Source organism: Streptomyces lucensis JCM 4490 (assembly GCF_014650035.1).
Classification (GTDB): domain Bacteria; phylum Actinomycetota; class Actinomycetes; order Streptomycetales; family Streptomycetaceae; genus Streptomyces; species Streptomyces lucensis.
On the sequence record NZ_BMUE01000007.1, the window covers coordinates 1 to 57,671 of the forward strand.

Genomic DNA, 57,671 nt, shown 5'->3' on the forward strand with positions numbered 1-57,671 from the left:
GATCGCCGTCATGGGCGCGGAAGGCGCCGCCAACGTCATCTTCCGGCGGCAGATCGCCCGTGCCGAGGACCCCGAGGCCATGCGCCAGAAGATGGTCAAGGAGTACAAGGCCGAGCTGATGCACCCCTATTACGCCGTCGAGCGCGGCCTCGTCGACGACGTCGTCGACCCCGCCGAGACCCGCGAGGTGCTGGCCAGGGCGCTGGGGATGCTCCGCAGCAAGCACGCCGACCTGCCGTCGCGCAAGCACGGCAACCCACCGCAGTAGCCTTCCAGGAAGGGATCACGCATGAGTAGCGACGACATCCTGCGCGTCGAGAAGGGCCGCCCCGGCCCCGAGGAACTCGCCGCCGTCACCGCCGTACTGCTCGCCCGGACCGCGCCGACCGGCCCCGAACGCGCTGATGACGGCCAGGACAAGGCGGTCTGGCGCCGCCTGGAACGGGACGGCGGTTTCGCGCCGGCCCACAGCTGGCGCTCGGCCGTCTGACCGGAAGGGCGCCCGGCCGCCGCCTCGTGCTTTGGCCGCGCCCAATACCCGCTTCAGTAACCGCTGCTGAGCTTCCCGTGTATGTCCGGGCAAGTCCCGTCAGGAGGCTCTGGGTGACTGAAGCAGCAGCTGATACCCCGTTCCGCGCGTGGTGGCGGGAGCGAGCGTCGGCCCATCGGTCCGAGGTCACGCGCATCCCGTTCTCCCAGCTCGACGGCTGGGGCTTCGAGCGGCACGGGGGGAACCTGGTGCACACGAGCGGCAAGTTCTTCACCGTCGAGGGCCTGCGGATCGAGACGGACGACGGCGCGGAGGCCCGCCAGCCGATCATCCATCAGCCGGAGATCGGTGTTCTGGGCATACTGGTCAAGGAGTTCGGCGGCGTCGTGTACTGCCTGATGCAGGCCAAGATGGAGCCCGGGAACCTCAACACCGTCCAGCTCTCGCCGACGGTGCAGGCGACCCGCAGCAACTACCTGCGGGTGCACCGCGGGGGCCGCACCCGCTATCTGGAGCACTTCTGGGGAGCGGACCGGGGCAGCGTGCTCGTGGACGTCCTGCAGTCGGAGCAGGGCGTCTGGTTCTGGCACAAACACAACCGCAACATGATCGTCCAGGTGGACGGCGACGTACCCGTGCACGAGGCCTTCCGCTGGGTGGCCCTGCCCGAGCTGCTGGCCCTGCTGCACAGCGACAATCTCGTCAACATGGACGCCCGTACCGTACTGGGGTGCCTGCCGCGGGAACTGCTGCCCGCCGAGGGCCGTACCGGCGCGTTCGCCGCGGCGCTGCGCCGCTCCTACGAGACCGGATCCGGCACCGCGGCCATCCGCAGCTGGCTGCACGACGTGAAGGGCCGCGGCCGCTGGAACACCCGGCTCATCCCGCTGGACAAGACGCACGGCTGGACACGCGGCAGTGACGAGATCTCCGCCGACGACGGCTCCGGCTTCCGCGTCATCGCGGTACGGGTGCGGTCCGTGAACCGCGAGGTCCCCGAATGGACACAGCCGCTGCTGGCCCCGCGGGAGGAGGGACTGGCCGCCTTCCTGGTCCGGCGCACCGGTGACACGCTGCGTCTCCTGGTCCAGGCACGCTACGAACCCGGACTGCTGGACCACGTGGAACTGGCCCCCACGGTCCGCACCCCACCGGTCGCCGCCGACGAGGAGGTGCCGTTCCTCAAGGACGTGCTCTCGGCCGACCCCCGCCACATCCGGTTCGACACCCTGCTGTCCGAGGAGGGCGGACGCTTCCACCACGCGCTCACCCGCTACCAGGTGATCGAGCTGCCCGCCGACCACCCGGCCGGAGCCGGCGACCACCACCGCTGGATGACGGTCGGCCAGCTCATGGAGCTGGTGCGGCACGGGCACTACCTGAACATCGAGGCCCGCAGCCTGCTCGCCTGCCTGCACAGCCTGCGCTGACCACGTTCCGCGCGGCGGACGAGACGAGAGAGGACACCACCATGCACCGGACCGCCGACGGCCCGGCGCTGCGCGTCGGCGTGCTGGGATGCGCCGGGATCGCCTGGCGCAACACCCTGCCCGCCGTGCTGCGGGTGCCCGAGGTGCGGCTGACCGCCCTCGCCAGCCGGGACCCGGCCAAGGCCCGCACCTTCGCCGACCGGTTCGGCGGCACCCCCGTCGAGGGATACGACCGCCTCCTCACCCGCGACGACGTGGACGCCGTCTACGTCGCCCTGCCCACGGGACTGCACCACCACTGGGCCCGCCGCGCACTGCTGGCCGGCAAGCACGTGTGGGCGGAGAAACCGCTCGCCGCCACCGCGGAGCAGGCCGAGGACCTCGTCCGGCTCGCCCGCGCGAACGGCCTGGTGCTCAGGGACAACTTCATGTTCCTGCACCACAGCCAGCACGCCGTCGTGGCCCGGGTGATCGCCGAGGGGCGCATCGGGGAACCCAGATCGTTCTCCAGCGCCTTCGGAATCCCGCCCCGCCCCGACGACGACGTCCGCCTCAGCGCCGAACTCGGCGGCGGCGCACTGCTCGACGTCGGCGTCTACACGGTCCGCGCGGCCCAGCTCCTGCTCGGTGACGACCTCACCGTCGCCGGATCCGTCCTGCGCGTGGACCGGGCCCGGGGAGTGGACCTGGCAGGCTCCGCGCTGCTGCACACCCCCGACGGCCGCACCGCCGCACTGGCCTTCGGCTTCGACCGCGCCTACCGCTCCACGTACGCCGTCTGGGGCAGCGAGGGCCGGCTGTCGCTCGACCGGGCCTTCACCCCGCCCGCGACCCACCGGCCGCTGCTCCGGATCGAACGCCAGGATCACCACGAGGAACTCTCGCTCGCCCCGGACGACCAGTTCGCCCAGCTCGTCAGGGCGTTCGCCGCCGCGGTGCGCGAGAAGCGGGACCACCGCCCCTACGAGGAAACGCTGCTTCGGCACGCGGCCCTGACCGACTCGATCAGGGAAGGCGCCCGACTGGTCGCCGGCTGAAGCGGCCGGGTGGTGACGGCGCCGCCCCCGGACCTGCTCACGGAGAGGACACACAGTCACATGGAAGTCATAGGCCGGGGTTTCCTTGCCCGGCATCTCGCCTCGCTGGCCACCCGCCATCCCCAGGTCACCGCACTGGCCGCGGGAGTGTCGACGACGGGCGAGGTGGAGCAGAGCGCCTACCAGCGCGAGGCCGCGCTGCTCTACGACGTGATCGACGCGTGCCGCCGCCAGGGCCGCACACTGCTGTTCTTCTCCACGGCCTCCGCCGCCATGTACGGAGGCTCCGGAGGACGGGGCCACGAGGACGGACCCGTCCGCCCCCAGTCCCGCTACGGACACCACAAACTGTCCCTGGAGAACGTCGTCCGCCTGTCCGGCGTGCGCCATCTCACCGTCCGGCTCAGCCATGTCCTGGGACCGGACCAGCCCGCCCACCAGATGCTGCCGACCCTGGTCAGAGCGGTGCGCTCCGGCCGGGTCGACGTGCACCGCGGCGCCTGCCGGGACATCATCGACGTGGCCGACATGGTGTCCGACGTCGACACCCTGCTCCGTGCCGGCGTCAGCGGTCAGGTGGTGAACGTCGCCTCCGGCATCGCCGTACCCGCGGAGCACATCATCGACCACCTCCAGGCCCGGCTCGGAGGCCCGCTGGAACGCCGGTACCTGGACCGGCCCAGCCGCTACGAGGTGTCACTGGACAAGCTGTTCCGCCTGACCTCGGGAGCGGCGGGGCGGAAGTTCCCCGACGACTACTACAAGAAGGTGATCGACAACTGTCTGAGCTGCGCCGCGCTGTGACGGACGCCAGTGCTGCGACCGGGAGGGTTCACCGGCTCGCGGCAAACCTTCCCGGCCACAGCACTAACGCCCGTACCGCCGGTACCGCCCGTACCGCTCGTACGGTGAGAGATCACCGATCGTCAGGACGAGGCACGTGATGTGGAAGCCCGCGGTCCCGCAGACCAGCATGAGCCGGTCGCCCTCCGAGACCTCGCCCGAGGTGATCAGCCGCTCCAGGCCGTAGATGTGGTCGCTCGCGCCGGCATGGCCGATCGAGCGGCCGTGCTCCCAGGCCGACCGGCTCAGCGGCAGACCCAGCTGCTGCATCACGAGCGCGTCGGTCTGGGCCCCGCCGACGTGCGCGAACAGCACCCTCGCGAGATCCTCGGGGCCGATGCCCACGTCGTCCAGCGTCCGGGCCATGGCCCTGCGGTACGCCTTGATCTGCAGGCTCTGCAGCTCCAGCCCGCTCAGCGTGGACAGGGCGGCGTTCTCCCGGGCGCGGGCGAGCACGTCGACCTTCGGCCGCAGGGCAGGCGTCGGCTCGGTCAGCGGCAGGGCGCCCCGGTGGAACCGCTCCATCTGCGGGACGGTGGTGGAGTTGACGGCCGTGAGCTCCGCGATGCCCGGCCGGCGGCCCAGTACGACCGCGCAGGCCCCGTCCCCGACGGCGATGCCGTAGCCGGCGCTGCGCCAGCGGTCGACGGTGGGGGAGTCGTGGACCATGGTCGCCGTGGTGAGCACCGCGGTGGAGTCCTCGCCCCGCAGAGTGAGCCAGCCCGCCGCCATCTCCAGCGCGGCGAGCATGCCGTTGCAGCCCTGGTTCACCACCTGCCCCGCGCCGTCCGGGCAGCCGAGTTCCCGCAGCAGGTATCCGGCGGGCGACCACTCCTCCGGCCCGTTCCAGAAGCACACCGCGTGCATCAGCATGTCGATCGCGGCCGGGGCCACGGCGGCCCGGCCGATCGCCTCCCGCGCCGCCGTGGCCGCCATGTCCACCGGGGGGACCCCGGGGGCGATCTGCACGCGCAGCAGATCGTCCCCGGGGAAGTCCTCGTCGCACAGACCGGCCGCTCGCGCCTCCTGCGGGCTCGTCCACCGTGTGGGCCGGTGGAGCCCGATGGACCGGACGTGGATGCCGCTGACCTTCATTGCCTCTCCCCGATGCCTTCCGCGCGCCCGCGGGCGACGCACCGGGCCGGGGCCTCGCGCGAAGGTCCGGCCTCGGGTGGGCGCCGGGACGTTCGCGGCGGACCCCGTGCCACGGGGGCGCTCGGACCGCCCCCGGACCGGACGCCGCCGGTGGACTCCACTGTCGCGCCCCGGCCTTAAGGCGTCCTAACGGCGGGGCCGGCCTCAGCAGCGCACCGACAGCTCCAGACCGGGGACCTCGGGCATCAGCGCCATCAGCCCCGCGTCCGCGGGCAGGCGCCCCATACCGTCGGCCAGCGGGCCCCGCGCCTCCCGCGCGTGCCGGGGCAGCAGCGGGATCCAGCTGGAGCGGAAGCCGTTGACCGGGTCCCGGACGTACGCGAGATAGTCGGGCTCGCCGTTGTCGTTGACGACGACGGCGCCGGAACGCAGCTGCGGGACGAGCAGCCTGAGCACGTCGAGCGCCAGCGAGGTGCCGCCCTCGGCGGTCCAGCTGCTGTCGGTGGCCTGGAACCCGTCGACGATCGCGAAGTCGACCGGTCCGCCGACGTCGGCGAGCGTCTCGCGGGCGTCTCCCTCACGGATCTCGACGTACTCGCCGAGACCGGCCGCCGCGACGTTGCGCCGTGCGGCGTCGACCTTCTCCGGGACCAGCTCGGATCCGATCACCAGACCCCCGCCGTTGTCCCGCACGGCGGCCGCCAGACAGATCAGCGAGGTGCCGACGGACGTCGCGAAGTCGACGGCGCGGGTGACCCGGGCCGCTCGCGCGGTCAGATAGACCAGGTCGCCGATCTCCGCGCTCACCGAGAGCGGCAGCCGCGCCAGCGCGAAGGGGTCCGCGCTCCACGCGCCCGAGACCACCGCCTCCTTGAAGGAATCGACGTTCACCCGGTCGAGTCGCTCGAGAACACTTTCCACCCGGGGGTCCCGGAACGCTTCGGACGTCACCATGCTGAGCCGGCCTTTCGTCGGTGGATAGGGGCGGCCGGCGACCGGGCGACGGCAGGAGGCGTACGCCGCCGGTGCGGCGCACGGGCACGAGAGGTTCAGGGGGCGACGGACGGCGTACCGCCGGGAGCGGGTGCCGGCGGTCGACGGTCACGGGGCGCCCAGGTCACGCAGCCCTGCCGAGCAGCGTACCGACCCGGAGCCCGGCGCACCGACAGGATCTGCGCCATGCTCCCGCGGGGGCCGAAGCTCCCCGGCCGTTCTTAGAGGGCCTTAAGAACCGACCGGCACGCTCGTCGCAGCCTGGCAACCAAGGAGGCACGTTCGTGCGGACGCCCGACATATTCATCAAGGCGACGGGGAGATTCCTCCCCGAGACGGTCAGCGTCGAGTGGGCCGTCGAGCAAGGCCATTACCCGGCCCGTGACGCCGAGTTGCACGAACTGGGCGGAGTCGCCGTCGCCGGGGACACCCCCGCGCCGGACATGGCGCTGTGGGCCGCGCAGGAAGCGCTCAAGCGGTGCGGACACCGGCCCGAGGACCTGGACCTGCTGCTGTACGTCAACTCCTGGCACCAGGGCCCCGACGGCTGGCAGCCCCAGTACTACCTGCAGCGCCTCCTCGTCGGCGGGGACGTCCTGTCGGTCAACGTCCAGCACGGCTGCAACGGCATGTTCAGCGCCATGGAACTGGCCGCGGCACACCTGCAGGCCGGCCCCGGCCCCCGCTCGGCCCTCGTCGTCGCGTCGGACAACTTCGGCACACCGCTCATGAACCGCTGGACGATGGGGGCGGGTTACATCGCGGGGGACGGCGCCAGCGCCGTGGTGCTCACCACCGACCCCGGATTCGCCCGCCTGCTGGCGGTGGGCTCCGTCGCCGTACCCGACGCCGAACAGATGCACCGGGGTTCCGAACCGCTGTTCCCGCCGGGACCGACGATCGGCCGGGCCGTGGACTTCACGGCCCGCAACGACTCGTTCCGCGAGCAGGCCCTGTCCCAGGGCATGGGCACCGGTGTCCTGATGCAGGTGCACCAGCGGACCCTCGAACTCGTGGACCGGACCCTGTCCGAGGCCGGGATCACCCTCGGCGACGTGTGGCGGGTCGCCTACATGAACTTCTCGCGGGAGATCGTGGAACAGCGGTGCATGGCGGCCCTCGGCCTTCCCATGTCGATCTCGACGTGGGAATTCGGCAGAACGCTCGGGCACGTGGGAGCGAGCGACCAGATCGTCTCGCTGGACGAGCTGGTCACGACGGGGGAGCTGCGCCCCGGCGACCACATGCTGCTGCTCGGAATGGGTCCGGGCGTCACGCTCTCCTGCGCCGTCGTCAAGGTCGTCACGCCGCCCCCCTGGAGCGACTGAACCCCCACGCCCCGGCCGGCCCCGGCCTTCGACCCCCGACCAAGGAAGAGGCGATGACAGCAGAAGAATACGCGTCGAAGCTCGTCCCGTTCATCCAGGAGAACCTCGTACCGAAGGACTCCGACGTCACGGTGGACGAGTCGACCCCGCTGCTGGAGCTGGGAATCCTCGACTCGCTGAAGACGGCGATCCTGATGAACTACATCCGCAACGAACTGGGTGTCGTCATCCCTCCCGAGCAGCTCAGCAACAGCAACTTCAAGTCGCCCGGGACCATCGCCGCCGTCATCACCGACCTCGCGGCCTCGAACGCCGGCTGAACGACGACCAGGAGGACATGATGCAGCCCGATTTCGACGCCGCGATCATCGGCGGTGGCCCGGCCGGATCGGCCGTCGCCTCCTACCTCGCCGAGGCCGGCCTGTCGGTGGCCGTGTTCGAGAGCGAGATGTTCCCGCGCCCCCACATCGGCGAGTCGCTGGTCCCCGCGACCATGCCGGTCCTCGACGAGATCGGCGTGATGCCCGACATCGAGGCGGCGGGGTTCCCCAGGAAGTACGGGGCCGCCTGGACGTCCGCCGAGTCACGCGACGTGCCGCACAACGGATTCACCGGCCTCGACCACGACTTCAAGGCCGCCGAGGTCATGTTCGTCGAGCGGGACCAGCCCGGTGTCCACCGCGACTACACCTTTCACGTCGACCGCGCGAAGTTCGACCTGATCCTGCTCAAGCACGCCGAGAGCCGGGGCGCCCAGGTGTTCCAGAAGACCCGTGTCCTCAAGGCCGACTTCGACACCGACCCGGACCTCGTCACCCTCAACTGCCGCATCGGCCCCCGCACGCTGGACTTCACGGCCCGCATGGTGGTCGACGCGTCCGGCCGGCAGACCATGCTCGGCAACCAGCTCAAGGTGAAGGTCCCGGACCCCGTCTTCAACCAGTACGCGATCCACACCTGGTTCGAGGGACTGGACCGCTCGGCCATGGCCATCGACCAGTCCAAACGCGACTACATCTACGTGCACTTCCTGCCTCTCGAGGACACGTGGATGTGGCAGATCCCCATCACCGACACCATCACCAGCGTGGGCGTGGTGACCCAGAAGCACCGGTTCAAGGCCGCGAACGCCGACCGCGAGAAGTTCTTCTGGGACGTCGTCTCCAGCCGCGAGGACATCCACGAAGCGCTGCGGAAGTCCGAACGCGTCCGCCCGTTCAAGGCCGAGGGCGACTACAGCTACTCCATGCGGCGGATCTGCGGCGACCGGTTCGTGCTCATCGGCGACGCCGCGCGGTTCGTCGACCCCATCTTCTCCAGCGGCGTGAGCGTCGCCCTCAACAGCGCCCGGCTCGCCGCGAAGGACATAGTCGCCGCCCACAAGGCGGGCGACTTCCGCAAGGAGCGCTTCTCGACGTACGAGGACAAGCTCCGCCGGGCCGTGCGGAACTGGTACGAGTTCATCTCCGTCTACTACCGGCTGAACGTCCTGTTCACCGCGTTCGTCCAGGACCCCCGCTACCGCATCGACGTACTGAAGATGCTCCAGGGCGACTTCTACGACGGTGAGGAGCCCAAGGCGCTGGGAGCCATGCGGGACCTCGTGACCAAGGTCGAGAACGATCCCGACCACCTGTGGCACCCCTACCTCGGCACGCTTCGGGCCCCGTCGGCAGCCCCCTCCTTCTGACCCGCCGACCGCGTCACGGACGACAAGGAGCTTGGACCGTGCCCAGTCACGACGCTGCCCGCGCAGGCAGCCCGGATGCCGTCGAGGAACCCATCGCCGTGCTCGGCATGGCGTGCCGGTTCGCCGGCGGGGCCGACACCCCGGAAGCCTTCTGGGACCTGCTGCTCGATGGCCGGGACGGCATCGGCGAGGTCCCCGGCAAGCGGTGGCGCGTGTACGAGGAGGCCGGCCCCGACCACGCCGCGGCGCTCCGCCGCGCCACGCGGTGGGGCGGATTCCTCGACGACATCGAGGGGTTCGACGCCGAGTTCTTCGGGCTCTCCCCCCGGGAGGCGGAGCTGATGGACCCGCAGCAGCGGCTGCTGCTGGAGGTGGCCTGGGAGGCGCTGGAGCACGCCGGCATCCCGCCGCGCGACCTCGCGGGCACCGACGCCGGCGTGTTCGTCGGCATCGGCTCGGACGACTACGGCCGCCGCATGCTGGAGGACCTGCCCGGCATCGAGGCGTGGACGGGCATCGGCAGCGCCATGTGCGCGGCGGCCAACCGGATCTCCTACGCCCTCGACCTGCGCGGCCCGAGCCTCGCGGTGGACACGGCCTGCTCGGCCTCCCTCGTCGCGGTCCATCTGGCCTGCCAGAGCCTGCGGGCCGGCGAGAGCGACGTGACGCTCGCCGCGGGCGTCAACCTCATCATCTCGCCCGGTCTGACGCTCACCCTGGACGCGGCCGGCGCGACCGCGCCCGACGGGCGCTCCAAGTCCTTCGACGCCTCCGCCGACGGCTACGGCCGGGGCGAGGGCTGCGGCCTGCTCGTCCTCAAGCGGCTCTCCGACGCCCGGCGCGACGGCGATCCCGTGCTGGCGGTCATCCGGGGCAGCTCGGTCAACCAGGACGGAAAGACCAACGGCATCATGGCGCCCAGCGGCACGGCCCAGGAGCACGTCCTCGAACTGGCCTGCCGGCGGGCCGGCGTCGACCCCGCCTCCCTCGACTACGTGGAGGCCCACGGCACCGGCACCCGGCTCGGCGACCCGCTGGAGGCCGGCGCGCTGAGCGCCGTGTTCGGGCGGGGACGCCCGGCGGACGAGCCCTGCCTGATCGGCTCGGTGAAGTCGAACATCGGGCACCTGGAGGCCGCGGCCGGCATCGCGGGCCTCATCAAGGTGACCCTGGCGCTCAGCAACGGCGAGATCCCGCCCAGCCTGAACTTCACCGAGGGCAACCCCGCCGTCGACTGGGACGGCTCCGGGCTGCGCGTCGTCACCGGACGAACCGCCTGGCCCGCCCACGAAGACCGCCCCGTCCGGGCGGGAGTCTCCGGATTCGGCTACGGCGGCACCATCGCCCACGTCGTCATGGAACGGGCCCCCGGGACGCGAGGCCCCGCCGGCACACTCCCCGGCCGGGCGCGGCGAGCCGAGGACGCGCCCCCCGGCACGGCTGAACGGCTGTTCCCGGTCTCGGGCGCCTCGCGGGCCTCGCTCAGGGCGTACGCCGGACGCCTCGCCGACCGGCTGTCGGCCCAGGACGCCGGCGCCGAGCTGTCCCTCGACGCCCTGGGCCACACCCTGGCGCTGCGCAGGTCACCGCTGGCCCACCGGGCCGCGGTGGTGGCCTCCGGACACGCCGATCTCGCGGCCAAGCTGCGGCTCGTCTCCGTGGGCGAGCAGACCCGGGAGGCCGTGACGGGGTCCGTCCCCTCCGACCCCGGCGCCGGACCGGTGTGGGTGTTCTCCGGCCACGGTTCCCAGTGGTCCGGCATGGGACGCGAACTCCTCGCGTCCGAACCCGCGTTCGCCGCGGTCATCGACGAGATCGATCCGGTCTTCCAGAAGGAGATCGGATTCTCCGCCCGGCAGGCCGTCCTGGACGGCGACTTCGACACCGTCGACCGCATCCAGACCATGATCTTCGCCGTGCAGGTCGCGCTGGCCGCCGTCTGGCGCTCCTACGGCGCCGCCCCCGCCGCGGTGATCGGGCACTCCGTCGGCGAGATCGCCGCGGCGGTGGCGGCGGACGCCCTGTCCCTGACGGACGGCGCCCGGCTCATCTGCCGCCGGTCCCGGCTGCTGCGGCGCGTCGCCGGCCACGGTGCCATGGCGATGGCGAGTGTCTCCTTCGAGGAGGCGGAACGGCGTCTCGCGGGACGCACCGACGTGGTGCCCGCGATCGCCGCCTCCCCGCACTCCGCCGTCGTCGCGGGAGACCCCGCGGCGATCGAGGCACTGGTCGAGCAGTGGCAGGCCGAGGACGTCCAGATGCGCCGCGTCGCCTCGGACGTCGCCTTCCACAGCCCGCACATGGACCCGCTGCTCGCCGAACTCGCGGCCGCCGCGGCGGACCTGGCGCCGCGTGAACCGAGCGTGCCCATGTACTCCACGGCGATGACGGACCCCCGGTCGACGGCCCCGCTGGACGGCGCCTACTGGGCCGCCAACCTGCGCAGCCCCGTCCGGCTGCGGGAAGCGGTGACGGCGGCCGCCGAGGACGGCCACCTCGCCTTCCTCGAACTGTCCGCGCACCCCGTGGTCACCCACTCCATCGGCGAGACACTGTCCGAACTCGGCCTGGAGGACGCCTTCACCGGCTCCTCGCTCAGGCGCAACCAGTCCGAGCGCACCACCCTGCTCGCCTCCATCGGCGCCGCCCACTGCCACGGCGTCACCGTGGACTGGACCCGGCTGCAGCCGGCCGGCGACCTCGTCCCGCTGCCGCCGGTGGCCTGGCAGCGCAGCCCGCACTGGCACGAGCGCGCCGGCGCGGCCACCGGACAGGGGCTGCAGCACGACCTCGACTCCCACGCCCTGCTCGGACCGCGCGTCCCCGTCGCGGGACGGCCGATGGAGCTGTGGCGCACCCTGCTCGACGACGAGAGCCGCCCCTACCCCGGGAGCCACACCATCAACGGCACGGAGATCGTTCCGGCCGCCGTCCTGATCAACACCTTCCTCGACGCCGGACGGGCCGCCGACGGCACCCGGCCCGTGCTGCGGGACATGACGCTGCGCCTGCCGCTGACCACCACCGAGCGCCGCGAACTGCAGGTGATCAAGGACGACACCGCGCTGCGCCTCGCCTCACGGTCCCAGCAGGACGGCGCGACGTGGCTCACCCACACCACGGCCACGGCACTCGCGGCGAGCGACAGCGCGCCGCCCCGGGGCCTGCCCCCCGGTACCGCACTGGACGCCGCCGACCCCGCGGACGTCCAGCGGCACCTGACGTCGGTGGGCGTGCCCACCATGGGCTTCGACTGGACCATCGAGGAACTCGCCCGCGCAGAGGGCAGGGTGCGGGCGCGGGTGCGCGTGCGGCAGCCCGAGCGGGCGGAGGCGACCTGGGCGCCGCTGCTCGACGCCGCCCTGTCCATCGCGCCGACCGCCGTACCGGGGCCCGCGGCCCTGCGGATGGTGGCCTCCTTCGAGGAGCTGGCGGCGGACGGCGCCCCACCGGACGGGCCGAGCACGGTCGAGGTCGTCGCCGACCCGGCCCGCGAGGGGATCGTCGACGTCCTGGTGAAGGACGCGGACGGACGCGTCGTCGCCTGGGTGAGCGGACTGCGCTACGGCGGCATGGACCAGGGCGCCATGACGGCGGCGCACCCCCGAGACCTGGTGTACGAGGTGGCGTGGCGGCCACTCGAGCTGCCCGCGCCGGCGGACGCCCCGGCACGCCGGCTCGTGCTGGTCGCCGAGGACACGCGGGACACACGGAACCTGAGCGCGGCCCTGTCCGACGCCGGGGCCGACGTGCTGGTGGTACCGGAGCCCGCGCGCCTGGACGGCGTCGCCGGACTCGACGAGGGGACCGACGTCGTCGTGCTCCCGCCGCCGGCGGGGGACACCCCGGTCGCGGAAGCCGCCGTACGCTCCGCGTGGCTGCTCACCCGGACGGCGCAGCGTCTCGCCGCACGCGACACCCTCCGCTTCCCCCGGCTGTGGTGCCTGACCACCGGCGTGCGCGAGAGCCACGAGGAGGCCCGTCTCGCCCACGCCCCGCTGTGGGGTCTGGGCCGGGTGATCGCTGGTGAGCACAGCGAGTTGTGGGGCGGCGTGATCGACCTCGCCCCCGGCGATCCGGGCGCCGACGCCGCGACGCTCCTCGCCGTCCTGCACAGGGGCGCCGGCGACGACGTCGTCGCCGTCCGTGACGGCGCGGCCACGGCGGCCCGGCTGGCCGTGTGCGAACGCGAGCCGGTCCGCGAGTCGCTCAAGTGCCGGGCGGACGGAACCTATCTGATCTCCGGCGGCCTGGGCACCCTCGGCCTGGAGGTCGCCCGGTGGCTGGCCGAACGCGGCGCCCGACGCCTCGTACTGACCGGCCGGCGGGGCCTGCCGCCCCGCTCGGCCTGGGACGGGCCCGCCGACGCGGACACCAGGCGCCGCGTGGACGCGGTCCGCGCCCTGGAGGAGCAGGGCGTCACCGTCCGGGTGGTGCCCCTGGACGTCACCGACGCCGAACGGGCCGCCGAGCAGCTGGACCCGGACGCCCTCGGGCTGCCGCCCGTCCGGGGCGTGGTCCACCTCGCCGGCGTGCTCGACAACCGTATGCTCACCGCGGTCGACGAGGACTCCCTGCGGACCGTGCTGCGGCCGAAGGCCGAAGGCGCCTGGGCCTTGCACACCCTGTTCCCGCCCGGCGCGGTCGACTTCTTCGTGATGTTCTCCTCCTGCGGCCAACTGCTCGGCCTGCCGGGCCAGGCCGCGTACGGCTCCGCCAACGCCTTTCTCGACGCCCTCGCCGCACACCGCAACGCCCGGGCCGCGTCCGCCGGCACGACGAGCCTCGGCTGGACCTCGTGGCGCGGACAGGGCATGGCCGTCAACGAGGTCGTCGACAGCGAGCTGCACGCCCGCGGTGTCTCCGACATCTCGGTCCAGGAGGCCTTCGCCGCCTGGGACTTCGCCGAGCGGCGCGGCCCGGGGCACTACCCCGTCCTGCGCCTGCTGCCCCTCGAACCGGACATGGACCGGCTGCCGTTCCTGAGCGAGGTCCACCAGACCCTGCAGGCGGCGCCCACGACCGGCCAGGGAACCGACGCGTTCACCGGCCTGTCCCCCGATGAGCTGCGCACGCGCCTGCTGGAGGAGGTGGCGGCGCAGATCGCCGGCGAGATGAAGCTGGCCACGACCCAGCTCGACCACCGCCGGTCACTGGTCGAGCAGGGACTCGACTCGGTGATGACGATCGTCGTCCGGCGCCGCCTGGAGAAGCGGTTCGGCCACAGACTCCCGGCGACGCTCCTGTGGCACCAGCCCACCGTGACCGCCATCAGCGAGCACCTGGCGGGCCTCCTGGCCGCGGCCACGACCGTGCCCGGCGACGCCGAGCCGGCCGAGGAGCCCGGGACGGTCACGGCCGTCTGAGGCCGCGGGCACCACGAAGGACCATCCGAGTCACCGACACGGGAGACCGAGTGCGAGTTCTGTTCACGCCGTATCCCTGGGCGAGCCACTACTACCAGATGGTCGGCCTCGTGTGGGCGTTCAGGGCGGCCGGCCACGAGGTCCGGGTCGCCGTGCCCCCGTCCGTCGTCGACGCCGTCACCGGCAGCGGAATCGTCGCCGTCACGGTGGGCGGCCGCTACGATCTCATGGCGGGCGTCGCCGGCCTGGTGAAGGCGCGGCAGGAGCTGGTGGACCAGCCGGCCGGCCGGGACGAGCGGGGAGAGCTCCGCCCGGAGGCGCGGCGCGAGCTGCTGCGACTCAGGATGGTCCCGCACACCAGGGCGGCGCAGGACGCCGCCGAGGACCTGGTGGCCGTCACCCGCGCGTGGCGGCCGGACATCGTGGTCGCCGATCCACTCGTCTACGCGGCCCCGCTGGCGGCGGCCGCGGCGGGAGCCCCCCTCGTCCGGCACCTGTGGGGTCCGGACATGTGCCGCCACCTCGTCATGCCGGGATCCGGGGTGAGCGCGCGGGACGATCCGCGGGCCGCCTGGCCCGCGGAGCTGGCCGCCCTCTACGAGAAGCACGGTGCGACGCCCGCCGCCGACGTCGCCGTCCGGACGCTCGACAACTGCCCGCCCGGCCTTCAGCTCCCCGGGGTGCCGAACCGGATCCCGATGCGCTTCACCGCCTACAACGGCACGGCGGTGGCCCCCTCCTGGCTGTCCGAGCCCGCCGGCAGACCCCGGATCTGCGTCACCTGGGGCTCGGCGGCCACCGCCTACCTGGGTCCGGAGTCGTTCCTGGTGCCCCGCATCCTCGACGGGCTCAGCGGCCTCGACGTGGACGTCGTCGTCGCCGTCAGGCGGGCGGACGCCGCGCGCATCCCCGCGGTCCCCGCCGGGGTGCGGATCGTGGAGGGGATGCCGCTGGAACTGATCCTGCCGGGCTGCGACGCGATCGTCCACCAGTCCGGCGCCGGGACCACACTCACCGCCGCCCTGCACGGAGTCCCCCAGCTGACCCTCCCGCAGGTCGCCGACCAGGGCCTGGTCAGCGACCGCCTGGCCCGCACCGGCGCGGGCATCGTCCTGGCGCCGGACGATACGGAGCCGCACGCCGTCGAGGCCGCCGCGGGGAAGCTCCTCGGCGCCGGCGAGCACCGTGCGGCGGCCCTGCGCCTGCGCGAGGAGATGCTGACCCAGCCGGCCCCGTCCGCGGTCGTCCGCACGCTGGAGGACCTGGTCGCGACGCACCGGGAAGGCTGAGCCCGAGGCGGCAGGCGTGGGCTGCCGGCTCCCGGGGAACTCCGCTGCGCCGGGAGCCGTTCCCAGCGTGCGGTCGTCGTGGCCGCGCGCGGCGGGGAAGGGCCGCGGAGGACGGCGGCGGACGGATGGACGGACGAGGACCGGGCGCGGTGGCGGAGCTGGTGGTGCTGGTCGGCTTGCAGGCGTCGGGGAAGTCGGCGTTCTGCGAGCAGCGCCTGCGCGCCGGTCACGTCCTGGTCAGCAAGGACGCCTTCCCGCGCTCGGCCCGGCACAAGCAGGCCCGTCAGATGCGGCTGGTGACACAGGCGCTCGCCGCCGGCCGGTCGGTGGTGGTCGACAACACCAACCCCTCACCCGAGGAATGGGCGCCGCTCGTGGAAGCGGCCCGAGCCCACGGCGCCACGGTCGGCGCGTACTGGTTCCCGCCGGACCTCGCCGGCTCCCTGCGCCGCAACGCCGCCCGCTCGGGCCGCGCCCGGGTGCCCGACGCCGGCATCCACGCGACGCTGCGGCGCCTGCGCCGCCCCACGCGGGCCGACGGCTTCGACGCCGTCCACGTCGTCCGCTTCGACGGGCTGGGAGGCTTCGAGGTCTGTGCCTCGGGCGCCTGACGCGCCGCGGCCGAGACCCGTCCCTCCGGCAGCGGACCCGGGTCAGGAGGACTCCGGCGCCCTGACCCACCCCAGGGACCGCTCGACGGCCCGCTTCCAGTTGTCGTACTCCGACTCCCGCAGCGCGGGGTCCATGTCCGGCAGCCACTGGGCGGCCCGGTGCCAGTTGCGGCGCAGCACCTCCAGGTCCGGCCAGTAGCCGGCGGCCAGCCCCGCGGCGTAGGCGGCGCCCAGGGAGACCGTCTCGGCGACCATCGGCCGCACCACGGGCACGTCGAGCACGTCGGCGACGAACTGCATGAGCAGGTTGTCCGCCGTCATGCCGCCGTCCACCTTGAGCTGCTCGATGGCCACCGACGAGTCGGCGTTCATGGCGTCGACGACCTCCCGTGTCTGCCACCCCGTGGCCTCCAGCACCGCCCGGGCCAGGTGCCCCTTGGTGATGTACGAGGTGAGGCCGACGATGACCCCCCGCGCGTCGCTGCGCCAGTGGGGCGCGAACAGCCCCGAGAAGGCGGGGACGATGTAGCAGCCGCCGTTGTCCTCCACCGTCCGTGCGAGCGTCTCGATCTCCGCGGCGCTGCTGATCATTCCCAGGCGGTCGCGGAACCACTGGACGAGCGCGCCGGTGACGGCGATCGACCCCTCCAGCGCGTAGACCGGCTGCTGGTCCCCGATCTTGTAGCCGATGGTCGTCAGCAGCCCGTGCCGGGACCGCACGAGCTCGTTGCCGGTGTTGAGCAGCAGGAAGCCGCCGGTGCCGTACGTGCACTTCGCCTCGCCCGGCGAGAAGCAGGTCTGGCCGAAGAGGGCGGCCTGCTGGTCGCCGAGGGCGGCCGTGATGAGAACACCGGGGAGCAGCGCGCGGGCCTCGCCGTACGTCTCGGCGGAGGACCTGATCTCGGGCAGCATCGGGCGGGGCACCCCGAAGAACTCCAGCAGCTCGCCGTCCCAGGTGAGCGTGCGGGTGTTCATCAGCATGGTGCGGCTGGCGTTGGTGACGTCCGTGATGTGCAGGCCGCCGTCGGCGCCTCCGGTGAGGTTCCAGATCAGCCAGGTCTCCATCGTCCCGAAGAGCACCTCGCCGTCCTGCGCGCGCTCCTGGAGCCCCTTGACGTGGTCGAACAGCCAGCGGACGCGCAATGCCGAGAAGTAGGTCGACGGCGGCAGGCTGCACCGCTCCTCGAAGAACTCCTCCCCGGGGCGCTGCAGGAGGTCCTCCACGAGCGGCGCGGTGCGGGTGTCCTGCCAGACGATCGCCCGGCCCAGGGGGGCGCCGGTCCGCCGGTCCCACAGGACCGTCGTCTCACGCTGGTTGGCCAGGCCGACGGCGGCGACCTGATCGGTGCCGACCCCGACGTCGGACAGGGCCTCGGGCACGGCGCGCTGCAGGTTGTGCCATATCTCGAGGGCGTCGTGCTCGACCCAGCCGGGCCTGGGGAAGTGCTGCTGGTGCGGCTTCTGCGCGACCGACACCAGCCGTCCACGGTGGTCGAACAGGATGCATCGGGTCGAGTTCGTGCCCTGATCGATGGACATCACATACCGTTCCACCATGATCGGGTCTGCCTTCCGAGGGGTCGAGGGCGGCCGTTCCGGCTCACCAGCGGGTGGCTCCGAGGTCCCTGGAGATCGCCCGTGCGGCCTCCCGGATCAGGGTGATCAGGTGCGGGCGCGGACGGTTGTGGCTGTCGCAGATCCGCTCGACCGGACCGGACAGCCCGATCGCGCCGACGACGAGGCCGCCGTGCCCCCGGATCGGCGCGGCGAGCCCGGCCTCGCCCATGCTCATCTCCTGCACCTCGGCGGCCCACCCGAGGTCCCGGATCTCGGCGAGTGCCTGGGCGAGCTGCCGGGGATCGACCAGGGTGTGCCGGGTGTACGCCTCCAGCTCCGGCTGCTGCGCCGGCTCCGTGATCGCGGTCCCGTAGGCCAGCAGGACCTTGCCGAGGGACGAGGCGTGCAGGGGCAGCAGCGCGCCCACGTCCAGCGTCTGAAAGGTGTCGTCCGGACGGAACACGTGGTGGACGATGAGGACGCTGCCTTCCAGGGGCGTTCCCAGGCGTACCGACTCCCCGCTGCGGGCGGCCAGGGCGTCGGCCCAGTTGAGCGAGCGCGAGCGCAGCTCGTTGACGTCCAGATAGCTGGTGCCGAGGTGCAGCAGCGCGGCCCCCAGCTGGTACTTCCCGGTCGCCTCGTCCTGCTCCACGAAGTCCACGTGCTGCAGCGTGCGAAGAATGCCGTGCGCCGTGCCCTTCGCCAGCCCGAGCGAGGCCGCCACCTCGCCGAGCCCGAGTCGGCGGGGCCCGCCGGCGAGCAGACGCAGGATCGCCGCCGCCCGTTCGATCGACTGGACTGGGCCGGCCATGAGGCGAGCCTAGTACCGGCAGGACCGGATCGCCGCGCGGAGGGCCGCATCGAGGTCGGCCAGGAAGATCCTCGTTCGGCAATGCCGACCGCGGTTCATTGACCCGGCCGATTTGTGTTCATAACGTTCCCCATGGCCCGGAAAGCACGGAGAGACGGCACACCGGACCGCGGCCCACTCGACCCGGGAGAGAACATGGCGGCACAGCTCAACACGCTGCTCAGGGCGGCATACGAACACGTGTGTCCGGTGCCGCCCGTCGCCGGCGCCGTCTGCGCCGTACGCCGACGGGTGAGGGCGGTTCTCGCGGACTGGAGCGTGCCCGCGGACATCGCCGAGGAAGCGCTGCTCGTCGTGTCGGAGCTCGTCACCAACGCCGTCGTCCACGCCCGGCCCCCGGCCGTACTGCGGCTGTCGTTGGCGCAGGCCGACGGCGCGCCCACCGTGCGGATCGAGGTCACCGACGCGGGCCCGGCGCTCGCGGTGGGACAGGCCCTCCTGGGGATCGACCCGGACGAGCACGGACGCGGCGAGGCCATCGTGCACGCCCTGGCGACCCGGCACGGCATACGCGTCCACTCGGGCGGTGTCACCCGCTGGGCCGATCTCGTCGCCGCCTGAGCCGCAGCCCCGACCGCGACCGAAGGCCGGCCCGGACCTGAAGCGGAACACCGGGCACCGCACGGACTACACAACACCGGGCACCGCACGGACTACACGCAGACCGCCGGTTCGTCCGCGGTCCGCCTGCGCAGCAGGAACAGGGCCGCGTCGTCGTGCAGCCGGCCGCCCACGTGCGCCAGCAGCTCGTCGTGGAGCGCCGTGAGCATGCGCGCCGGGTCGTCCGAGACATGGCGGGCCACCCCCTCGGCGAGCGGATAGAACTCCCGGGCGTGATCGCGGGCCTCGGTGACCCCGTCGGTGTAGAGCAGCAGCCGGTCGCCCACCGCGAACCGGAGCCGCTGCAGGCGTGGGGCCTGGCCGGACAGGGCACGCAGCCCGAGGGGCGGAGCGGGATGGTCGGGCTCCACCGCAGTGACGTCCCCGGACGCGGTGATCAGCAGCGGCGGTGCGTGCCCGCAGTTGACCAGCTCCAGCTGTTCCGGCCCCGGGTGGCCGGCGACCACGGCGGTGACGAAGTCGTCGGGGCCGAGGTTGCGCGCCAGACTCCGCTCGATCCTGCCGACGACGGCGAGCAGATCGGCCTCGTCGTGCGCGGCCTCGCGGAAGACGCCCAGCACGAGTGCGGCGGTCCCCACGGCCGGCAGTCCCTTGCCCCGCACGTCGCCGACGATCAGCCGCACCCCGTGCGAGGTGCGCACCAGCGCGTAGAAGTCCCCGCCGATCCGCGCCTCCGCCGCCGCGGCGCTGTAGCGGACGGCCGCCTGGAACGGGCCGACGGTCTCCGGGACGGGCTGGAGCAGCGCGTGCTGGGCGGCCTCCGCGACCGAGCGGACCGCGGCGAGCACCCGTTCCCGGCGGACGCGCAGCGCGCTGGCCAGGCCACTGGCCGCGGTGACGGTCAGCAGGACGGACAGCACGGCCGTCAGCTCGTGACCGGGAACCCGGTGCCTGCCGCCCAGCAGCACGGCCACGGCGGCCGCCAGCAGGCCGGCGCACAGCACGCCGCGCGGCCCGTTGGTGGTGGCGGCCAGTGCGGGCCCGGCCGCCAGCAGCGGCAGCCAGATCATTCCCGCGCCGCCGACGACGTCGACCAGCACGACGGCGACGACGACCAGTACCGGCAGCGCGGACAGTGCGGCGGCCGGGTGCCCGGCCGCACGCCGTCGCATCGATGCCCACGCACCCGCCGCACGGTGACCGGACAGCCGCTTCGGCACGTGGCCGCCGCCTTCGAGTGGAGCCTGGCTCATGTTCCGTCCGCAGTCCTCACCTGTGTGCGGGGCGCGCACCCGCACCTGCCCTCGCGATCCAGGAGACGGGTTCGGCGCGGGCGGCCACAAGCAGCGGGTTTTCAGATAGTGAGCGAGAGCCCCCTGGTCACACGGCTCGCGATCGGAAGCAGCCGCGCTCCGACCTCCCGCAGCTGGGCGTGCCGCCCCACCGGCAGGGACACACCGAGCGCACCGATCATGTCCCCGCAGTACACGGGCACCGCGACGCACACCGTACCGAGCGCGTACTCCTCCAGGTCGGTGACGGCGGGTGCCATGGGGGAGGAGTCGAGCCGGCGCAGCAGCTCGGGAACACTGGTGACGGTGCGGGGCGTGAGAGCGGCGAGGCCATGCCTGGACAGGTAGTCCCGGCGGGCCTCCTCGTCCAGCTCGCGCAGCACGGACTTGCCGAGCGCGGTGGCGTGCCCGGCGTCCGCGAACCCCACCCACAGGTCCACCCGCGGGGCGCGGGGGCCGTCGACGATCTCGGCGACCCGGATCTCGCCGTCCTCGTAGAACGTCAGGTAGGCGGCGGTCGACAGTTCGTCCCGCAGGCCGGCCAGCGTCGGGCGGACCCGGTTGAGCACGGCCTGCGCCCGGCCCGCCGTGTGCAAGGACTTCACCTTGTCGCCCAGGACGAAGCAGCCGTCGGGCAGCTTCCGCACGTAGCCGTCGGTCACCAGGGTGCGCAGCAGGTGATAGGTGGTGGCCAGGGGCAGCCCCGTCTCCCGCGCCAGCTGCTTCGCCGGCGCGCCGTTCTCGTGCACGCTCACCGCCTCCAGCAGACGGAAGGCCCGCTGCACGGACGTGATGAGCGTGGGTCCGTCCCGAGCACCCACAGCACAAGGCTGCGCCGCGCGCCCGTCGCAGGCAAGAGCGACAGTACGACCGTGCGTCCGGGCACGCCCGCACCGCCGGAACCGGCGCCGGGCCGCGCGTTTGACAGCCGCGCAGGCCGGCCGCTTACTGAAAAGGAGATCCGGGCCCTGGGGAGACATCACGGAGGGTTCCATGGACTCATTCGACGCGGTTGTCGTCGGCTCCGGATTCGGTGGATCGGTGACGGCGTTCCGCCTCGCCGAAGCAGGGCTGCGGGTATGCGTTCTGGAGCGCGGAAAGGAATACCCGCCCGGCTCCTTCCCCCGCAATCCGCACGAGACGGCCAAGAACTTCTGGGACCCGGACTTCCGGATGTACGGCCTGTTCGACCTGTGGAGCTTCTCGAAGCTGGACGCCCTGGTCTCCAGCGGTCTGGGCGGCGGATCCCTGATCTACGCCAATGTTCTGCTCCGCAAGCCCGAGAAGTGGTTCGTGCACGAGACGTTCGAGGGCGGCTACGAATCCTGGCCGGTGACCCGCGCGGACCTCGACCCGTACTACGACCGGGTCGAGACCATGCTCGGCGCGAATCCGTATCCCTTCGCCGAGAAGCCGTACCAGGACACGCCCAAGACGATCGCCATGCGCCAGGCCGCCGAACGGCTGGGCCTGCCCTGGCAGTTGCCGCCCCTGGCCGTCGCGTTCGCCGAGGAGGAGCATCCGCCGGTGCCCGGGGTCCCCATCGAGGGCGGCGAGAACAACCTGCACGGCAGCCCCCGCTACACCTGCCGCCTCGTCGGCGAGTGCGACCTGGGGTGCAACTTCGGGAGCAAGAACAGCCTGGACTTCACCTACCTCAGCGCGGCCAAGCAACTCGGCGCGGACATCCGTACGTTGTGCGAGGTCCGCTCCTTCGAGCGGCTGGACCACGGATTCCTGGTCACCTACCTCGAACACCGTCCCACCGGTGATGGAGACCCGCCGGAGCCCCCGGTCCGGCGCACCGTCAGGACCAGACGGCTGGTGCTCTCCGCAGGCGCCCTGGGAACGCCGTACCTGCTGCTCAGGAACCGCAGCGCCTTCCCCGGGCTCAGCCCGGCGCTCGGCAGCCGCTTCTGCGGCAACGGCGACTTCCTCGGGCTGCTGTTCAGGGCGAGGACGAAGCGCCGCGCCGGCGACGGCGACGAGGAGGTGACGGCACCCCGGCTGCTGGAGCCCGGCTTCGGCCCCGTCATCACCAGCGCGATGCTCATGCGCGACGGGCACGACGGCGGCGGGGCCGCGGGCCGGGGCTTCTACCTGGAGGACGCCGGCTACCCGGAGTTCCTCAACTGGCTGGTCGAGGACAACGTGCTGACCCTGTCCGGGCGCGTCGGACGGTTCCTGCTGCGGCGCGGCTGGTCCCAGCTGACCGCGAGCCCCCGCAGCCGGGTGGGCCGGCAGGTCTCCGGCGCACTGGGCAAGGGCCGGCTGACGGCGGCCTCCCTGCCGCTCCTCGGCATGGGCAGGGACGTCCCCAACGGCCGCCTGTTCCTGCGTGAGGGCAATCTGGACCTCGCCTGGGACCTGACCCCCTCCGGGCCCTACTTCGACCGGATGAACCGGACCATGCGGCGGGTCGCGCACAGCCTCGGAGGGATATACGCCTCCAGCCCGCTGTGGTGGCTGAACCGGCTGATCACCGTGCATCCGCTCGGCGGCGCCCCCATGGGCCGCGACCGGCGCGAAGGGGTGGTGGACTCCTTCGGGCAGGTGCACGACTGCCCCGGGCTGTCGATCGCGGACGGCTCCGTCATGCCCGGACCCGTGGGGACGAACCCCTCGCTCACCATCGCGGCGATGGCCGACCGGTCGGCCGACCGGATCATCGAGGACCACGACAAGCACCCTGCGGGGCCGTCATGACGAACGACCACGAGTCGCACGACCACGAGCCGCACGACCGCGAATCGCACGACCGCGAAAGGCACGACCACGGCACGGGAGGGGACGGGGCCCCGCGCAGATCACTGCTCCTGGCCGGAGGCGGCGTGAAGGTGGCGTTCCAGGCGGGCGTCCTCCAGGTCCTCCTCGACGAGGCCCGACTGCGCTTCGACCACGTCGACGGCGCCAGCGGCGGCATCTTCAACCTCGCCATGTACTGCCAGGGCATGTCGGGACGGGACATCGCGGACAACTGGCGTCGGCTGCGTCCCCTGAAGGGCGTCAGCCTGAACTGGCGCGAACTGCCCAAGGGCCCGTACGCCCGTTCCCTGTTCACCCTGGAGGGGTACCGCCGTCATGTCTTCCCGGACTGGGGGCTCGACTGGGAGCGGATCAGGGCCACCGACCGCGTCGCCACCTTCAACCTCTACAACTTCAGCGCCAACGAACTCCAGCCGGTGACCGCCGACCGGATGGACGAGGACCGCCTCCGCGCCGGGGTGTCCCTGCCGATGTGGTTCCCTCCCGTGGTCATCGACGGACAGACCTACATCGACCCCGTCTACCTGACCGACGCCAACGTCGAGGAGGCCATCCGGCGCGGCTGCGACGAACTGTGGATCATCTGGACGGTCAGCCGGCGCCGGCGCTGGCGCGACGGGTTCGTCGCCAACTACTTCCACATCATCGAAACCGTCGCCAACGGCCGGCTGAAACACTGGCTCGACCGCGTGGAGGCCAGCAACGCGGCCCTCCGCCGCGGCGAGCAGGGGGAGTTCGGGCGCCCGATCGACGTCCGCACGATCGAGGCCGAGGTGCCCCTGCACTATCTGATCAACTTCGGCCGGGACCGGTTCGCCCAGGCCGTCGAGCTCGGGGTGTGCAAGGCCCGTCAGTGGTGCGCGGACCAGGGCATCCCGTACACACCTGCCCGGTCCCCGGACCGCCCGCGCGACACGACCCGCCTGAGCTTCAGCGAACGCATGGTCGGCGCGGTCGCCTTCGGCGAGAAGGAGTACGACGCCCCGGCCGCCGCGGCCTCCGGCACGGTCGCCCGCCTGGACCTGCGCCTGACGGCCGGCATCAAGGGAGTGGACCGCTTCATCGCCGACCCCCGTCACGAAGCGTCCCTGACCGGTCGGGTCATCTGCCAGGAACTCGGCGGACGGCTTCCCGTCGAACACGGCAGCCTGCGGCTGCTCGTCGAGGACCGGGACCCGGAACACCTGCGGATGCTGTACCGGATCCACTTCACCGACCGTGCGGGCCACCCGCTCACGCTCACCGGCTTCAAGGACGTCGGCGAGGACTCACGGCGCGGACTGTGGAACGACACGACCGTCCTGTACACACGCGTCCTGCGCGGCCACCTCGCTCCCGAAGAGGACGACGCGGCCGAGGTGGTCGCCTCGGGGACCGTCCGCATCCGCCCGGCCGACTTCCTGAAGCAGCTGACGACCTTCCGCGTACAGGCGCCGACCCTGGGCGCCCGGGTCACCGTACTGCGCCGCTTCGGGCAGTTCTTCCTCGGCAGGCTGTGGGACGTCTACGGCCAGAACGTCCTGGCCTGGTCGCCGCTGTGAACCCCGCCGCGGCCGAGCCCCGGGGACGGCCGGCGCGGGACGCCCGGCACGGGGCCGCTGCGCACGTCGGCCGGCGCAGCGGCCCCGCCGTACCGTCCCGGTCCGCTTCCCCGGTGAGCGTCCGGCGCCGGCCGGGTCACCCGCGGTGCGCCGGCCGAGAGCGGCCGCGTCCGTCACCGACCGCCCGCGCCGCGGAGGGGTAGAAGTGGAGTGATGGCCGGAACACCGGGGGACCACAGGGAGCAGGTGTGATGTCGGGAGCGGAGCAGCGCCCGGAGCAGACGGACCGCCCGGAACCGATCGACCGCCCGGCGGACGACGCGGCCGTCCCGAGCGGGCTCATGGATCTGCTGGGCGTCGCCGCGGTGCTGCTGAAGGCCGACGGCCGGGTCGACATGTGGAGCCCGCAGGCCGAGCAACTGTTCGGCTACGCCCGCGGCGAGGCGGTCGGTCAGTACGCGGCGCCGCTGCTCCTCCACCCGGAGCAGCAGGACGCGGCGATCACCCTGTTCGCCGACGTGATGCTGACCGGCCGGAGCTGGGCAGGGGCCTTCCCCGTGCGGCTCAAGGACGGCAGCACCCGGATGGTCGAGTTCCGCAACATGCGGCTCACGGACAGCGACGGCGACCACTACGCCCTGGGACTGGCCACCGACCGGAACACCCTGCGGCAGGTGGAGCGCAATCTGGCCCTGTCCACCCGGTTGGTCTCCCAGGCGCCGATCGGACTGGCCGTGCTGGACACGAACCTGCGGTACCTGGCCGTCAACCCCGCCCTGGCGGCCATGCACGGCGTCCCGGAGCCCGACCACCTGGGCCAGAACATGCGCGAGATCCTGCCCGGCGCACCGTTCCTCAACGCGGAGGCGGTGATGCGGGAGGTGCTGGCCTCGGGCGTCCCCGTGGTCGACCTGCAGGTGGTGGGCCGCACCTCGGCCGATCTGGACAACGACCACGCCTGGGCGGTGTCGGTCTACCGGCTGGAGGACGCCCACGGGCACGTCCTGGGCATCGCCAACGTCGTCGTCGACGTCACCGACCGCTACCGGGCGGCCAAGAAGGCGGACGAGGCCCAGCGGCGGCTGCGCCTGATGGCCAACGGATCGGCCAGGATCGGCACCACCCTGGAGGTGGAGCGCACCGCGCAGGAACTGGCCGACGTCCTCGTGCCCGACCTGGCCGACCTGGCCGCGGTGGACCTGCTGGACTCCGTCCTGCAGACGGGCCGCACGGACCTCGGCGAGGGCCCGCCGCTGTTCCGCGCCATGGCGGTGAAGACCGCCTACCCGACGGAGGCGGCCCGGGCGATCGTCCCGCCCGGCCGCCTCACCACCTACCACGCCGACCACCCCGCGTCCCACGTCATCCGCACCCGCCGGCCCATGCTCATCAGCCATCTGGACGGCAAAGACCTCGGCCGTATCGCCGCCGACTCCGACGCCGCACGCGTGCTCGCCCGGGCCGGTGTGCACAGCGACCTGGCCGTGCCGCTCATCGCCCGCGGACAGGTCATCGGGGTCATGGGCCTGGCCCGCGCCCGCAACCCCCTGCCGTTCGACGACGACGACCTCACCCTCGCCTGCGAACTGGCCTCGTCCGCGGCACTGAGCATCGACAACGCCGTCCTGCACCTCCACATCCGCAGCGCCGCCGAGACCCTCCAGCGCAGCCTGCTGCCGCAGCTCCCGCCCCGGCATCCCGGTCTCGAGGTGGCAGCCAGGTACCGGCCGGCACAGGCCTTCAGCGAGGTCGGCGGCGACTGGTACGACGTGATCCCACTCGACGGGGACCGCACCGCCCTCACGGTGGGCGACGTCATGGGCAGCGGCATCCCGGCCGCCACCGCCATGGGCCGGCTGCGCACCGCCACCTCCACCCTCGCCGACCTCGACCTGGACCCCGCCCGGATCCTCACCCACCTGGACAAGATCACCCACGGGCTGGACCCCTACATCGCCACCTGCCTCTACGCGGTCTACGACCCGCACGCCGCCCGGCTGCACGTGGCCTCCGCCGGTCACCTGCCCCCGGTCCTGGTCCGGGCCGGCGAGCCACCGGCACTCCTCGACCTGCCGACCGGCACGCCGCTCGGAGTCGGCGGCGTCCCCTTCGAGACCACCACCCTCCCCCTGGAACCCGGCGACCGGCTGGTCCTCTACACCGACGGCCTGGTGGAGACCCGCAACGACCCCATCGACGAACGCCTGGGCGACCTGCTGCGGCTGCTGACACCGTCGGACGACTCCACGGAGGAGACCTGCGACCGCCTCCTGCGGCAGCTGCGCCATCCCGCCGGTCACGACGACGTCGCCCTCCTCATCGCCCGGGCACAGCCACTTCGGACGGCTCGCGGAACCGAGCGCCGACGCCAGGGCCGGGTATGACCGAAGGCCACTGCCCCGGATGTGACGGGTGATGCCCCGGTGTGGCGCAGGCAACATCGGGGTGACAGGCGTTACCGGCGGTTTCGCGGGTACGCGCGGGGATGTGAACGGGGTAGCGAAGGCGGCCGTTATGGAATCAGGGCCCGAGCGCGAGGGCGGTACGGCGCCGGACGATCAGGGCATGCGGATCTCGGTGGCTCTGGACGGGGACGGTACGTGCATCGCGCAGGCCCGCCATCTGGCCGTCGGTTTCCTCACCCGGGTGCAGGCCGAGCACGGGCTGCCAGTCTCGCAGCGGGCACTGGACCTCACGCAACTGGTGGTCAGCGAACTGGTCACCAACGCCCGCAAGTACGCGCCGGGCCCCGTCCTGATGGGCCTGCGCGTCGTGGACGGCCTGATCGAGGTGGAGGTGTGGGACTCGGAGCCGGTGCTGCCGGTGGCCCGGGCCGCCGACGTCGGGCGGGTGGGTCAGCACGGGCTGGAGATCGTGATGGCCGTCGCCCAGGGCTTCGCCGTCCAGCGGGAGCCGGTCGGCAAACGCGTCACCGCCCGCCTGGCCCTCATGGACCACTAGGGCCTCTCTTTCGGATCTTCGGGCTGGCGCATCGGCCACCGCCCCCGGTGAACCGCGCCGGCCGTTTGCGTCTTCCGTCGGGGCGCCGAGGTGGCTTGGCGTACCCGGCAACGGGCACTCGTCCCCGGTCGTCCGCCGGGAGGGAGCCCGAACCGTGGTCATCGTCGCGTGCCTTCTGCTGCCGGTGGCGGGAATGCTGTTGTACGGCATGGACCGAGTCGAGGACTGGCTGACGCGTCCGCCGAAGCCGCCTCGCCATGCCGGCGCCCGTCACCTGCGGCTCGTCCCCGGGCGTGGACAGCACACAGCCACTCGGTCACGGCGGTCCGGCCGGCGGGCCTCCCACGCCGCCTGATCGCCGGCGGCGGCCGGTGGCGGCCTGGTTGAGCAGGGTGAGCGGGGTTACCCGGAGAGCATGGCGAAGCTGCATCTTCCAGGACACAGGAACCAGCACGGTGGTGCTCCCCTTGCCCCTTCCGGACGGCCCGGCCACGCCGACGACGTGCCGCCACCGGAAAAGGCCGGGCCGGACCCGGCGGTGGAGGAGGCGGCGCCCGACTCCCCGACGAGACTGCCGAAGCAGGCCTGGAGCGCCGTGCTCAAGGGCAGTCTGAAGGAGTTCAAGGACGACGAGCTGACCGACCGGGCGGCGGCACTCACCTACTACGCCGTTCTCTCCCTCTTCCCGGCCCTGCTGGTGCTGGTGTCCCTGCTGGGGATGACGGGCAGGTCCACCACCGACAGGCTGCTGAGCAACCTCAGGCAGCTCGCTCCCGGTTCGGCACGGGACATCATCACCCGGGCCGTCGAGCAGTTGCAGGGCAGCGCCGGCACCGGCTCGATCATGGCGGTCGTCGGCATCGTGCTGGCCGTGTGGTCGGCGTCCGGATACGTGGCCGCGTTCATCCGTGCCGCCAACGCCGTGTACGACATGCCCGAAGGCCGCCCGGTGTGGAAGATCCTGCCCGTGCGCGTCGGAGTCACCGTGGTGCTGATGGTGCTGGCCGTGGCCAGCGCGCTGATCGTGGTGTTCACCGGCGGGCTGGCCCGCCGGGCCGGACAGGGGCTGGGGCTCGGCGACACGGCGCTGACCGTGTGGGCGATCGCCAAATGGCCGGTGCTCGTGCTGCTGGTCACGGTGATGATCGCGATCCTGTACTGGGCCACCCCGAACGCCAAGGTGAAGGGCTTCAGGTGGATCACCCCCGGCAGCTTCCTGGCCCTGCTGATCTGGCTGCTCGCCTCCGCCGGCTTCGCGTTCTACGTCGCCAACTTCGCCTCCTACAACAAGACGTACGGCACGATGGCCGGCGTCATCGTATTCCTCGTGTGGCTGTGGATCACCAACGTGGCGATCCTGCTGGGCCTGGAGTTCGACGCGGAGACCGTACGGCAGCGGGCCATCGCCGGCGGGCACCCGCCGCAGGCCGAGCCGTACACGCAGCCGCGCGACACCAGCACCTGGACCGAGGACGACGTACGACGGCTGCACGAGACCTGACCGCCGTGCCCGCGGGACGGGCGGCGGCAAGTCCGTGCCCTGAAGTGCTCCGTTCGGGGTACTCGCGCCCTCGCCGCCGGCCGGCGCCACCGCGCCGCCGGCCGAGGAACACAAGTGACGCAGTGACGTGACGGGAGGTGATCGCCGTGACGAGTACAGAGATCCATCGCGGAACAAGCCGGCACACGCCGAACTCCGAACCGGTGGGGGAGTTGGTGCAGCGGGCGTCGCAGCAGCTGACGGAGCTGGTGCGAGGAGAGTTCCGCCTGGCACAGGCGGAGATGAAGGAGAAGGGCAAACGGTACGGCAAGGGCGGAGGGCTGTTCGGCGGCGCCGGCGTCGTCGGGTTCCTGATGCTCCAGGCCCTGGTGGCCACCGTGATCGCCGCGCTCGCGATCCCGCTGCCGCTGTGGGCCGCGGCCCTCATCGTGACCGCGGTGCTCGGTGTGATCGCCGCGGTGATGGCGATGACCGGCAAGAAGCAGGTCGCCCGGGCCGCGCCGCCCACCCCGCAACGGACGATCGAGAACGTGAAGGCCGACATGGCCGAGATCAAGGAGAGTGCGCACCGATGACCCAGCCGCCCCACGACGAGCCCACCGCCTCCAGCCCCGAGGAACTGCGCAGGCAGGTCGAGGAGACCCGCCACGAGCTCGGCCGGACCGTCGGAGCGCTCGCGGCGCAGACCGATGTGAAGGCCCGCGCCCAGGAGAAGGCCACCGAGGTCAAGGACCAGGCGGCCGCCAAGGCGGGTGAGCTCAAGGAGCAGGCCTCGCTGAAGGCGGGGGAGGCCTGGGCGAAGGCCGCCGAGGCCGCGTCCCGGCTGCAGGACAAGCTCCCCGAACCCGTCAGGGAGAAGGCCGGACAGGCCGCCGGGCAGGCCCGCGCCAGGGCGGCCGAGGCGGGCAGGCTGTGGGAGGAGAGGGCACCGGAGCCGGTGCGGGCGAAGGCGGCTCAGGGCGCCCGGGTGGCCCGGGACAACCGCGGGTTGCTGCTGCTGGCCGCCGGAGCGGCCACCGTCCTGTGGCTGGCCTGCCACCGCAAGAAGGGCTGAGTCCGTCAAGCGCCCGGACTCCTGACGCGACCGCGGCGACACACCACGGCGATGCCCACGCGGGCAGCGGCGCCCCCGCCACCTGGCCACACGGGGCACCGCTGCCTGCGGGGCCGTCGGCCGGCCGTCCGGACGACGTCCGGACGGCCGCTCACGCCAGGGCCGATCGGCCCTGGTCTTCCGGTACCGGCGGGAGAAGGATTCGGGTACGGACACCGACCGGTCCCACGAGCGGACAGCGGCGCGACGCGTGACACAGAGGGAGTCATCGATGGCGGACGGCGAGCAGCCCGGTCCCGGCGGCCCGATCCGGGTCTTCCTGATGGACGACCACGAGGTGGTACGCCGTGGCGTGCGCGACCTGCTGAACGACGAGCCGGACATCGAGGTCATCGGTGAGGCCGGCACGGCGGAGCAGGCCCTGGTCCGCGTCCCCGCCCTGCGCCCGCACGTGGCGGTGCTCGACGTCCGCCTGCCCGACGGCGACGGCGTCTCCGTGTGCCGGGAGCTGCGCTCGCGGATGCCCGAACTGGCCTGCCTGATGCTGACCTCCTTCGACGACGAGGAGGCCCTCCTCGACTCGATCATGGCGGGCGCCTCGGGATACGTCCTGAAGCAGATCCAGGGCTCGGACCTGGTCTCCGCGGTACGCACGGTCGCAGCCGGCCAGTCGCTGCTCGACCCCAGCGCGACCACCAGGCTCATGGCGCGGCTGCGCGGCGGCCCGCAGCAGAAGGAGGCGGAGCCCGACGCCCTGCCCGGCCTGACCGACCGCGAGCGGGAGATCCTGGCCCTGATCGGCGAGGGCCTGACCAACCGGCAGATCGGACAGCGTCTGTACCTGGCCGAGAAGACGGTGAAGAACCACATCTCCCGCCTGCTGGCCAAGCTCGGCGTGGAGCGACGCATCCAGGCCGCGGTCATCGCCACCCAGATCCAGGACCGGCAGCGCCAGGAGCCGAGGGCCTGAGCCCCGACCGCCGTCGCCGCCGCCTTCGGCATGCCGGCGCCGGCTCACGGGAGACGGAGTTCGCCGATCCCGCAGAACGAGAGGAGAGCAGGTGGAGATCGTCGCGTACGGCGTCCTCGCGGACGAGGAGCCGTTGCTGCGGGAGGCGTTCGACAAGGCCTTCGACGGCCGTCACGAACTGCGGTGCCTGAGAATGTTCCTGGATCCGGACACCGTACCGACCGCGGTCGGCCACGAGGTCCTGGTCAGCAGCGTCAACGACACGCTGGACGCTCAGGTGCTGCGCTCGCTGGCCGAGGGCGGCACCCGCATGATCGCCCAGCGGTCCACCGGCTACAACAACATCGACCTGGCCGCCGCCCGGGAACTCGGACTGACGGTGGCGCGGGTCTCCTCCTACTCCCCCTACTCCGTGGCCGAGTTCGCCTGGACGCTGGCCCTGGCGGCCAACCGCCGGATCGTCCGGGCCGCGCACCGCACCCGGGAGTTCGACTTCCGGCTCGACGGACTGATGGGCCGGGACCTGCACGGCCGGACCGCCGGGGTGGTCGGCACCGGGAAGATCGGGGCCGCGTTCGCCCGGATCGCCCACGGGTTCGGGATGCGGCTGCTCGGCTGGGACGTCGCCGAGGACCCCGACTGCCTCGCCCTCGGCATGGAGTACGTACCGCGCGAGCAGCTGTTCGCCGAGGCGGACCTGATCAGCCTGCACGTACCGCTGCTGCCGGACACCCACCACCTCGTCGGCACCAAGGCCCTCGCCCTGATGAAGGACGACGCGATCCTGGTCAACTCCAGCCGCGGCGGCCTGGTGGACACCGACGCCCTGCTCGAGACGCTGCGCGCGGGACGGCTCGCCGGTGTCGGCCTCGACGTGTACGAGGAGGAGGCCGGGGTGTTCTTCCTGGACAAGTCGCTGGAGGTGATGGCCGACGAACGACTGGCGCGCCTGATGACCTTCAGCAACGTACTGGTCACCTCGCACCAGGCGTACTTCACCAAGGACGCCGTGGGCCAGATCATCGGGACCACGGTGGCCAACATCGGGGACTACTTCGCCGGCCGCGCCGGTGACAACACGCTGGTGCGTCCCGGTACGGCCTGAAACAGGCCGTACCGGGAGGCACCATAAGGGCGAGGGCGGTTGCTCCGGCTCTCCCGGGGTCACCGCCGCGTGGCGGCGAGGAGGATGCGATGGACACGCAGCAGCCGGACGCGAAAACGGTGGCCGGACTGGTCGCCGAGGCCGCGGCCGCCCCCTCCATGCACAACGCGCAGCCGTGGCGCTTCCGCTTCCTGGCCGGCAGGCGCGTCCTCCTGCTCTACGCCGACCTCGAGCGGGCCATGCCCCGCTCGGACCCCGGCAACCGTGCGCTGTACATCGGCTGCGGAGCGGCGCTGTTCAACGCGCGCGTAGCCGCCGCGCACGCCGGGCTCGCCCCCGGGGTCCGGCTGCTGCCCGACGCGGCGGAGCCGCTCCTGCTCGCCGCCGTCCACCTGCCCGGGACGCGGGAGGCCCCGCCGGACGAGGACGACCTGACGCGGCTGCATCCCGCGATCCGCGACCGGCATACCAGCCGTTACCCGTTCGAGGAGAAGGACATCCCGCAGGACGTACGCTCAACGTTGCGCGAAGCGGCCGGCCGGGAGGGTGCCGGCCTGCTGTTCCCCGGGCCCTGGCACGTGGAGACGGTGCTGGAACTGGTCCACGACGCGGAGAGCCGTGACGCCCTGGACCCCGAGGCCATGCAGGACCTGCACCGCTGGACCAGGTTCGGTCCGGAGGCGGACGTCGCCACCGACGGCGTCCCCGAGTACGCGTTCGGGCCGAGGCTGCGGGACGGCAGGGCCCCGCTGCGTGACTTCGCCGGCCGCCGTGCGGTCGCCGACCGGGGCTCGACCGCCTTCGAGAAGAACCCCCACCTGGCCATGCTGAGCACACCGGGCGACACCGCCGCCGACTGGCTGCGCGCGGGCCAGGCACTGGAACGCGTCCTGCTGGAGGCCACCCTCGCGGGGCTCGCCACCTCCCTGACCTCGCACGCCCTGGAGAGCCCGGACCTGCGCCTGCTGACCCGTGACCCGATGGCGGGCACGGGTCACGTCCAGATGGTGCTGCGCCTCGGCTACGGACCCCAGGGACCCGCCACGCCCCGCCGCCCCGTCCGGGACGTCCTCGACATCGTCCCCTAGCGCCCCCTGGGGCCCCGGCAGGCCTCGGTGGCCGCACGAGGGCCGGGGCAGCTCGCGGGCAGTGACGGGCCTCACACGCGGACCGGACCAACGGGCCCTGCCTTCAGGGCCTTCGGCCCTGTCGTCGGTGACGGCCCCACCGGCACGATCTGTGTGCCGGCTCCGCTTCGCACGACGGAGCCGGCTGAGACGGTCGGCACCGGTCGACCCCCACGTGCCCGCATTCCCGAGGAGAGCCATGCTTTCGCCCGAGTCGGCCGCCGTCGTCCGCGCCACCCTGCCCGCCGTCGGCGGAGCCCTGGACCAGATCACCGCGCGTTTCTACGGCACCATGTTCGCCGAGCAGCCCGAACTGCTGGACGGGCTCTTCAACCGTGGCAACCAGGCCAGCGGCGAACAGCGCAGGGCCCTGGCGGGCTCGATCGCGGCCTTCGCCCAGGCACTGCTGGCCGACCCCGACAGCCGGCCGGACGCGCTGCTGTCCCGGATCGCCCACAAGCACGCCGCGCTGGGCGTCACCGAGGACCAGTACACGATCGTCCACAAGTACCTCTTCCGGGCCATCGGCGACGTGCTGGGCGAGGCCGTCACCCCGGAGGTGGCCGCCGCCTGGGACGAGGTGTACTGGCTGATGGCGGGCGCCCTCATAGCCCAGGAGGCCCGGCTCTACCACGAGGCCCACGTCGACCCCCGGCACCCGTGGCGGCAGTGGACCGTCGTGGAGCGGCGGGAGGAGACCCCGGACGTGGTGTCCTTCCTGCTGCGACCGACCGACGGCGGCCCCCTGCCCGAGGCCCGCGCCGGTCAGTACGTCAGCGTCCGGGTGCCGCTGCCCGACGGCATCCACCAGACCCGCCAGTACACCCTGTCCAGCGCCCCCGGCGACCGGCTGCGGCGCATCACCGTCAAGCGGGTCGCGAGCGTCGCCGAGGCTCCCGAGGGGGAGGTGTCCAACCAGCTGCACCGCACCGTCCGGACCGGCGACGAGATCACCCTGTCGGCACCTTTCGGGGACGTGGTCCTCGACGACGCGGGCACCCCGCTCGTGCTGGTGTCCGCCGGCATCGGCTGCACCCCCATGGTCGCTATGCTCGAACACCTCGCCGCCACCGGCTCGTCCCGCCCGGTCCGCGTCCTGCACGCCGACCGCACCCCGGCCGACCACGCCCTGCGCGCCGAAACCACCCGGCTGGTGCGGCAACTGCCCGACGCACGGACCGAGTTCTGGTACGAGCAGGAAGCCGCCGGGGAACCGGGTTCGCGCACCGGCCTGATGGACCTCGACGGCATCGGCCTGCCCGCCGACGCCGACGTCTACCTGTGCGGCGCGCTGCCCTTCATGCGCTCCGTCCGCGCCCAGCTGCTCCGGGCCGGCATCCCCGCGCGCAGCATCCGCTACGAGGTCTTCGGCCCCGACCTGTGGCTGGCCCACGCCGAGAGCTGAGGGGCTCCCAGGCCGGTGACGACGGCCGGTGACGAGTGGCGGCCGGCGGCCTCGGCGGCCGGCCGCCCTCGCGCTGCCGAGGGAGCGCAGGCGGCCCAGGTCTCGTAGCTTGGGATCAGACCGTCATCGAGGGAAGTGCTCCGGGATGGCATCGCAAGTCGACCACGAGGCTTTGTTCGCCGCCACGCCGAGCCCCTACCTCGTGCTGGGGCCGGACCTGGTGATCGCGGACGTGAACCGCGCGTACCTGGAAGCCACCGGGCGGACCCGGCAGGACCTGCTCGGCAAGTACGTCTTCGACGCGTTCCCCGACAACCCCGCCGACCCCGACGCCGACGGAGTGCGCAACCTGGGCGCCTCACTGCACCGTGTGCTCACAGGCCGCAGACCGGACACGATGGCCCTGCAGAAGTACGACATCCCGGTCATGGGGGAACCCGGCGTGTTCGAGGAGCGGTGGTGGTCCCCGGTCAACACCCCCGTGCTGGGGCCGGACGGGACGGTGGCGTGGATCATCCACCGGGTCGAGGACGTGACGCCCTTCGTCCAGGCCCACCGCAGGCGGCGCCCGGGCATGGAGCGGCCGGACACGGGAGAGCGGCCGGACGAGCGGCTGGCGACCATGCACGCGCTGGAGGCCGAGCTGTACGCCAGAGCGGTCGAGCTGCAGCGCCTGAACGAGGACCTGCGTGAGGCGCACGCGAAGGAGCGCGAGGTCGCCGTCACGCTCCAGGAGGTCATGCTGAGGACCCCCGACCTCGCTCTCCACCGCGATGTCGCGGTCCGCTATCTGCCCGCCACCGGCTCACTGAACGTCTGCGGCGACTGGTACGACGTGGTCGACCTGTCGCCGGACTGCACCGCCGTCGGGGTCGGCGACGTCGTCGGTCACGGCCTCCAGGCCGCCGCTGTCATGGGTATGCTCCGCAGCGCGCTCAGCGCCGCCATCCGGGCCAACCCCCACCCGGCCCACGCCCTCGAGATCCTCGGCGTGTACGCGAGATCCATCGAGGAGGCGCAGGGCACCACCGCGGTCAAGGCGATGATCGACAGACGCAGCCGTCTGATCATCTACAGCAACGCCGGTCATCCACCGCCCGTGCTCGTCCGTTCCGGCGGTGGCTGCGTCTTCCTGGAACACGCCACCGACCCGCCACTGGCCGTACGCCCCCAACACGTGCCCCGCCCCCAGGCGAGTCTGGAGTACTCGCCCGGCGACGTCCTCGTGCTCTACACCGACGGTCTGATCGAACGCCGCGGCGAGGACATCGACAGGGGCCTGCGCCGCCTGACCGACGTGCTGACCGAGTGCCGCGCGCTCAGCCCGGAGCGCCTGGCAGACGAGCTGCTGGCGCGCCTCGGCGTCAGCGGCGGCGGTCGTGACGACATCGCCCTGATCGTCGTCCGGCTCTGACCCGCCGGCGCGGCGGTCAGGCCCCGGCCGCGTCGGGCAGCATGGTCAGCAGCATGACGCTGGGTTCGGTGGCCCGGACGGAGTGCGGCAGCCGGGCGGGCAGACGGATCCAGCTTCCCGGACGGGCCTCGGTCTTCTCCTCGCCGAGCACGAGGTCAAGCCGGCCCCGGATCACCTGGATGACCACGGGCAGCGCCGAGGTGTGCTCGGTCAGCTCCTGCCCGGCGGCGAAGGCGAAGCCGACCACGCGCAGCCGTTCGTCGCGGTACAGCACGCGGCTGTGGGTGCCGTCCTCGGGCAGGGGCAGCGCGGCGGACAGGTCGCCGATCACGGTGGCGGTCATGGCGGTGCGACTCCTTTCCGCGCTCACTGGGCGGATGCGGTGGGTACGGCGAGCAGGCTGATCGCGCCCAGGTGGTCGCGGTGGCGGTGGAAGACGGCGCGCAGGTGCATGACGCGGCGGCGGGCCGACGGGTCGCGCAGGGCCCGGCCGGCGACCCCTATCGCCCTGGCCGGCCCCTCGTCGGCGATGAACCGACGCGGTTCCAGCAGGGCCATCGGCGCCGTCCTGAGCGCGGTGACGGTGAAACCTCCCTCGGTGAGGAGCCCGCTCCAGCCGGTCGCGGTGAGCGGGCGCGCGCCCATGTGCAGGGCCTCGTGCAGGTCGGCGGTGATCCTTTCGGCCAGGGCCGGGGGGATGTCGTCGGGCCGTAGGCACAGCTCGTGGATGGCGTAGCGGCCGGACGAGCCGTCGAGCAGACGGCGCGCCTCCCGTACGATGCGCCGCTTGGCAGGGAGTGGCTGCATGCTGAGCATCGCCTCGCCGTACACGACGGTGGCGCTCGCGTCCGGCAGGCCGGTGCGGGCGGCGTCCGCCCGCACCGCGCGTATCTCGGTCGGCCCGGGCGCGACGAGGGAGCCCAGCCGCGCCACGGCGGCCGGTTCGCGGTCGACGGCGACGTAGGCGGCAGGGGTGCGGGCGAGCGTCAGCGGCGCGGTGGCCCCGAGGCCCGCGGCCAGCTCCACCACGCGGTCGTCCGGGCCGACGGCCAGGGCGTCGAGCATCCAGCGGGTCAGCTCCAGGCCGCCGGGACGCAGAACGCGCTTGCCCAGGCGGGCCAGGAGCCAGTGACCGGGCATGCGGGAGGCGTCGGTACCGGCGCCGGGTGCCGTCGTGTTGCCGGGCAGTGACTGGTCATGGTCTGTTCGCACCACGGGTGTCGCCTCGCTCTCCGCCTGCCCCTGCGGGGCCTGCTCGGAGCAAGCCTAATTTCGGTCCTTCCGGGACGGACGTGGCCGAAGGTCCTGGACCGAGGGGTCTCGCGGCCCGCTCACAGCGGGCCGCTCCAGTGGGACCAGAAGCGGACGAGGACCAGCACGGCGATGACGCCGTACCAGGACCGGCATGACCTCGGCCGCGTTACCGAGGGCGCGCGACTGCACCTGCCCGACATCGCCGGGACCCGGCGGCTGCTGCGTCTGACCGCCGTGGCCGAGGCCCGCAGCCACGGCAGCGCGGCGCGCACGTCGGAATCCCGCGCCTGGATCACCGCACCCTGGGCGGACCGGCCGTACGCATCCCGGTCACGGCGCTCGGCCCGCCGGACGCGGCGGGGCGGATGCCGGTGAGGGACTTCACCGGCCCCCTTCCCGCACTTCGCCTGCCCGCCCTCCGCTTCGAACGCCACGCCCAGGTCGCCCTGCTGTGGACCGCCCGCGACCGGCGGGAGGACCGGCTGCGCGCGGGCCAGGCCCTGCAGCGCGTGCTGCTGACCGCGACCCTGCACGGGGTGCGCACCTCGCTGCCGCACCAGGCGATGGAATGGCCCGGCCTCCGGGCCGCCGCCGGTCTCGCGCGGCACCGGTGCCACCCCCACGTGCTGATCCGCTTCGGCTACGGCCCGGACGGCAGGCGCACACCGCGCGCCCGGGTACGGGTCACGGGGCGGGACGAGCCGGCCCGGCACCGGTAGGAAGGCCGTCAGACCGGTTCGGGCGTGCCGCTGATCTCGCGGCCGGTGACCATGTCGGATTCGATGCGCACGAAGACCCCGTCGCGCGCGACTACCCAGGAGCGGGGGCCGCTCCGCGACAGCCGGTCGTGTTCGGCGGGGTCGGTCACGACGGTCGCCCGGCCGGTGACGACCACGCTCCAGCCGGAGCGGGACGCGGCGTCGAAGTCGTCGGCCTCGAAGGCCACCACGACACCGTCGATGGCACGGACGAGGACCGAGCTCGCCGACGTGCGCAGGAGCACGGAGGAATCCGTGTCCAGGGAGAAGTTGACCGGAAGGACCGCGGGCAGCGCCTGGCGGGTGTACACGACCCGGCCGACCGGCACCTTGGCCAGCAGACGCAGGCACTCCGGCCGGTCGAGGGTGTGAAAACCGTCGCTGTGGAACATTCGTCCATGCTCCCTCCCGTGACCCACGTGGTGTTAGGGCCGGACGGCCCCTGTCCCCGCCCCGCCCGCGTGTCCGCCCGCGTTCCGGCCGGGCCCTGCGGGCGACCCCGGGTCCGGGACCCCAGTCCGGACGGAGTCTTCCCCGCCGCCCTGGCCGTGCTGGACTCCGGGCGATGGAAGGCCGTCGACGCGGTCCGCGCCCGGATCGGCACCCGGATGCCGCAACGGTCCGCCTGAACCGGCCCTCTCCTTCCTCGTCCCACCCCCTCCCGTCCGCCCGGCGCAGCCCCTGCCGCCGGGCGGACGGCCGTGCACGGGGCCGGGACCGGCCGGCGGACGCGGAATCCAGGGGCGCCAGGGCGCTCCCGCCGGCCGGCCGCCGGTGTGACCCGAACGGCCCTGTCGGGTACCCGCCGGGACGGCGGAGGGTGGGACGTGCGAACCGGCACCTACGCACCCGACCGCTGTCCCGACACGGAAAGGAACCCGATGTCCGTCGACACGCAGCAGGCACCGGCCCAGCTGGAGGAGGACGAGGTGAGGTCGCTGGACGCCCACTGGCGCGCCGCGAACTACCTGTCCGTCGGCCAGATCTACCTCATGGCCAACCCCCTGCTGACCGAGCCACTGCGCCCCGAGCACGTCAAACCGCGGCTGCTGGGCCACTGGGGCACCTCCCCGGGCCTGAACCTGGTGCACACCCACCTCAACCGGGTGATCAAAGCCCGCGACCTGAACGCCCTGTGCATCTGGGGGCCGGGCCACGGCGGGCCGGCCGTGCTCGCCAACTCCTGGCTGGAGGGCTCCTACTCGCAGACGTACCCCGACGTCACACGCGACGCGGCCGGCATGGCCCGGCTGTTCAAGCAGTTCTCCTTCCCGGGCGGCGTACCGAGCCACGTCGCGCCCGAGACGCCCGGCTCCATCCACGAGGGCGGCGAGCTCGGCTACTCGCTCTCCCACGCCTACGGTGCCGCACTCGACAACCCCGACCTGCTGGTCGCGTGCGTGATCGGCGACGGTGAGGCGGAGACCGGCCCGCTGGCGGCCTCCTGGCACTCCGACAAGTTCCTCGACCCCGTGCACGACGGCGCCGTCCTGCCGGTCCTCCACCTCAACGGCTACAAGATCGCCAATCCCACGGTGCTCTCCCGTCTGCCCGAGAGCGAACTCGACGACCTCCTCAAGGGCTACGGACACGACCCGATCCACGTCACCGGCGACGACCCGGCCGACGTCCATCGGTCCATGGCACACGCCATGGACACCGCCCTCGACCGCATCGCCGCCTTCCAGCGTGCCGCCCGCGAGGACGGTGTCACCGAGCGGCCCCGCTGGCCCGTGATCGTGCTGCGCACCCCCAAGGGCTGGACCGGCCCGGCCGAGGTCGACGGCCGGCCCGTGGAGGGCACCTGGCGCGCCCACCAAGTCCCGCTGGCCGCCGTGCGGGACAACCCCGAGCACCTGCGGCAACTGGAGCAGTGGCTGCGCTCCTACCGCCCCGGGGAGCTGTTCGACGCGGACGGCCGGCCCCGCCCGCAGGTGCTGGCCTGCGTCCCCGAGGGCACCCGACGACTCGGCGCCACCCCCCACGCCAACGGCGGACTCCTGCTGCGCGAGCTGCCCCTGCCGCCGCTGGAGAAGTACGCCGTCGAGGTCGACAAGCCCGGCGCCACCCTGCACGAACCCACACGCGTCCTCGGCGACATGCTCCGGGACGTCATGGCCGCCACCGCCGGCCGCCGGGACTTCCGCCTCGTCGGCCCCGACGAGACCGCCTCCAACCGGCTCCAGGCCGTCTACGCGGCCAGCGGCAAGGCCTGGCAGGCCGGCACCCTCGACGTCGACGAGGACCTCGACCGGCACGGCCGCGTCATGGAGATCCTGTCCGAGCACACCTGCCAGGGCTGGCTTGAGGGCTACCTGCTGACCGGCCGGCACGGGCTGTTCTCGTGTTATGAGGCCTTCGTCCACATCGTCGACTCGATGGTCAACCAGCACATCAAGTGGCTGCGCACCACCCGCCGCCTGCCCTGGCGCGCGCCCATCGCCTCGCTCAACTACCTGCTGACCTCCCACGTGTGGCGCCAGGACCACAACGGCTTCTCCCACCAGGACCCCGGCTTCGTCGACCACATCCTCAACAAGAGCCCGGAAGCGGTGCGGGTCTACCTGCCGCCGGACGCCAACACACTGCTGTCGGTGGCCGACCACGTCCTGCGCAGCCGCGACTACGTCAACGTCGTGGTCGCCGGCAAACAGCCCTGCTTCGACTGGCTGTCGATGGAGGAGGCGAAGGCCCACTGCGCGCGCGGCGCCGGCATCTGGGAGTGGGCCGGCACCGAGGACGGCTCACGGGCACCGGACGTCGTACTGGCCTCGGCGGGCGACGTGCCCACCCAGGAGATCCTGGCCGCGGCGCAGCTGCTGCGCCGGTATCTGCCCGGGCTGGCCGTGCGCGTGGTGAACGTCGTCGACATCGCACGGCTGCTGCCCGGCGAGGAACACCCCCACGGCATGAGCGACTTCGAGTTCGACGGGCTGTTCACCGCCGACAAGCCGGTGATCTTCGCCTACCACGGCTACCCGTGGCTGATCCATCGCCTCGCCTACCGCCGCACCGGCCACCGCAACCTCCATGTGCGCGGCTACAAGGAGATCGGTACCACCACCACACCGTTCGACATGGTCGTCAGCAACGACCTCGACCGCTACCGCCTGGTCATGGACGTCATCGACCGCGTACCGGGCCTCGCCGTCCGCGCGGCGGCCCTGCGCCAGCGTATGGAGGACGCCCGCCAGCGCCACCACGTCTGGATCCGCGAGCACGGCACGGACCTGCCCGAGGTCGCCGACTGGACCTGGGACGGCTGAGCGGCCGCACACGTGCCGGGCGCTCCGGCGGCACCCGGCAGCGCCGCCGGAGCGCCCGCCGCCGCGTCCCTCGGGCGGCGGCGGACGTCAGTCCCCGGACGGGAGCGGGACGGCCCACTCGACGACCGTGCCGCTGGGCTCGTTCGGGGACAGGCCGAACGTGCCACCCATCTCCTCCGCCCGCTCGCGCAGGTTGGCCAGGCCGCTGCTGCGGGCGACCGCCGGGCCGATCCCGCGGCCGTTGTCGGCCACACGCAGCCGCAGGGCGGTGTCGGTGACCTCGACACTCACATCGACCACGGTGGCCCGCGCGTGCCGGGCGGCGTTGGACAGGGCCTCGCCGAGCACCGCCAGTACCTGCTCGGCCTGCTCGGCGGAGACGGCCGTGTCCAGCAGCCCGGTCATGCGCAGCGCCGGGGCGAAGCCGAGCGACTCGGCGGCCCGTTCGGTGACCGTCACCAACTGGGCCCGCAGCCCGGTGCCGCGACGGGTCCGGTCGTGCTCGCGCAGGGCGTAGATGGTCGAGCGGATGATCTTGATGGTGTCGTCCAGATCGCCCACGACCCGCTGGATGCGCTCACCCACCTGCGGCCGGTCGGCCACCCGGCCCAGGGTGGACTGCAGCGACAGCGCCCCGGCGAACAACCGCTGGATGACCAGGTCGTGCAGGTCCCGGGCGATCCTGTCCCGGTCGCCGAGCACGACCATGCGCTCCGTGTCCCGCCGGTGCTCCGCGACGTCCAGGGCCAGCGCGGCCTGGTTGCCGAATCCGGTCACCATGTCGACCACGGCGTCGGTGAAAACGGGGCTGCCCGGCACGTTCGCCACCTGCAGCACCCCGCGCACGTGCTCCCGGGTGCCTAGGGGTACGAAGAACGCCGGCCCCAGTGTCACCACCGAGGCGCTGCCGCCCCTGGTGCGCGGGTCGGCGCTGACGGCATCGCTGGTGATCGTCTCCCCGGACACGAAGACCTTGGCGGCCGGCGCCGAAGCGGGCATCACCAGCCCGCGGATCTCCTCCGCGCGCTCTCCCGAGGCGGCCTCGACGACCAGCTCACCGCGGTCGCCGACCGGCACCGCCAAGGTCACCAGATCCGCGCCCGACATCTCCCGCACGGTGGCGGTGACGGACGCCAGCACCGTGGCGGGGTCGGTGCCGGACAGCAGGCTGCGCGTCAGGTCGTTGCCGGCCGCCAGCCACCGCTGCCTGCGGTGCGCGTCCTCGTACAGCCTGGCGTTGTCGATCGCCACACCGGCCGCCGCGGCCAGGGTGCGCAGCACCGCCTCGTCATCGGTGCCGAACTCCGTGCCGCCGCGCTTGTTGGTCAGGTACAGGTTGCCGAACACCTGCTCACGGACCCGGACGGGGGCGCCGAGGAAGCTGGTCATGGGTGGGTGCCCGGACGGGAAGCCGACGGACGCCGGATGCTCGGCCAGGTTCGCCAGCCGCAACGGCTCGGGGTGACGGATGAGCAGCCCGAGGATGCCCTCGCCGCGGGGGTAGTGACCTATGCGGGCGATGGCTGCCTCGTCGACGCCGACCGTGACGAACTGCTTGATCGTGCCGTCCTCGCCGAGCACGCCGAGGGCACCGTACTGCGCGTCGACCAGGGTGACCGCCGACTCCACGATGCGGTGCAGGACCACCTCCAAATCCAGGTCGGAGCCGACCGCCAGGACCGCGTCCAGCAATGTGTGGACCCGGTCCCGGGCCGCCCGGACCTGCGACACCTGCTGCTGCAGGTCGTCCAGCAGCGCGTCCAGCCGCAACTGGGGGGAGACCCCCGACGCCTCCGCCTCACGCGGGTCCCGCGCGCGTTCGTCCACCACAGCTCCCCTTGCCGTCTCGCTCCGACACCCCCAGAATGCCCGACGGACCGAACCGGCCGAACGGCGCCCGGGTGGGTGGGTGGCGGGGCGGCCCGGGCCGAGGCCGGCGACGATTTCCCCGCCCGTGCAACCAATCGGCCGTGTCAATGGTCATAGGTGTGACGGTTCGCTCGAAAACGTCATATCAGGGGGTACATCATGAACAAGGGCAGATGGACGGCAGTCGCCGTGGCCGCGCTGATGGCAGCGGGCTCCACGGTCCTCGCGGCGCCGACGGCGTCCGCCGTCGGCGCGACGGCCACCAGGGCCGCGGACGCATGTCCGACGGGCTGGGGCAGCCTGCCGAAGCGGGCGACGGACGCCGCGGCGGCACCGCACACCCTCACCGGCATCCGCACCGGACGTCACGACTGCTACGACCGTATGGTCTTCGACGTCGGCGGGGGCACCGACAAGCTGTCGTACTCCGTCGAGTACGTCAGCACCTTCCGCCAGGACCCGTCCGGCACGGTGGTCCCGGTCGCCGGCGGGGCGATCCTGGACATCCACGTCGGCGCGGCCGCCTACGACGCGGACACCGGCAAGCCGACCTACCCCGGCCGGCCCGGGAAGGCACTGCCCGGTGTCGACCTGACCGGCTACCGCACCTTCCGCGACACCAAGTTCGGCTCCAGTTTCGAAGGCGTCACACAGGTCGGACTCGGAGTGCGGGCACGGCTCCCGTTCCGGGTGCTGCGCCTGTCCGACCGCCTGGTGGTGGACGTGGCCCATACCTGGTGAGGATCTCGTGCGGGCCGGCCCGCCCCCGGGATCCCGTCGTACGCGGGACTCTGCCCGGTGCGACGGGATCCCGGGGGCCTTGGCGGTGGGAGCTCTCCCACCGCTCTCAGCCGGTGGGTTGGTAGGTTGCTCCCATGGGACTGTTCGACAAGCTCACCGGCACGAAACGCCCGGCCGGCGGTGTCACGCCGGGCTCGGCCGAGGAGGTGCGCGCGGCCCTGCTCGCCGTCAACCGGCCCGACGCCCCTTACGTCGTACGCGGCGGCGGCGTCATGGTGGCGCAGTGGCGGATCTCGGAACCCGCCTGGCAGACCTTCTTCATCGAGTCCCGGCTGACTCACGCCGTGCGGATCCGGATGCGCCTGGTCCCCGAGGACCATGAGGTCCGGGCCCTCGAAGAGCAGTGGGAGGTCACCCGGGTCGGGAATCCGCCGAGGCTCGCGATGTCCTCGGAGTACTCCCGCGGCCCGAACAGGACGGTCTCCCGTCACTGGACCATCGAACGCGGAGACGACGGCCGCCTGCAGGCGACGGAGACTTTCCGCTTCGACGGCGCGGCGCTGCGTGAACCCCTGCGGAACGCCGTCCTGGAGTCGGGCTGGACATGGCGCGGGGTCGTCTTCGGCACGCTGTGAGGCACGGCCGGCCCGCCGACGACCTTCACCCGGATGGGCCCTGATCGCCGGCATCGTGATGCCGGTCAGGAGATGAGGTTCTGCTCCTCCAACTCCGTCAGCCGGACGGTGCACAGGCCGCCGCGCTCGTGCTTGACGTCGGTCACCCGCAGCTGGGTGCCGGGCGCGAGGATGAACTCCTCCTCGCCGGTGAACGCGGAGAAGGCGCGGATGCCCACCGCCCGGGTGGGGACCACCTCGAACAGGGTGCGTCTGCCGCGGCTGCCGAGAAACGCCTTGGCGACGCCGAGCTCGGAGGTGCACGAGGAGATGCCCCACCAGGTCACGGTCCGACCGGTCGGGTACTGCGCGCGCAGGTCGAGCGACACACCACGCCACAGCGGCTCCTTCCGGGCGGGCAGTTGTGAGACCGCGGACAACAGGAGCCGTAGGTAGGGCAGGTAGGGCAGCAGCCGGGTGCGGTCGGGGGAGCGCAGGATGGTGTTGATCTCCCGGTAGAACGCCGACTCGCACGTGTAGAGGTGCAGGGCGGCGATCGCGTCGGCGGACAGGCCGGCGCCCGCGATGCCGTCGGCCCGCCGCTTGCCGAACTCGTGGGAGAGGTCCACGTGCCGGCTCAGCCCGGACAGCACCCGGGCGACCGGGGCGAGGGCCTCGCGGAAGTCCATGAGCGGGGTGTCGAACACACCGGTGACCGCGGGGAGGACGAGGCCCTCGTCCTTCACACCGGCCAGTCGGTCGAGATAGAGCTGGTGCAGCTCCATGGTGGAGGCGATGAACGCGCCCATGCGGTCGGCGACGTCGCGGCCGGCTGTGCCGGCGTCCTCGGCGGACCCGTTCCACCCGGTGCTCGGCAGCCAGTCGACCTGGTCGGCGCCCAGAGAGGCGAGGGCTTCGTTCACCCTCTCGAAGTGGTCGCCGTCGCAGAAGATGTCGCCCTGCGCCGCGGGGTTGGCATGGTCGATGTGCCGCACCTCGACGTCGGGATACTTCTTCTCCAGCCGCGAGACGACCTTCTTCAGGCTGCGCGCGTGCGCCCCCCACCAGGCGAACACGACCCCGCGGTCCTCGACGTCGGCGTTCTGCTTGGCCCTGAGGATCTCCTCGACGATCCGTTCGGCGACCGGCCGCCAGAACCTGGTGTGCGCGTCCGTGGCGATCGCCCCGTCGCCGCTGGCCGTCAGCGCGGCGTTGAGCAGCAGCACGCCCTGGGTGAGCATCGCCTGGAACCACTCCGGCGGCTGGACGGTGTCCTGCTTGCTCAGCAGCGTCCGGATGTCGGCTATGGGGGTCTTCTTGGCGATGCCGTACTTCCACATCGCCGCCGCCTTGATGATGCAGCGGATGCTGACCACCCTGCCGAACTGGCTGTCCTTCCAGTCGTGGAAGGTGTTGTCGAACATGGCGATGCCGGTGGCGCTCTCGGGCCTCGGGTAGGGGTTCTGACCGAAGACGACCACCTTCCACTTGTGCGGCGCGTTCGGCTTCAGCGCCTGGAAGGTCAGTTCACGGACCGGGACGACCTGCGGACTGCGGCCGGGGCCGATGAAGGAGGCCGCGTCCGGCTGTGCTTCGATGACCGGCTTGACTACGGGCAGCCACGGTTCACCGCCGCCCTCGAACAGCTCGGCGAGGGCGAGCGGGTCGTTCGGGTCGGCTGCGGCGGGGATGTGGGCGTCGCTCATGAGGAGGAACTCCGGGTGGTCGAACTGCACTGGTCACAGGCGTGATTGGCGAAGTGCCCCAGACGATAGGACAGCCCACTGACAACCCGGCTCCGGCCGGTGGCCGCACGATCCGGAGGCTGCCGATGTCAGTGGTGCCCGATAGCGTTCCGAGCAGTCGAGTGACCGTTCTCCGATCGGAGTGAATCATGACCGCAGACCGCGTGCCGGCATCGCTCAGGGTGGTGCTGACCGACGTCAACACCGAAGTGGTGGCGGCCTGGCGGGCGGCGTTCGCCGACACCCCCGAGGTCGAGATCCGCCAGGGCTCTCTCCTCGACGAGGACGTCGACGCCTGGGTCAGCCCCACCAACTCCCGCGGGCGGATGGACGGTGGTGTCGACGCGGTCATCAAGCGGTACCTCGGCGCGGGTATCCAGCTGCGGGTGCAGAAGGCGATCCGCGGCCAGTTCGCGGGTGCGCTCCCGGTGGGCAGCGCGGTCTGCGTCGCGTCCGGGGCGGTCAGGCCGAAGTACCTGATCTCCACACCGACCATGGAGACGTCCTCGCAGAACGTCAGCGAGACGCTGAACGTGGCCCTGGCCTGCGCGGCCGCGTTCCAGGCGGTCCACCAGCAGAACAACGCCGCGCCGGGGAGCATCCGTTCGGTGGCGTTGGTCGGCATGGGCGCCCGGACCGGCAGGGTGCCGGCGCGCGTGTGCGCCAACCTCATGTGGACGGGATACACCCTCTTCCACGACCACTCGTTCGAGAACTACGACGACCTGCGCGGAACGGTCGTGGCGCAGCTCGACGACATCGACAACACCCCCGAGGACGAGCGGGTCCGCATAGCGCCGCCCGGGAGAGCCACCGCCCGCCGCTGACGGGGCCGTTGCCCGGCCCCGCCTCGGCTGTTACTCACTTTCGGGTGAAGGCGTTCTTCGAGGCCGGCACCAGAAGCCGGACATTACGCTAATAAGAAGCATCCAGGCCATAAATGGATAATGCACGTGAGAGTCACGGAAATATGTTGAAACTGTAACGGGCCGCGCCTTTCCGTCTCTCTGGCCGGCCTGGACGGCAGGGTGTGGGTGTGCGGCCGACCGGCCTCACACCAGCACAACACACCCCCGCCGGCCTGTGGTTTCGGGGCTTCGACGCCGCGGCCGACCGGGTGTGTGCACCCTTGAAGGGGGACCTCGTGTCCGTTTCTTCTTCCGTCCGCCGTCTGACCGCCGTCACGAGCGTGGCAGCCGCTGTCGTGGGCGCGGTGGCGCTGCCGGCCGTGGCCGCCGACCACGGCCACGGCCGTTCGTACCGCGAGCACGTGATCATCAGCGGCGTGCAGTACGGCTCCCCGCGGGAGGGCCGCTACGACCGCTCGCTGAACAAGGAGTGGGTGGACGTCACCAACGAGTCGCGCCGAGCGGTGAACCTGGACGGCTGGACCCTGTCCGACGAGGACGGCCACACCTACACCTTCCGCCACGTCCGGCTGGCGAGCCGGTCCACCGTCCGCGTCCACACCGGCTACGGTCACGACACCAGGTCCGACATCTACCAGGACCGCCGCGCACGTGTGTGGGACTACGACGGCGACACCGCGACGCTGCGCGACGACCGGGGCCGGTTCGTGGACGACGCCTCCTGGGGCCGCGACCACGGCGACCACCACGGACGCGGTGACCGCTGGGGTGGCGACCACCGGCGTGACGACCGCAGGCACGGTGAGCGTGACCACCGTGGCGGTGACCGCTGGGGCGGCGGCCACCGGGACGGCGACCACCGCGGCGGTGACCGCTGGGGTGGCGACCACCGGGACGGCGACCACCGCGGCGGCGACCGCTGGGGCGGCGGCCACCGGGGCGACGACCGCAGGCACGGCGAGCGCGACCACCGCGGCGATCACCGTCGCTGACCGCGCGGACCGGCGGTAGGTGACGCCGGTCGGTGAACCCGCGTCCACCGGATCGGGCCACCCCCGGCCAGGGGGTGGCCCCTTCATGTCTGCCATCGGCGCGGGCGGACGGTGAACAGCGCGATCGGGTTCTCCTCCGCACGTCCCTTCTCGATCCGCCCGAAGTAGTAGCAGGACCGCCCCGCAGATGGATTCGCCCACCACCGCGGACACGAAATGGTCGTTCCTCACTCGGAGTTGATCGAAAGGAACGACCATCGTGCGAATAGGCCGCATGGCGCCCCTGCTCGCCGTGGGGGTCACGGCAACGCTGCTTCCCGCCCTCTCCCCGGCGCGGGCCTCCGCGGCGGAACCGCTGGCGAGGTTCACGAACCAGAAGCCCGCCTGGCACAGATGCGACACCTCACTGCCCGCTGCCTACCAGTGCGCGACGATCAAGGTTCCGCTCGACTACAGCCGCCCCGGCTCCAGAACCGTCAAGCTGGCCGTCTCCCGGATCAGGACCAGCGTCCCCGGCAGGCGGCACGGAGCGATCCTGTTCAACCCCGGCGGCCCGGGCGGCGAGGGCCTGGACATGCCGCTCATGATGAAGGACACGATGCCCGAGAAGGTCCGAGAGCAGTACGACCTCATCGGGTTCGACCCACGCGGCGTCGGCCGGAGCAGCCCTCTCACCTGTGGTCTCACGGCCACGGAGGAGAACATCGAACACCCCTACAAGCGTGAGACGTTCAGCCGCGACGTCAAGTGGGCCCGGAGTGTCGCCGCCAAGTGCCGCGCCCGGAACGGCGACAGGCTGCCGTACTTCACCACGCGCAACACGGCCCGCGACATGGACGTCCTACGGGCCGTCCTGGGCGAGCGGAAGATCTCCTACCTCGGCTACTCCTACGGCACCTACCTGGGCGCCGTCTACGCGCAGATGTTCCCCGGGCGGACCGATCGCTTCGTGTTGGACAGCGCGGTCGACCCCGCCCGGATCTGGCGCGGCATGATCCAGGTCTGGGCGGAGGGCACCGAGCCGGCGTTCACCCGCTGGACGAAGTGGACCGCACAGCACCACCGCACCTACCGACTCGGCAACACCCCGGCCGAGGTGGAGAAGACGTTCTGGAACCTCGTCGCCCGGGCCGACCGCACCCCCGTCGACGACGGCGGCGAGAAGCTCACCGGGGACGACATCCGAGCCCGCCTGCGGCCCGTCTTCTTCAGCCCCAAGGACGCGGCCGAGGCGGTCGTGCGGCTCAAGAAGGCCGCAGGCGGCCGCGCGACCTCCCGCCATCGCCTCACGCGGGACGCCACCAAGGGACCACACCGGCCCATGCCCGCCGCCGCGCAGGCGCCGGCCGACAACGGCTCCGCCGCGTTCTGGACCGTGGTCTGCGGCGACACCCCGGCCTGGCCGCACGACCCGGAGCGGTACCGGCGTGACGCGATCCGGGACAAGGCCAGGTACCCGCTCTACGGCGACTTCGGCTCCAACATCACCCCGTGCGCCTTCTGGGGCAGGCCGGCCGAGCCGGTCACCGGCGTGGACAACAACGTCGGCGTCCTCACCGTCCAGAACCAGTGGGACTCCCAGACACCCCTGATCAGCGGGCTCGGCATGCACCACGCCCTGAAGGGCTCGCGCATGGTCTACGTACGGGGCGGCGAGGGCCACGGCGTCTACTCCGGCGACCCGCGCGCCTGCGCCGACCGCGCGGTCAACGCCTACCTCGGCAACGGAAGGCTCCCGGCCGAGGACGTCACCTGCGAGGCGCCGGCTCCCCGGAGGCCCGGCGTGAACCAGCGCATCGTCCCGACGCCTGGGAACACGCCCCAGGGGCCCCGCTTCTGACACCCCTCGACCCAGCCGCGCCCGTCGGCGCGACAAAGCCGGGGCGCGCTCGGCGCGTGGTTCCGGTGGCCGACACCAGGTGGTAGACACTGCGGAGTCACAGTTCCTGTCCGCCAGCAGGAAGGTTGCTGCCGCATGTCCGCAACACGACGTCAGATCCTGTCCCGGGCGAGCGCCCTGGGAGTGGGCATCGCCTTCACCGGAGCCCTGTCCGAACTCTTCGCGGGCACCGCTGCCGCGCACGGTCCGGCCGGCACCGGTTACGGGGCGCTCGTACCGGATCCGGACGGTCTGCTCGATCTGCCGGAAGGTTTCCGCTACCGGGTTCTCTCCCGAGAGGGCGACCAGCTCCGCTCGGGAGAGGGCCCCGTCCCCTCCAACCACGACGGTATGGCCGCCTTCGCCGGTGAAGGCGGCCGTACCCACCTCGTCCGCAACCACGAGAACCGGGTCACCGCGAAGTTCCAGGTCCCCACCGTCAGCGGCCTCACCTACGACCCGGCGGGCAAGGGCGGCTGTACGGCCCTGACGCTCGACACGCGCAACCGCGTACTGTCCGAGCGGGTCGCCATCGCCGGCACGGCCGTCAACTGCGCGGGTGGACGCACCCCGTGGGGCACCTGGCTGACCTGCGAGGAGACCGAGGACAGGGCGGGCACCAACGGTTATGCCAAGGACCACGGCTTCATCTTCGAGGTTCACCCCACCGACCCGCACCGCACCGGCGCCGTCCCGCTGACCGCGATGGGCCGCTTCCAGCACGAGGCGATCGCGATCGACCCGCGCAACGGCACCGTCTACGAAACGGAGGACGCCTTCCTGAAGCCGTTCGGACTGTTCTACCGGTTCCGGCCGAACAAGCCCCTGGGCGGTGTCGGTTCCCTGCGCGCGGGCGGCCGGCTCCAGGCGATGCGGGTGCCCGGCGTGCCGGACCTGTCGACGATCCAGGACCCCGGTGCCCACTTCGACGGCATCGAGTGGGTGGACGTACCCGACCCGCTGGCCGTCTCCACGCCCACCCGGTTGCAGGACTACGGCCCCGCGGGCATCACGCACGCGCAGAAGCTGGAGGGCTGCTACTGGGGCGGCAGCTGCGTGTACTTCGTATCGTCCTTCGCCCGCAGCGCGGACGGCTCCGCGGCCGACCACTACGGTCAGATCTGGCGCTTCGATCCGGCGCGCCGCCGGCTGACCCTGGTCATCGTGTTCGGGCCGGACACCGACGTACAGCTGCCCGGCGAGTCCCCGGACAACATCTGCCTCGCGCCGGGCGGCGGCCTGATGGTGTGCGAGGACGGCAACGGCGCCCAGCACGTCTTCGGCGTCACCCGCAAGGGCGAGGTGTACGCGCTGGCGCGGGGCCGCCAGAACATCGGCACGGCGCAGCAGCCCGAGTGGGGCGAGTTCGCCGGGGTCACCTTCGCCCCCGACGGCAGGACGATGTACGTCAACTGCTACACGCCGGGCACCACGTTCGCGGTGACCGGGCCGTGGCGCAGGTAGGCGTACCGCGGGCCTGAGCGTGCCAGGGCGGGTTGCCGGACACCCGCCCCGGTCAGCCCCCTCGCGACGGCTCGCGGTGCCGCGAGGGCCTCGTGGGGCGCCTTCCGCGGATCCGGCCCCCCGTCGGGGGACGGACCACCTCAGTCGGTGAGGGCGGGCCCGGTCGACGGGCCGACCGGCCGGACCGCGGTGACCAGCCACGCCGTGCTGCGCAGCCGCACCGTTCCGTCCGCCGCCTCGTGGTCGCGCAGGTGGTCCGTCAGCCTCCGGCGGGCGCGGGCCCGCGCGGTCGTGCCGGCCTGCTCCATCAGGTGGCGGCCGGGCCCGGTTCCCAGCAGGAACTCCGCGGCGTCCTCGGCTCCCCGTCCCCAGGTCCCGTACGCTTCCGCGTGCTCGACGGCGACATCGGTGAAGCCGGCGGCGGTGAGGACCTCCCGAACGCGGTCCGGCTCGGCCAGGGAGAACATGCCGGGCAGCCCCGGCGCCCCGAAGTCACCCACCGGCAGCAGGTCGCGCAGTGACGCGACCGCCGCGACCCAGCCGTTGAGCAAGGGGTCGGCCGGGCACACGAACGCCAGGCGCCCGCCGGGTCGCAGCGCCCTGCCGACGTTGCCGAAGGCCGCTACGGGGTCGCCGAAGAACATCACGCCGTAGCGGCTGATCGCGGAGTCGAACATGGCCGCCTCGAAGGGGTACACCTGTGCGTCCCCCTGCGCGAAGGAGACGTTGACAACGCCTTCCCGGTCCGCGCCGACCCGCGCCTCGGCCAGCATGGGTCCGGAGAGGTCCAGGCCCATGGCGCTTCCCCGGGGGGCCCGGAGCGCGGCGAGGCGCGTGGTCTGCCCCGAGCCGCAGCCGAGGTCGAGGACCCGGTGGTGGCCGGCGATCCCGGCGGCGTCGAGCAACGGTCCGTTGAAACCCTCGTTCACTGCGTTCCAGCGGTCCTGATGGCGGGCCCAGTGGGCGCCTTCGGAACCGTTCCACGCGTGTGCCTGCTCGGTGTTGACGACATCGGGCACGGGTGCCTCCTGTGGTGTTCGACAGAGAATGGGCGTACGCCCAAACGGTATGGGCAAATGCCCATACCTGCAATCCCCGCTACCATCACCGGGAGTTGCACGATGAGGCAGAACGGGAGAGCGACCCATGTCACCGCGAGGAGTGGCGACGCCGGACGTCCGCGAGCGGCTGTTCGCGGCCGCCGAGCGCGTCGTGGAAAGAGGTGGGCCCGGCGCGCTCACCAGCCGGGCCGTCACCGCCGAGGCGGGGTGCGCCAAGGGGCTGCTGCACGCCCACTTCGCGGGGCTCGACGAGTTCGTGGCCGAGCTCTGCCTCGACCGGTTCGCGCGGACGGCGGTGAAGGCGCAGGCGCTGTCGGGGGCCGCCGGGCAGGGCACGGTGGCGCGCAATCTCGACGCCGTCGTCCTCGCGCTGTTCGACTCCGGCGGTCTCGCCATCTCAGGACTCGCGATGACCCGACCAGCGGCCGCGCTGCGCATCCGCGAGGCCCTGGAGGGCGGGGCGCCCGGCTTCACCGCGATCGAGACGGCCATCACCGGCTACCTCGAGGACGAACGCGGACTCGGCCGGCTGCCGTCGGGGACCGACCCACCCGTCGTTGCCCTCGCCCTCGTCGGCACCGCCCACCACCTGCTGATGACCAGTTGGCCGGGCGCACCTGACCCGCGCCCTCGAGTGGCCCGCCTGGTGGCCGCGTTGGTGGGGGACTAGGGTCTTTCGACTGGACCAGGCAGGATCAGGGAGGCGGGATCCGGTGGTGGGCGCACCTCCCACGCCTTTCGGGCGGTGGGGGAGCGTCGCAAGGCGGAGGAGGGCGGCACCGCCCTCCCCACGACGATCGGCCCGCCGGAGGCTGATCCTCCGACGGGCCGATCGCTCCTGCCTGCGCTTCAGACGGGTTCGGGCTGGGGCTCCAGTGGCCGCGCTGGTGCGACCTGCGGTTCCCAGAGCCTGGTGGTCTGTACGTAGCCGTAGATCACCGAGGCCATCGCCAGAACGAGAAGCGGACCGAACACGTACGGATACCTGGCCATTTCCACCGGCAGATAGCGGTACGACACCAGGAGCGCCGTGAAGACGGTCGTGCCGTATGCGACCAGTTGGAGGCCTGACCGGTCCCAGCCGCGTTCGGCCGAACGCAGAGCGGCCTCGATGGTGAGCGTGAAGACCACGCCGGCGATGATGTCCGTGCCGTAGTGGTAGCCGAAGCCCAGCGTCGCGCCGAGGGTGGCGATCAGCCAGAACGTGCCCAGGTATCGCAGCACGCGTGGCCCCTTGCGGGAATGAACGAAGATCGCGGTGGCCCACGCCGTGTGCAGACTGGGCATGCAGTTGCGCGGAGTGATCTCGTTGAAAGGCATGTGGTGCGGCGCGCCGACCGGTGGCGTGTCCGGCCACAGGTTGGCCACCGCCCAGTGCCCGCCGTCGGCGCCGTACACGAAGATCGGGCCGACCACGGGGAAGATCATGTAGATGCCGGGCCCGAGGAGGCCGATCATGAGGAAGGTGCGCACCAGGTGATGCCGGGGGAAGCGGCGCTCGGCCGCCACGTGGCGCAGCTGGTAGAGCGCGACGACGACCGCGGCCACCGCGAGCTGGATGTAGACGTAGTCGAGGACATGGGAGCCGATCGAACCGGTCGCCCTGACGACCCGGCCCACGAGCCACGACGGGTTGCCCAGGGCCTGGTCGGCCGTCGCCACGTACTGGTCGAGCACGACCGGGCGGGTCTTCGACGTGATCAGCAGCCAGGTGTCGCCGGTCTTGCGGCCGGCCACCAGCAGCAGACCCAGCCCGACACCCTTCAGCAGCAGGACGCGTTCGGCGCCGGTACGGCGGGTCACAGCGATGACCGCGTAGCCCAGAACCACCCAGAGCGCACCGTTGCCGAACATCATCTTGGCGTCGAACGCCCACCGCACGAGGAAGAAGGCGACGTCGATCCCTACGGCGACACCAGCCGCGACGAACCGCTCCCGCCAGGTGAGCACGACCATCATCAACGCCATGCTGGCGTACAGCAGCGGCCCTGACTTCGGTGCGAATACCACCTCTCGCGCCTGATTGGTGATCGGCCCCGGCAGGCCGTAATGGCGTGCGGCGATCTCCAGCGCGATGAGGAATCCGAGGGCCACCACACTCGCTGCGGTCCAAAGGATCACCCGTGGCCGGAGCCACGCGGCGACTTTCTCTCCGTCGTTTATTCGCGAACGAGTCCGCGATTCATTAGATATCAATTGTTTTGGCCGATTTGCTCGATTGTCGGTGGATTTGATTGCGTATCGTGCTGGGTGGCTGATTTCCCGCCGAAGAATGGGTGATGAGGTGATCGTCGTGGGCTCGCACATGTTAACGGAGTGGTGCGGACAGGAGGCGGGCCAGTGCCGAGGCGACGAAGATCCTCGCGTAGACAGACGCCCTGTGGTCATGCGCCGTTCCAGTGGCACCACGCCACCCCGCCGATGGCGCCATTACCAGCCGAACATCATAAATGGGGATTTAGATGACATTCCGGGCACGCGGTGTGGCCGCGCAGGGATCCGGGCTCTGTCGTCCGCGCCCGGCCCGGGAGCGGCTTCAGGCCGTGTGGTTGTGCCGGGAGCCGCGCGCTCGAGCCGGGCCACAGGCTGATTCAGCACGTTGGCTGTGACGGCCGTGGAGGACGGCTCAGCCCTGACATTGGGGGGTTTTCCCCAGTGGGTGCCGAACAGCCGCTGCTTAGGATCGCTGTGACTGATCACTGATCCGACTCGCTCCACACGGGGGACCTCCATGCGACGCTCGCACATGCGCGTTTCCACAGCGGCGGCTCTGGCCGCCTGCACGATCGGCGGACTGTCCGCGTGCTCGGCCGTCGGCCGGAAGACCTTCGAGGACGACGCCGAGGTGCCGCGGAGGATCGCCTCGATCCGCCTCGACAACAGGGACGGGAACGTGAAGGTGGACTCTTCGGCCGACGTCTCCACGATCTCGGTGCACCGCAGGGTCCACTACCGCGGCGACAAGCCGAGTGGTACCTCCTTCCACATCACGGACGGCGTCCTCACGCTCTCCGGCTGTGGCGAGGACTGCGGTGTCGACTACGTCGTCAAAGTGCCCGCCGGTCTCCCGGTGACGGGAGGCACGTCCAACGGTGACCTCAGGCTGATCGGCACCGGCGCGGTCGATGTGCGCACGAAGAACGGCGGGATCGTGGTGGCCGACGCGACGGGACCGGTCAGGCTGCGCACGTCCAACGGTGACGTCGACGTCCGGAAGGCCACGGGCGGCGGCATCGACACACAGACGTCGAACGGCGAGGTGACGATCCGGACGGCCACCCCGCAGAACGTCAGGGCTCGCACGACCAGCGGCAACCTCACGCTCACCGCGCCGCCGGCCCGGTACCGGGTCTCGGCGGACGACTCCAACGGCGACAAGAACGTGGCGTTCAGCGACGAACCGTCAGGCGAGTACCGCCTGGAGCTGGCGACGACGAACGGTGACCTGACGGTCAGGCGGGCAGCCTAGTCCGTGACCTGACGCCCGCCACACGCTGTTCCGGAGACGCCCGGACGCGCCTCTGACTGCCGCAGGGCAACGAGGATCAGGACGGCGAACGCCGCTATGGCGGTGCCGGTGCGGGCGTCGTTGAACAGCTCCCAGCGGCGCAGGATCTCCGCATGGTCGGCCGGTGGAGTGCTGACGGCCCACTTCTTGATGCGGCCGTTGATCGGGACGTTCCCGAAGCGGGTGATCAGGAAGGAGGAGACGGTCAGGAGCCCCGCCGTCGCCGCGAGGGCCCGGCTCCGGCCGCGTGACACGGCGGTCAGGGCGAGGGTGCTGCCGGCCGAGACGGCCATCGCCGCCTGCATGGTGATGCTGTTCATCTTCATCAGCTCGGTGTGGAAGTCGAGCCTCATGTCGAGCGGCACGGCGTCGAAGGTCGGGACCAAGTTGGCGGCGCCGTAGCCGAAGGCGCCGGCGAGCAGACCGGTGGAGAGCAGGGACGCGGCCAGGAGGATTCGGGTGCGCACGGTTCAGACCTCCTCGGTCGGCAGGGTGAAGCGGTTGCCCGGCTCCCCCCGGAGCAGGCCGCCCGGAATCCTTCTGCCGTACGCCAGCAGCAGGAGGTCCTGGGCGCGGCCGTACACCGGCGAGCCGGAGCCGTACGACCAGTCGAGGTCCTCGGCGCACAGCCGCACCCCGTCGAGGTCGGCGCCGAAGAACCTCAGGCTGCTGGGCCGGATCTCCGCGAGAAGGATGCGCAGCCGGTCCTCGGGGACGCGCCGGCCGAGGCCGAGGGCGACGGTGATGTCCAGCCCGTGCACCACGTCGTGGCCGAGTGCCGCCGCGAGGCCGCCGACCGGGGGCGTCCAGGGATGGTCGGCGTTGTCCCGCAGGAAGGCGGCGAGTGCGCCGGTGGAATAGGCGGCGGCATCCTTTCGCGCGACCCGGTCGGTCATGCGGTGAAGGTTTCCGCGCGCCTTGGCCAACTCGCCGAGCGTCGCGGGCACGGAATACCGGAACCCCGTCGACATGTGTGCCGCGACCTCGCGAACCCGCCAACCGGCGCAGAGGCTCTGCCTGTTCCACTGGTCGGCTCGCAGAGTGTCCAGCAGATCGGCCAGTTCCCGGCGTTCCGCCGAGATCGCGGCCCGCACCTCGGCCTTCTTCTCCCTGCGGGCTGTCGCGTTCTCCATGTGATCAAGCGTGCCGCCGACCGGAACATATATCCAATAGATGGTTCTGCTGACGCCTATCATCCGTGGTTATGGAACTGCGTCAGCTGCGCTACTTCGTCACCGTGGTCGAGGAAGGCGGCTTCACCCGCGCCGCGGGCCGGTTGCATCTGTCGCAGCCCGGACTGAGCGCCCAGATCAGCCAGTTGGAGAAGGAGGTGGGGCAGCCGCTGCTCGACCGG

At 72.1% G+C, this 57,671-nt stretch carries 51 protein-coding genes (1 of these 51 running past the window's edge); 36 read left to right on the plus strand and 15 right to left on the minus strand.

The window, feature by feature from the left end:
- The 5 genes from IE177_RS17180 to IE177_RS17200 form a co-directional block, all read left to right on the plus strand.
- On the plus strand, nt 1-268 hold a 268-nt coding region (locus tag IE177_RS17180), incomplete at its 5' end, for a carboxyl transferase domain-containing protein (RefSeq protein WP_308431566.1).
- Between the two features lie 21 nt (nt 269-289).
- On the plus strand, nt 290-490 hold the full coding sequence (locus tag IE177_RS17185; RefSeq protein WP_190016236.1) for an acyl-CoA carboxylase subunit epsilon: 201 nt from the start codon (nt 290-292) through the stop codon (nt 488-490).
- Between the two features lie 113 nt (nt 491-603).
- A complete protein-coding gene (locus IE177_RS17190) occupies nt 604-1,920 on the plus strand; it encodes an NDP-hexose 2,3-dehydratase family protein (RefSeq protein WP_229816081.1) in 1,317 nt (438 codons plus the stop codon).
- Between the two features lie 41 nt (nt 1,921-1,961).
- Nucleotides 1,962-2,957: a Gfo/Idh/MocA family protein gene (locus IE177_RS17195; protein ID WP_190016238.1), complete on the plus strand. Its 996-nt coding sequence runs from the start codon at nt 1,962-1,964 to the stop codon at nt 2,955-2,957.
- Between the two features lie 60 nt (nt 2,958-3,017).
- The gene (locus IE177_RS17200; RefSeq protein ID WP_190016239.1) at nt 3,018-3,761 is read left to right on the plus strand and encodes an NAD-dependent epimerase/dehydratase family protein; all 744 of its coding nucleotides are present in this window, start codon (nt 3,018-3,020) and stop codon (nt 3,759-3,761) included.
- Between the two features lie 63 nt (nt 3,762-3,824).
- Here IE177_RS17200 and IE177_RS17205 read toward each other — a convergent pair whose 3' ends face one another.
- On the minus strand, nt 3,825-4,895 hold the full coding sequence (locus IE177_RS17205; protein WP_190016240.1) for a ketoacyl-ACP synthase III family protein: 1,071 nt from the start codon (nt 4,893-4,895) through the stop codon (nt 3,825-3,827).
- 204 nt (nt 4,896-5,099) lie between these two features.
- Entirely contained in the window at nt 5,100-5,816 is a 717-nt protein-coding gene (locus IE177_RS17210) for an O-methyltransferase (protein ID WP_229816082.1), read from the minus strand.
- Nucleotides 5,817-6,172: 356 nt separating this feature from the next.
- On the opposite strand from IE177_RS17210, the gene IE177_RS17215 reads away from it, so the two are divergent.
- From IE177_RS17215 to IE177_RS17240, 6 genes are all read left to right on the plus strand, one after another.
- Nucleotides 6,173-7,216, plus strand: a complete 1,044-nt coding sequence (locus IE177_RS17215) for a ketoacyl-ACP synthase III family protein (protein ID WP_190016242.1) — start codon at nt 6,173-6,175, stop codon at nt 7,214-7,216.
- Nucleotides 7,217-7,269: 53 nt separating this feature from the next.
- Entirely contained in the window at nt 7,270-7,536 is a 267-nt protein-coding gene (locus tag IE177_RS17220; RefSeq protein WP_190016243.1) for an acyl carrier protein, read from the plus strand.
- A gap of 20 nt (nt 7,537-7,556) precedes the next feature.
- Nucleotides 7,557-8,906: an NAD(P)/FAD-dependent oxidoreductase gene (locus IE177_RS17225; protein WP_229816130.1), complete on the plus strand. Its 1,350-nt coding sequence runs from the start codon at nt 7,557-7,559 to the stop codon at nt 8,904-8,906.
- A gap of 38 nt (nt 8,907-8,944) precedes the next feature.
- The gene (locus tag IE177_RS17230) at nt 8,945-14,272 is read left to right on the plus strand and encodes a type I polyketide synthase (RefSeq protein WP_229816083.1); all 5,328 of its coding nucleotides are present in this window, start codon (nt 8,945-8,947) and stop codon (nt 14,270-14,272) included.
- A gap of 50 nt (nt 14,273-14,322) precedes the next feature.
- Entirely contained in the window at nt 14,323-15,561 is a 1,239-nt protein-coding gene (locus IE177_RS17235; protein ID WP_190016245.1) for a nucleotide disphospho-sugar-binding domain-containing protein, read from the plus strand.
- A gap of 125 nt (nt 15,562-15,686) precedes the next feature.
- Nucleotides 15,687-16,172 carry an ATP-binding protein gene (locus IE177_RS17240; RefSeq protein ID WP_190016246.1) on the plus strand — a complete coding sequence of 162 codons (486 nt, stop codon included), beginning with the start codon at nt 15,687-15,689 and terminating at the stop codon, nt 16,170-16,172.
- Nucleotides 16,173-16,214: 42 nt separating this feature from the next.
- On the opposite strand, the gene glpK is transcribed toward IE177_RS17240, so the two are convergent.
- Nucleotides 16,215-17,729, minus strand: a complete 1,515-nt coding sequence (glpK, locus tag IE177_RS17245) for a glycerol kinase GlpK (protein WP_190016247.1) — start codon at nt 17,727-17,729, stop codon at nt 16,215-16,217.
- A 43-nt stretch (nt 17,730-17,772) separates the two neighbouring features.
- Nucleotides 17,773-18,540, minus strand: a complete 768-nt coding sequence (locus tag IE177_RS17250) for an IclR family transcriptional regulator (protein WP_190016248.1) — start codon at nt 18,538-18,540, stop codon at nt 17,773-17,775.
- A gap of 195 nt (nt 18,541-18,735) precedes the next feature.
- Between IE177_RS17250 and IE177_RS17255 the strand changes: the two genes are divergently transcribed.
- A complete protein-coding gene (locus tag IE177_RS17255) occupies nt 18,736-19,161 on the plus strand; it encodes an ATP-binding protein (RefSeq protein ID WP_190016249.1) in 426 nt (141 codons plus the stop codon).
- Between the two features lie 92 nt (nt 19,162-19,253).
- Here IE177_RS17255 and IE177_RS17260 read toward each other — a convergent pair whose 3' ends face one another.
- Together IE177_RS17260 and IE177_RS17265 are read right to left on the minus strand one after the other, a co-directional pair.
- Entirely contained in the window at nt 19,254-20,414 is a 1,161-nt protein-coding gene (locus IE177_RS17260) for a PP2C family protein-serine/threonine phosphatase (RefSeq protein WP_190016250.1), read from the minus strand.
- 101 nt (nt 20,415-20,515) lie between these two features.
- On the minus strand, nt 20,516-21,274 hold the full coding sequence (locus IE177_RS17265; RefSeq protein ID WP_190016251.1) for an IclR family transcriptional regulator: 759 nt from the start codon (nt 21,272-21,274) through the stop codon (nt 20,516-20,518).
- A 172-nt stretch (nt 21,275-21,446) separates the two neighbouring features.
- Between IE177_RS17265 and IE177_RS17270 the strand changes: the two genes are divergently transcribed.
- From IE177_RS17270 to IE177_RS17325, 12 genes are all read left to right on the plus strand, one after another.
- Nucleotides 21,447-23,159 (plus strand): GMC oxidoreductase, encoded by a 1,713-nt coding sequence (locus IE177_RS17270; protein ID WP_190016252.1) that lies wholly within the window; start codon nt 21,447-21,449, stop codon nt 23,157-23,159.
- A complete protein-coding gene (locus IE177_RS17275; RefSeq protein ID WP_190016253.1) occupies nt 23,156-24,760 on the plus strand; it encodes a patatin-like phospholipase family protein in 1,605 nt (534 codons plus the stop codon). The genes IE177_RS17270 and IE177_RS17275 overlap by 4 nt, the downstream gene beginning before the upstream one ends.
- A 251-nt stretch (nt 24,761-25,011) precedes the next feature.
- Complete coding sequence (locus IE177_RS17280; RefSeq protein ID WP_190016254.1) at nt 25,012-27,144, plus strand: SpoIIE family protein phosphatase; 2,133 nt, start codon at nt 25,012-25,014, stop codon at nt 27,142-27,144.
- 130 nt (nt 27,145-27,274) lie between these two features.
- Nucleotides 27,275-27,721: an ATP-binding protein gene (locus IE177_RS17285; RefSeq protein ID WP_190016255.1), complete on the plus strand. Its 447-nt coding sequence runs from the start codon at nt 27,275-27,277 to the stop codon at nt 27,719-27,721.
- A gap of 415 nt (nt 27,722-28,136) precedes the next feature.
- The gene (locus IE177_RS17290) at nt 28,137-29,222 is read left to right on the plus strand and encodes a YihY/virulence factor BrkB family protein (RefSeq protein WP_190016256.1); all 1,086 of its coding nucleotides are present in this window, start codon (nt 28,137-28,139) and stop codon (nt 29,220-29,222) included.
- A 146-nt stretch (nt 29,223-29,368) separates the two neighbouring features.
- Nucleotides 29,369-29,797, plus strand: a complete 429-nt coding sequence (locus IE177_RS17295) for a phage holin family protein (protein WP_229816085.1) — start codon at nt 29,369-29,371, stop codon at nt 29,795-29,797.
- Entirely contained in the window at nt 29,794-30,276 is a 483-nt protein-coding gene (locus IE177_RS17300) for a DUF3618 domain-containing protein (RefSeq protein ID WP_190016257.1), read from the plus strand. Before IE177_RS17295 ends, IE177_RS17300 begins: the two co-directional genes overlap by 4 nt.
- A gap of 271 nt (nt 30,277-30,547) precedes the next feature.
- Nucleotides 30,548-31,246, plus strand: a complete 699-nt coding sequence (locus tag IE177_RS17305) for a response regulator (RefSeq protein WP_190016258.1) — start codon at nt 30,548-30,550, stop codon at nt 31,244-31,246.
- 91 nt (nt 31,247-31,337) lie between these two features.
- Nucleotides 31,338-32,351, plus strand: coding sequence for a 2-hydroxyacid dehydrogenase (locus IE177_RS17310; protein ID WP_190016259.1), 1,014 nt, complete (start codon nt 31,338-31,340; stop codon nt 32,349-32,351).
- An 89-nt stretch (nt 32,352-32,440) separates the two neighbouring features.
- Nucleotides 32,441-33,439, plus strand: a complete 999-nt coding sequence (locus IE177_RS17315; RefSeq protein ID WP_190016260.1) for an Acg family FMN-binding oxidoreductase — start codon at nt 32,441-32,443, stop codon at nt 33,437-33,439.
- A gap of 238 nt (nt 33,440-33,677) precedes the next feature.
- Nucleotides 33,678-34,883, plus strand: a complete 1,206-nt coding sequence (locus IE177_RS17320) for a globin domain-containing protein (RefSeq protein WP_190016261.1) — start codon at nt 33,678-33,680, stop codon at nt 34,881-34,883.
- Between the two features lie 145 nt (nt 34,884-35,028).
- Nucleotides 35,029-36,297, plus strand: a complete 1,269-nt coding sequence (locus IE177_RS17325) for a PP2C family protein-serine/threonine phosphatase (RefSeq protein ID WP_190016262.1) — start codon at nt 35,029-35,031, stop codon at nt 36,295-36,297.
- Between the two features lie 16 nt (nt 36,298-36,313).
- Here the strand turns inward: IE177_RS17325 and IE177_RS17330 are convergent, their stop codons facing one another.
- Together IE177_RS17330 and IE177_RS17335 are read right to left on the minus strand one after the other, a co-directional pair.
- Nucleotides 36,314-36,640, minus strand: a complete 327-nt coding sequence (locus IE177_RS17330; protein WP_190016263.1) for a cupin domain-containing protein — start codon at nt 36,638-36,640, stop codon at nt 36,314-36,316.
- A 23-nt stretch (nt 36,641-36,663) separates the two neighbouring features.
- Nucleotides 36,664-37,509, minus strand: coding sequence for a class I SAM-dependent methyltransferase (locus tag IE177_RS17335; RefSeq protein WP_229816086.1), 846 nt, complete (start codon nt 37,507-37,509; stop codon nt 36,664-36,666).
- Nucleotides 37,510-37,680: 171 nt separating this feature from the next.
- On the opposite strand from IE177_RS17335, the gene IE177_RS35880 reads away from it, so the two are divergent.
- Together IE177_RS35880 and IE177_RS35885 are read left to right on the plus strand one after the other, a co-directional pair.
- Nucleotides 37,681-37,926 carry a hypothetical protein gene (locus IE177_RS35880; protein ID WP_444545621.1) on the plus strand — a complete coding sequence of 82 codons (246 nt, stop codon included), beginning with the start codon at nt 37,681-37,683 and terminating at the stop codon, nt 37,924-37,926.
- Complete coding sequence (locus IE177_RS35885; RefSeq protein WP_444545622.1) at nt 37,923-38,270, plus strand: hypothetical protein; 348 nt, start codon at nt 37,923-37,925, stop codon at nt 38,268-38,270. Before IE177_RS35880 ends, IE177_RS35885 begins: the two co-directional genes overlap by 4 nt.
- Nucleotides 38,271-38,278: 8 nt before the next feature.
- Here IE177_RS35885 and IE177_RS17345 read toward each other — a convergent pair whose 3' ends face one another.
- Nucleotides 38,279-38,701 (minus strand): pyridoxamine 5'-phosphate oxidase family protein, encoded by a 423-nt coding sequence (locus IE177_RS17345; RefSeq protein WP_190016264.1) that lies wholly within the window; start codon nt 38,699-38,701, stop codon nt 38,279-38,281.
- A 489-nt stretch (nt 38,702-39,190) separates the two neighbouring features.
- On the opposite strand from IE177_RS17345, the gene IE177_RS17350 reads away from it, so the two are divergent.
- Entirely contained in the window at nt 39,191-41,575 is a 2,385-nt protein-coding gene (locus IE177_RS17350; RefSeq protein ID WP_190016265.1) for a phosphoketolase family protein, read from the plus strand.
- A gap of 87 nt (nt 41,576-41,662) precedes the next feature.
- Here IE177_RS17350 and IE177_RS17355 read toward each other — a convergent pair whose 3' ends face one another.
- On the minus strand, nt 41,663-43,402 hold the full coding sequence (locus IE177_RS17355; RefSeq protein ID WP_190016266.1) for a sensor histidine kinase: 1,740 nt from the start codon (nt 43,400-43,402) through the stop codon (nt 41,663-41,665).
- A gap of 201 nt (nt 43,403-43,603) precedes the next feature.
- Between IE177_RS17355 and IE177_RS17360 the strand changes: the two genes are divergently transcribed.
- Both IE177_RS17360 and IE177_RS17365 read left to right on the plus strand, forming a co-directional pair.
- Entirely contained in the window at nt 43,604-44,185 is a 582-nt protein-coding gene (locus IE177_RS17360; RefSeq protein ID WP_190016267.1) for an AMIN-like domain-containing (lipo)protein, read from the plus strand.
- 134 nt (nt 44,186-44,319) lie between these two features.
- Nucleotides 44,320-44,820 (plus strand): hypothetical protein, encoded by a 501-nt coding sequence (locus IE177_RS17365; RefSeq protein WP_190016268.1) that lies wholly within the window; start codon nt 44,320-44,322, stop codon nt 44,818-44,820.
- 65 nt (nt 44,821-44,885) lie between these two features.
- Here the strand turns inward: IE177_RS17365 and IE177_RS17370 are convergent, their stop codons facing one another.
- Complete coding sequence (locus IE177_RS17370) at nt 44,886-46,505, minus strand: ADP-ribosyltransferase domain-containing protein (protein WP_190016269.1); 1,620 nt, start codon at nt 46,503-46,505, stop codon at nt 44,886-44,888.
- Between the two features lie 188 nt (nt 46,506-46,693).
- Between IE177_RS17370 and IE177_RS17375 the strand changes: the two genes are divergently transcribed.
- From IE177_RS17375 to IE177_RS17390, 4 genes are all read left to right on the plus strand, one after another.
- A complete protein-coding gene (locus IE177_RS17375) occupies nt 46,694-47,371 on the plus strand; it encodes a macro domain-containing protein (RefSeq protein ID WP_190016270.1) in 678 nt (225 codons plus the stop codon).
- Nucleotides 47,372-47,688: 317 nt separating this feature from the next.
- A complete protein-coding gene (locus IE177_RS34830) occupies nt 47,689-48,405 on the plus strand; it encodes a lamin tail domain-containing protein (RefSeq protein ID WP_308431567.1) in 717 nt (238 codons plus the stop codon).
- Nucleotides 48,406-48,664: 259 nt separating this feature from the next.
- Entirely contained in the window at nt 48,665-50,245 is a 1,581-nt protein-coding gene (locus tag IE177_RS17385; protein ID WP_229816087.1) for an alpha/beta hydrolase, read from the plus strand.
- Between the two features lie 135 nt (nt 50,246-50,380).
- Nucleotides 50,381-51,748, plus strand: a complete 1,368-nt coding sequence (locus IE177_RS17390) for an alkaline phosphatase PhoX (RefSeq protein WP_190016271.1) — start codon at nt 50,381-50,383, stop codon at nt 51,746-51,748.
- Nucleotides 51,749-51,888: 140 nt separating this feature from the next.
- Here the strand turns inward: IE177_RS17390 and IE177_RS17395 are convergent, their stop codons facing one another.
- A complete protein-coding gene (locus IE177_RS17395; RefSeq protein WP_190016272.1) occupies nt 51,889-52,767 on the minus strand; it encodes a class I SAM-dependent methyltransferase in 879 nt (292 codons plus the stop codon).
- Between the two features lie 127 nt (nt 52,768-52,894).
- Between IE177_RS17395 and IE177_RS17400 the strand changes: the two genes are divergently transcribed.
- Nucleotides 52,895-53,479 (plus strand): TetR/AcrR family transcriptional regulator, encoded by a 585-nt coding sequence (locus IE177_RS17400; protein WP_190016273.1) that lies wholly within the window; start codon nt 52,895-52,897, stop codon nt 53,477-53,479.
- A gap of 179 nt (nt 53,480-53,658) precedes the next feature.
- Here the strand turns inward: IE177_RS17400 and IE177_RS17405 are convergent, their stop codons facing one another.
- Nucleotides 53,659-54,927 (minus strand): phosphatase PAP2 family protein, encoded by a 1,269-nt coding sequence (locus IE177_RS17405; RefSeq protein ID WP_268253173.1) that lies wholly within the window; start codon nt 54,925-54,927, stop codon nt 53,659-53,661.
- Between the two features lie 628 nt (nt 54,928-55,555).
- Here IE177_RS17405 and IE177_RS17410 point away from each other — a divergent pair.
- On the plus strand, nt 55,556-56,278 hold the full coding sequence (locus IE177_RS17410) for a DUF4097 family beta strand repeat-containing protein (protein WP_190016275.1): 723 nt from the start codon (nt 55,556-55,558) through the stop codon (nt 56,276-56,278).
- On the opposite strand, the gene IE177_RS17415 is transcribed toward IE177_RS17410, so the two are convergent.
- Both IE177_RS17415 and IE177_RS17420 read right to left on the minus strand, forming a co-directional pair.
- Nucleotides 56,275-56,784, minus strand: coding sequence for an anthrone oxygenase family protein (locus tag IE177_RS17415; protein WP_190016276.1), 510 nt, complete (start codon nt 56,782-56,784; stop codon nt 56,275-56,277). The genes IE177_RS17410 and IE177_RS17415 overlap by 4 nt on opposite strands.
- A 3-nt stretch (nt 56,785-56,787) precedes the next feature.
- Entirely contained in the window at nt 56,788-57,450 is a 663-nt protein-coding gene (locus tag IE177_RS17420; protein WP_190016277.1) for a maleylpyruvate isomerase family mycothiol-dependent enzyme, read from the minus strand.
- A gap of 71 nt (nt 57,451-57,521) precedes the next feature.
- Between IE177_RS17420 and IE177_RS17425 the strand changes: the two genes are divergently transcribed.
- Nucleotides 57,522-57,671 carry the start of a LysR family transcriptional regulator gene (locus IE177_RS17425; RefSeq protein ID WP_190016278.1) on the plus strand. 768 nt of this gene lie beyond the right edge of the window, so the window shows 150 of its 918 coding nt (coding positions 1-150); it begins with the start codon at nt 57,522-57,524; the stop codon falls past the right edge of the window.

Bases quoted from the DNA above. Each gene is read 5' to 3' on its own strand.
- IE177_RS17390 (WP_190016271.1), top strand. From the start codon at position 50,381: ATGTCCGCAACACGACGTCAGATCCTGTCCCGGGCGAGCGCCCTGGGA.
- IE177_RS17345 (WP_190016264.1), bottom strand. From the start codon at position 38,701: ATGTTCCACAGCGACGGTTTTCACACCCTCGACCGGCCGGAGTGCCTG.
- IE177_RS17195 (WP_190016238.1), top strand. From the start codon at position 1,962: ATGCACCGGACCGCCGACGGCCCGGCGCTGCGCGTCGGCGTGCTGGGA.
- IE177_RS17305 (WP_190016258.1), top strand. From the start codon at position 30,548: ATGGCGGACGGCGAGCAGCCCGGTCCCGGCGGCCCGATCCGGGTCTTC.
- IE177_RS17420 (WP_190016277.1), bottom strand. From the start codon at position 57,450: ATGGAGAACGCGACAGCCCGCAGGGAGAAGAAGGCCGAGGTGCGGGCC.
- IE177_RS17205 (WP_190016240.1), bottom strand. From the start codon at position 4,895: ATGAAGGTCAGCGGCATCCACGTCCGGTCCATCGGGCTCCACCGGCCC.
- IE177_RS17315 (WP_190016260.1), top strand. From the start codon at position 32,441: ATGGACACGCAGCAGCCGGACGCGAAAACGGTGGCCGGACTGGTCGCC.
- IE177_RS17375 (WP_190016270.1), top strand. From the start codon at position 46,694: ATGACCGCAGACCGCGTGCCGGCATCGCTCAGGGTGGTGCTGACCGAC.
- IE177_RS17325 (WP_190016262.1), top strand. From the start codon at position 35,029: ATGGCATCGCAAGTCGACCACGAGGCTTTGTTCGCCGCCACGCCGAGC.
- IE177_RS17250 (WP_190016248.1), bottom strand. From the start codon at position 18,540: ATGGCCGGCCCAGTCCAGTCGATCGAACGGGCGGCGGCGATCCTGCGT.
- IE177_RS17185 (WP_190016236.1), top strand. From the start codon at position 290: ATGAGTAGCGACGACATCCTGCGCGTCGAGAAGGGCCGCCCCGGCCCC.
- IE177_RS17275 (WP_190016253.1), top strand. From the start codon at position 23,156: ATGACGAACGACCACGAGTCGCACGACCACGAGCCGCACGACCGCGAA.
- IE177_RS17330 (WP_190016263.1), bottom strand. From the start codon at position 36,640: ATGACCGCCACCGTGATCGGCGACCTGTCCGCCGCGCTGCCCCTGCCC.
- IE177_RS17270 (WP_190016252.1), top strand. From the start codon at position 21,447: ATGGACTCATTCGACGCGGTTGTCGTCGGCTCCGGATTCGGTGGATCG.
- IE177_RS17200 (WP_190016239.1), top strand. From the start codon at position 3,018: ATGGAAGTCATAGGCCGGGGTTTCCTTGCCCGGCATCTCGCCTCGCTG.
- glpK (WP_190016247.1), bottom strand. From the start codon at position 17,729: ATGGTGGAACGGTATGTGATGTCCATCGATCAGGGCACGAACTCGACC.
- IE177_RS17365 (WP_190016268.1), top strand. From the start codon at position 44,320: ATGGGACTGTTCGACAAGCTCACCGGCACGAAACGCCCGGCCGGCGGT.
- IE177_RS17410 (WP_190016275.1), top strand. From the start codon at position 55,556: ATGCGCGTTTCCACAGCGGCGGCTCTGGCCGCCTGCACGATCGGCGGA.
- IE177_RS17225 (WP_229816130.1), top strand. From the start codon at position 7,557: ATGCAGCCCGATTTCGACGCCGCGATCATCGGCGGTGGCCCGGCCGGA.
- IE177_RS17255 (WP_190016249.1), top strand. From the start codon at position 18,736: ATGGCGGCACAGCTCAACACGCTGCTCAGGGCGGCATACGAACACGTG.
- IE177_RS17320 (WP_190016261.1), top strand. From the start codon at position 33,678: ATGCTTTCGCCCGAGTCGGCCGCCGTCGTCCGCGCCACCCTGCCCGCC.
- IE177_RS17370 (WP_190016269.1), bottom strand. From the start codon at position 46,505: ATGAGCGACGCCCACATCCCCGCCGCAGCCGACCCGAACGACCCGCTC.
- IE177_RS17300 (WP_190016257.1), top strand. From the start codon at position 29,794: ATGACCCAGCCGCCCCACGACGAGCCCACCGCCTCCAGCCCCGAGGAA.
- IE177_RS17360 (WP_190016267.1), top strand. From the start codon at position 43,604: ATGAACAAGGGCAGATGGACGGCAGTCGCCGTGGCCGCGCTGATGGCA.
- IE177_RS17220 (WP_190016243.1), top strand. From the start codon at position 7,270: ATGACAGCAGAAGAATACGCGTCGAAGCTCGTCCCGTTCATCCAGGAG.
- IE177_RS17240 (WP_190016246.1), top strand. From the start codon at position 15,687: ATGGACGGACGAGGACCGGGCGCGGTGGCGGAGCTGGTGGTGCTGGTC.
- IE177_RS17290 (WP_190016256.1), top strand. From the start codon at position 28,137: ATGGCGAAGCTGCATCTTCCAGGACACAGGAACCAGCACGGTGGTGCT.
- IE177_RS17400 (WP_190016273.1), top strand. From the start codon at position 52,895: ATGTCACCGCGAGGAGTGGCGACGCCGGACGTCCGCGAGCGGCTGTTC.
- IE177_RS35880 (WP_444545621.1), top strand. From the start codon at position 37,681: ATGACGCCGTACCAGGACCGGCATGACCTCGGCCGCGTTACCGAGGGC.
- IE177_RS17280 (WP_190016254.1), top strand. From the start codon at position 25,012: ATGTCGGGAGCGGAGCAGCGCCCGGAGCAGACGGACCGCCCGGAACCG.
- IE177_RS17285 (WP_190016255.1), top strand. From the start codon at position 27,275: ATGGAATCAGGGCCCGAGCGCGAGGGCGGTACGGCGCCGGACGATCAG.
- IE177_RS17350 (WP_190016265.1), top strand. From the start codon at position 39,191: ATGTCCGTCGACACGCAGCAGGCACCGGCCCAGCTGGAGGAGGACGAG.
- IE177_RS17260 (WP_190016250.1), bottom strand. From the start codon at position 20,414: ATGAGCCAGGCTCCACTCGAAGGCGGCGGCCACGTGCCGAAGCGGCTG.